A 55,209-nucleotide genomic window follows, 5' to 3' on the forward strand; every position below is an offset into this window, starting at 1 on the left:
GACGTCCGCCTCGTCTCGAGCGCCGAGGAGACCGCGCTCGACGTCTACCGGACCCTCGTGGCGCACGGCCTGCAGCGCACCTCCGCCGCTCCTCCGACCTACCGGTGGGAGGAGACGGGCTCGAGCGACTTCGTCCGCCTCGCCCGCCGCTTCCTCGGCCCGGAGGTCTCGAGCGTCGACCTCGTCGAGACCGGCACCATCAACCTGCGCGAGCTCGACCGGGCCGCGCTCCCGCACGATCGAGGGAGACCCGAGTGACCGACAGCACCGCATCGAAGGCCGCGCGCAGGGACGGGCGGGCGCCCGACGAGCTGCGCACCGTGACGATCGAGCGCGGCTGGAGCTCCCAGGCCGAGGGCTCCGCGCTCGTCTCGTTCGGGAACACCAGGGTGCTCTGCACCGCCTCCTTCACGAACGGCGTGCCGCGCTGGCTGCAGGGCAAGGGCAAGGGCTGGGTCACCGCCGAGTACGCGATGCTGCCCCGCTCCACCAACTCCCGCATGGACCGCGAGTCGGTCAAGGGGAAGGTCGGCGGGCGCACGCACGAGATCTCGCGGCTGATCGGCCGGAGCCTGCGCGCGGTGGTCGACACGAAGGCGCTCGGCGAGAACACCCTCGTCATCGACTGCGACGTCCTCCAGGCCGACGGCGGCACCCGCACCGCGGCGATCACCGGCGCCTACGTGGCGATGGCCGACGCGATCGAGTGGGCGCGCGGCAAGAAGTACGTGGGGCAGAAGGCGCAGCCGCTGATTGACAGCCTCTCGGCGGTGTCCGTCGGCATCATCGACGGCGTGCCGATGCTCGACCTGGCCTACGTCGAGGACGTGCGCGCCGAGACCGACATGAACGTCGTCGTCACCGGACGCGGCCTGTTCGTCGAGGTGCAGGGCACCGCCGAGGGAGCCCCGTTCGACCGCCGCGAGCTCGACGCCCTGCTCGACCTCGCGGTCGCCGGCGCCTCCGACCTCGCCCGCATCCAGGCCGAAGCGCTCGCCGCGGAGCCCGGAGCGTGAGCCTGGACCTCGTCCTCGCCACGCACAACGCGGGCAAGGTGGAGGAGTTCCGCGCCATGCTGGCCGGCGCGCTCCCCGGAGTCGGCGTCCGCGCCTACGACGGACCCGAGCCCGTCGAGGACGGCGTGAGCTTCGCCGAGAACGCGCTGATCAAAGCGCGCGCGGCGGCGGCGCACACCGGCCTCGTGGCGCTCGCGGACGACTCCGGGATCTGCGTCGACGTCCTCGGCGGCGCGCCGGGCATCTTCTCGGCCCGCTGGTCGGGACGCGCGCACGACGCGACGGCCAACCTCGAGCTCCTCCTGGCGCAGCTGCACGACGTGAAGGCAGAGCACCGCGGTGCGCACTTCAGCTGCACCATCGCCCTCGTGGTGCCGGACTCCGTGCTCCCCGGCGGACAGGAGACGGTGGTCGAGGGCCGCTGGGACGGCGCGATCGCGACGGCCCCGCGCGGTGCGAACGGCCACGGCTACGACCCGGTGTTCGTCCCCGAGGCCGGGGCGCTCACGGCGGCCGAGCTCGCTCCCGAGCAGAAGAACGCCCGGAGCCACCGCGCCCGCGCCTTCACCGCGCTGCGCGCCGAGCTCGCCGCCCTGTCCGCCCGGCTCTGACCCGGCGGGTTCCCACCGCGGGATGCCACTCCGGTGCACGCCTGTCGGCGTGCCGCGTGCCGGAGTGGCGTCCCCCGGAGGCGGAGGTCAGGACTTCGGGTGCTTGTCGTCCAGGGTGTCGGCGTCGAGCACGTAGGCGGCCGACTCGGTCGAGTCGGTCTCGGGGTCGGCGGCGAGCTTCGCCTTGCGCTGCTGCTGGAAGAAGTGGAACAGCGTCGGCACCAGCGCGAGCACGACCGCGCCGATCAGGATCACGTCGATGTAGTGCGAGACGAAGTCGGCGACCGGCGGGATGAAGGCGAGCAGCCATCCGATCAGGGTGACCCCGCTGCCCCAGATCAGGGCGCCGATGAGGTTGTAGAGGCTGTACTTGCGGTAGTTCATGTGAGCCACGCCGGCCGCGATCGGCGCGAAGGTGCGGACGATCGGCACGAAGCGCGCGAGGATCACGGCGAGGCCGCCGAAGCGCTCGAAGAACGCGTTGGTCCGCTTCACGTTCTCGATGCTGAAGAAGCCGGACTCCTTGCGCTCGAAGATGCGCGGGCCGGCCTTGTGCCCGATCAGGTAGCCGACCTCGCCGCCGACGAAGGCCGAGAACCCGACGGCCAGGCAGATGAGCCAGATCGGGACGCCGAGGCCGCCGTTCGAGGCGTTCTCGTGCGCCAGCAGGCCCGTGATGATCAGCAGCGTGTCGCCCGGGAAGAGGAAGCCGATCAGCAGTCCGGTCTCGGCGAACACGATGAGGCAGACCACGAGCACGCCCCAGGGGCCGAACGAGGTCAGGATCGTCTCCGGATCGAGCCAGGGGACGAGGGCGGCGTGATTCAACGGATCTCCAGTCGACGGGGGCCGGTGGCCGGTCGGCGGTCACGCGAGCGCGCTCAGCGTACCGGCCGATCCCGTGCGGAAGGAGGGACTCGAACCCTCACGCCTCTCGGCACAGGAACCTAAATCCTGCGTGTCTGCCATTCCACCACTCCCGCGTGCGGGCTCCAGTGTAGAGAGGAGGGCCCCGCGCCTCAGCCGCGGGAGGCCGCCCGGGGGAGGTACCGCGGGATCCAGCGAGCGAGCGCCCCCGCTCCGCCCAGACCGAGCACCCCCATCACGACGGCGGCGAAGGGGAGGGAGATCAGGGCGGTGAGCGCCGACACGACGATCGGGGCGGCGGCGTTGCCCGCGTCGCCGGTGAAGCGGAACGCGCCGAGGAACGGGGCCGGATCGGCGGGGGGCGCGAGATCGGCGCCGATGGTCATCAGGATCCCGGAGCCGATGCCGTTCGCGGCCGCGAGCACGCAGGCCACGGCGACGAACCAGGGCACCGGATCGAGGGCGAGCACCGAGGCGGCGAGGGCGAGGTGGCCGAGCCCGAGGCCGATCATCGAGGGGATCGCGGTGGCGCCCCGGCCGAAGCGGTCCATCAGCTGGCCGCCGGCGTAGAAGAGGGCGAAGTCGAGCGCGCCGGCGATGCCGATGATGATCGCGGTGTCGGTCTCGGCGAGCCCGATGCTCACCGCCCAGAGGGGGAGGATCAGCGTCCGGCTCGCCCGCAGCGCCCCGATCACGGCGGCGCCGGTCCCCATCCGAGCGAGGACCCCGCGGTGCTCGCGCAGCGTCCCGAGCAGCGACTGCGGCGACTCCGGGACGGTCGCCGACGCCTCCGCGGCGACCACGTCCTCCGGAGCGGCGCGGTCGGCCGCGGCCTGCGCCCGCCGCAGCACCGTCGCGGGGTCGGGCACGAGCAGCAGGACCACGACCGCCGCCACGCAGCAGACGATGTGCACCCAGAAGACGGACTCGACGGAGCCGGTGAGGTGCACCACCCCGGCCGCCAGGAACGGGCCGATCAGCCAGCCGGCGCGGAACGCCCCGGCGAGGGCGCTGAGCGCGCGGGCGCGGTGCGTGATCGGGACGAACGACGTCATGAACGCGTGCCGCGCCAGCGCGAAGACCGCGGTCGCGAGGCCGATCACGAAGACGCCGATCGTCAGCCCGACCCATGACGTCGAGAGCAGGCACACCACGAGCCCGAGGATCGACGCGGCCGAGGCTCCGAGCATGGCGCCGCGCTCGCCGATCCGCGAGACGATCCAGCCGCTGGGGATGTCGCCCGCCAGCTCGCCGATCATGATCATCCCCGCCACGAGGCCCGCCAGGGCCAGCGTCGCGCCGAGGTCGCCGGCCGCGGCCGGCAGGAGGGGGATGATCGCCCCCTCGCCGATGGAGAAGAGGAGGGTGGGGAGGAAGGTCGACAGCAGCAGCGGCCCGACGGGGAAGGGGTGCGGAGCGGTGCTGGTCACCGTCCCCAGGGTACGCCCGGGCCGGAGGGCGGCCCCCGGCCCCCGGTAGTCTGGACGCACCATGCTGGACAACGACTTCACCGAGCAGATCACTGCTCTCCGCTCCACCTTCGCCGACATCCGCGCCGTCATCGACGTGGACGGTCTCCGCTCGAAGATCGCCGAGCTCAGCGAGCAGGCCGGCGCCCCCGACCTGTGGGACGACACGGCCAACGCGCAGAAGGTGACCAGCGCCCTCAGCCACCGCCAGTCCGAGCTCGCCCGGATCACCGCGATCGACCGGCGCCTGGACGACCTCGAGGTGCTCGTCGAGATGGCGAACGAGGCCGAGGACGCCGAGTCCGAGCAGGAGGCGATCGCCGAGCTCTCCTCCCTCCAGAAGGTCATGGGCGAGCTCGAGGTGCAGACCCTGCTCGACGGCGAGTACGACGACCGCCCCGCCGTGGTCACCATCCGCGCGGGAGCGGGCGGCGTCGACGCCTCCGACTTCGCCGAGATGCTCATGCGCATGTACCTCCGCTGGGCCGAGAAGCACAAGTACGCCGCGACCGTCATGGACGCCAGCTACGCGGAGGAGGCGGGCATCAAGTCGGCCACCTTCCAGATCGACGCCCCCTACGCCTTCGGCACGCTCTCGGTCGAGGCCGGCACCCACCGCCTCGTGCGGATGAGCCCCTTCGGCGCCGCGGGCAAGCGCCAGACCTCCTTCGCCGCGGTCGAGGTCATCCCGCTGATGGAGGAGGCCGGGGCGATCGAGATCCCGGACAACGACATCCGCGTGGACGTCTTCCGCTCCTCCGGCCCCGGCGGCCAGTCGGTGAACACCACCGACTCCGCGGTGCGCCTCACCCACCTGCCCACCGGCACCGTCGTGTCGATGCAGAACGAGAAGAGCCAGATCCAGAACCGCGCCGCGGCGATGCGCGTGCTCCAGTCGCGGCTCCTGCTGCTGCAGAAGGAGCAGGAGGCGGCCACCAAGAAGGAGCTCGCCGGCACCATCACCGCGAGCTGGGGCGACCAGATGCGCAGCTACGTCCTCGCTCCGTACCAGATGGTGAAGGACCTGCGCACCGACCACGAGGTCGGCAACCCCTCGCACGTGTTCGACGGCGATCTGGACGGCTTCATCGCCGCCGGGATCCGCTGGCGGAAGTCCTCCTAGCGCGGCTCGGGCGCGTCCCCACCGACGCGCCGCGCGCCCCCTCGGCGGACTCTTCGGGATCGTCGCTTACCCTCGTACCGACATGATTCGCTTCGACAACGTCTCCAAGCAGTATCGGGGCGGCACGAGACCCGCCCTCAACGCCATCGATCTCGAGATCCTCCGGGGCGAGTTCGTCTTCCTCGTCGGCGCCTCCGGCTCCGGCAAGTCGAGCTGCCTCCGCCTGATCCTCAAGGAGGAGCGCCCCTCCTCCGGGTCGATCCACGTGCTCGGGCAGAACCTCGGCAAGATCTCGAGCCGCAAGGTCCCGTACTTCCGCCGCAACATGGGCGTCGTGTTCCAGGACTTCCGGCTGCTGCCGAACAAGTCGGTCTTCGACAACGTCGCGTTCAGCCTCCAGGTGATCGGCAAGTCGAAGGGCTACATCCAGGAGGCCGTCCCGGACACGCTCAAGATGGTGGGCCTCGCGGGCAAGGCGTCGCGCCTGCCCCACGAGCTCTCCGGCGGCGAGCAGCAGCGCGTGGCGATCGCCCGCGCCGTCGTCAACAAGCCGGCCGTCCTGCTGGCCGACGAGCCCACGGGCAACCTCGACCCGACCACGAGCGCCGGCATCATGGCGCTGCTCGAGCGGATCAACGCGGGCGGCACGACCGTGATCATGGCGACCCACGAGGCCGGCATCGTCGACCAGATGAAGCGCCGCGTCATCGAGCTCTCGGCAGGCAGCATCGTCCGCGACGAGAGCCAGGGCGGCTACGGCCAGACCGAGAGCATCACCGTCGTCCACGACGGCGTCGTGGTCGTGGCGGCCGACGACCACGCGGTCGCCGAGCAGCCCGCGCCCCCGGCGATCATCGACAGCGAGCTCGCGCCCGCCGAGGTCCCCGAGATCGACCTGCGCCAGGAGGCCCCGGCCCCGCCGCCGCCCCGCGCGTCGTCGAGCTGCAGAGCCAGACCGGTCCGATCTTCCTCCCCGCCGACACCGGCGCCCTGCCCGAGGAGTCGCTCGCCGCGCGCCTCGGCCTCCGCGCCCACGCGGGCGAGGGCGACGAGACCGGCGACGACCAGCAGAACGTAGGACCCGTCAAGTGAGATTCGCACTGATCTGGTCGGAGGTCGCCAGCGGCCTCCGGCGCAACGTCTCCATGGTCGTCTCGGTGATCCTGGTGACCTTCATCTCCCTCACCTTCGTCGGCACGGCGATCCTGCTCCAGATGCAGATCGGCCAGATGAAGAACTTCTGGTACGACAAGGCGCAGGTCGCGGTGTACATGTGCACCGCCACCTCCGGCGGCTCGAACTGCAGCGGCTCCGACGCCACCGCCGAGCAGATCGACGCGGTGCAGGGCCAGCTCGAGGGCGCCACGCTCGCGCCGTACATCGACCGCTCCTACTTCGAGGACCACGACCAGGCCTACGCGAACTTCCAGGAGCAGTTCGCGGGCAACCCGGTCGCCGAGTACGTCACTCCCGACCTGCTCAACCAGACCTTCTGGATCAACCTGAAGGACCCGACCCAGTCGGACGTCATCGTGGAGAGCCTGTCGAGCGTCTCGGGAGTCGAGAGCGTCACCGACCAGCGGCAGTACCTCGACCAGATCTTCTCGATCCTCAACGCGGCGAGCTACACAGCGATCGGCATCGCCGTCCTGATGCTCGTCGCGGCCGTGCTGCTCATCGCCACCACGATCCGCCTCTCGGCGTTCTCGCGGAGACGGGAGCTGGGCATCATGCGGCTCGTGGGGGCCTCGAACCGGTTCATCCAGACCCCGTTCATCCTCGAGGGGGTCTTCGCCGCGCTGGTCGGCTCGATCCTCGCGGGAGTCGCGGTGGTCGCCATCGTGCAGGTCTTCGTGCAGGGGTTCCTGGCGTACCGGATCCCGCTGACGTCCTTCGTGGGACTCGACGACGCTCTGATCGTCGTGCCGATCCTGATCGTGGTCGGCATCGTCCTGGCCGCCGTCTCGGCGAACGTCGCGATCGCGCGGTACCTGCGGGTCTGATCCCGGACCGGACGTATACTGGTGGGCTGTCCCGTTCGGGGCGGCCCACCGGTGCATCGCCCCGACGATGCCCGCCCCCTTCATCCGCTCGCGACCCGAGGAGCAGCCGTGCCCAGAGAACAGGGACAGAAGGTCGTCGCGACCAACCGCAAGGCGCGCCACGACTACCTCATCGAGGACACCTACGAGGCGGGCCTCGTGCTCACCGGCACCGAGGTGAAGTCCCTCCGGGCCGGCCGGGCCTCGCTGGTCGACGGCTACGCGTTCGTCGACGGGGGAGAGGCGTGGCTCGACGCCGTCCACATCAACGAGTGGGCGCAGGGCACCTGGACGAACCACCCGCCGCGCCGCAAGCGCAAGCTGCTGCTGCACAAGGCGCAGATCCTCAAGATCCACAACAAGGTGAAGGAGGGCGGGTACACGCTGATCCCGCTCTCGCTGTACTTCAGCGACGGCAAGGCCAAGGTCGAGCTGGCTGTGGCCAAGGGCAAGAAGGACTACGACAAGCGCCAGGTCCTCCGCGAGCGCCAGGACCGCCGCGAGGCGGACCGTGCGATGTCGACCCGCCGCCGCCTCGGCGAGTAGGCCTCGGCGGGCACTGTCCGACGGGTGCCGCGCAAGCCTCTTCTTCGCGCCCCGTGCTTTGGGAGACTGGGGCGCGTGACCTCCCCTGAGAACAGCGCCCCCGCCGCCCTGAGCGCCGCCGACGAGAAGACGCGGTGGCGCGCTTTCGCGGTGAGCGTCGGAGTCGCGGCCATCACGATCCTCGACCTCTCGAAGGTCAACGTCGGCCTGCCGTCGATCGAGCGCTCGCTCGGAGCGGACGCGAGCCAGCTGCAGCTGATCGTCGCGGGCTACGCGCTCGCCTTCGGACTGGCGCTCGTGCCGGCCGGCCGGCTGGGCGACATCCGCTCGCGCCGCCTGCTGTTCCTCATCGGGCTGACCGCGTTCACGGTGACGAGCCTGCTCTGCGCGCTCGCGCCGTCGATCGAGCTGCTCGTCGTCGCGCGCTTCCTGCAGGGCGTCGCCGCGGGAATCCAGATGCCCCAGGTCCTCGGGCTGGTGCAGCAGATGTTCACCGGCGCCGAGCGGGCCCGGGCCTTCGGGGTCTTCGGCGCGACCATCGGCCTGTCGACCGCCTTCGGCCCGACCCTCGGCGGCCTCCTGATCGCGATCGGCGGCGAGCAGGACGGCTGGCGCCTGCTGTTCTGGATGAACATCCCGCTGGGCGTCGCCGCGCTGGTCTTCGCCTGGAAGCTCATCCCGAAGAAGCGCTCGCGGCCCGAGGGAGACCGGTCCCTCGACCCGGTCGGCCTGCTCCTGCTGGCGGTCGCGATCTTCGCGTTCATGCTGCCGTTCCTGCTGACCACGGGCTCCTCCTCGGACTCGCCCTACCGCTGGTTCTGGCTGGTCCTCGCCGCGGCCGCCGCCGCCGTCTTCGTGCGCTGGGAGGCGCACTACGCCGCGTCGGGGCGGACGCCCGTCATCGACTTCCGCATCTTCCGGACCAGCTCCTACCGCAACGGCATCCTGGTCGCGACCTCCTACTTCGCCGCGATCCCGGCGACCTTCCTCCTCACCACGCTCTTCCTCCAGCAGGGGCTCGGCCTCGAGCCGGTGTTCGCCGGCATGGTGAGCATCCCGTTCGCGCTGACCTCGGCGGTGACAGCCTGGTACGGCGGCAAGCTCGTGCAGCGCTACGGCCGCGCACTGGTGGTGCTCGGCATCGTGCTCGTGGTCATCGGCTTCACGCTCGTGCTGCTCGCCGCCGAGCTCCTCCCGGCCGAGACCGCGGCCTACGGCATGGGTGCCGCGATGCTCGTCGCCGGGGCCGGCGGCGGCTTCGTCGTGTCGCCGAACCAGACGCTCACCCTCGCCGAGATCCCGCCGGCGCAGGGCGGCGTGGCGGGCTCCGTGGGCCAGCTCGGCCAGCGCGTGGGCACCGCGGTCGGCACCGCCTGCGCCTCCGCCGTCTTCTTCGCGACGCTGGCGAGCGAGCAGGGGATGGCGGAGGGGCTGGACCGCTACCACGACGCCTTCCGCAACGGCTACTTCGTCACCCTCGGGCTGATCGCGCTCGCGCTCGTGCTGGGTCTGCTCGATCTGCGCCGCCGCCGGGTGACCGCCCGCGGAGCTGAGGTAGACTAGGACTCGTAACTCCACAGTGTGCGACGAACGACCCACTCCAGCGGCCTCCGGGCCGTCGAGTGCTCGCGGGGATGATCGGTTTCGACATTGCCTGCGAAACTGCGAGAAGCGGGTCGAGGATCCAGGGTCATCTCGTCAACGATCCCTGGAAAACACAGGTGCCGAACAGAAGCGCACCGACTTCGCTCTCGCTGCCTAAGCCAGAGTAGATAGTCCGTCAGCCCGTGGGTGCGTCCTCGCCCCGGATCCTGGCGTCATCTAGAGGACTTGCTGCGTCGTTACGCCTGAGGGCGACGCGGGACTTGCACTCGGGCTGGGCCCGTCGACCGATGCGCCGATGGTAACGGTCGGGGCCGAGCAGAACGCTCTCATCGGCTACACCCGTAGAAGGCGCAGAATCACAGCGATGGACGGGGGTTCGATTCCCCCCATCTCCACCACCGGTCGTCGTCGCACACTGGGAGCTCCGCTCCGCCGCCCTCACGACGGTCGCACGTCGAGCTGTCTGATCCGCCCGTAGAGGGTGAGCATCGCCAGCCGGTCGTCGTCGTCGTGCGCCGGGCCGGCGAGAGCCTGCGGCGGGGCCCAGTCCCGGTACAGCATGCCGGGCGCCAGCACGGCGACGGCGGTGCCGGCCGGGTAGTGGGCGCTGCGGTCCACCGGCAGCTCGGCGAACGCGTCGGGCAGGAGCCGGTGCAGCACCTCCAGCAGAGGACGGAGGCGTACTGCTCGCGCCTCGTGCACGGAGAGGGTCACGGCGTTCATCGCGGCGAGCGCGGCCACCAGGTGCTCGGCGGCGGCGTCGTCGTCGCACCGCTCGGTGACCAGCAGCGAGACCACACCACGCGGCTTCAGCCAGCCGAGCGTGGCGGCCTCGGCGTCGCCGTCCACCGAGACGACGCGGTCGGAGGCGTGGGCGTAGTCGTGCAGGAGCCGCGACCAGACGTCGCCCGGGCCGGGCCCGTCGACCTGCGCGACCGCCTCCGCCGCGGCGAGCAGGGAGCTCTGCCGGTGGAGCCTCGGGAACAGGCTGTCCGCCGGTCCCCAGTGCTGCTCGGCCGTGCGCGAGCGCTCGGGGGGTTCCTGATCGTGCCGGTCCTGCATGTCGACTCCTGAGCCGCCGGTCTCCGCGCCCCCTCGCGCCTGCCGGTCGTCCCTTCACCCTGCGCTCCGCCGGAGCGCGTGTCAATGAGCCGAACGGGGGTCGGTCGGAGCCGTGGTCAGCGAGCGGAGCCGAAGAGGCTGCCGGTGGTGGAGTCGTCGGCCGGATCGAGGACCGCGCAGACGATCGTGCGGTCTCCGTGGCGCCAGCCGACCTCTGAGGGGACGAGCGAGCGGTATTCGAGGGCGGAGTCGCCGTAGGCGATCCCCATCACGGCGCCGAACTCCGGCTCGCAGCCCGCCTCGGCCTGGGCGAGCAGCGTGTTGCGGCTGGTGTAGCGGTCTCCGGGCTGCGCGAACGTGTGGAAGACCTCCAGTGCGTGCTCCTCGGCGCACGGGACGACGTCCACGTCGGCGATGCGGTCGTCGCCCGGGTCGGCCAGGCAGTCGCCGCGCCGCAGCGAGAACACGTCGGTGACGCCGGCGGTCGCCACCGTGCCGCCCTCGTCACGCACGGCCTCCGGGCCGTCCGGCCCGACGACGGAGGAGCAGCCCGAGAGGAGCAGGAGGAGCGCCGCCGAGGCGAGCGCGGCCGTCCGGCTCCTCATCGCGGCGCCACGATCGCGAGCACCTCGTCGTGCAGCAGGCCGTTGGTGGCGACGGCGCTGCCGTGCCACGGCCCGTCCTCCCCGTCGGCGGAGGTGAAGCGGCCGCCCGCCTCCTGCACGATCGGCACCAGGGCCGCCAGGTCGTAGGGCTTCACGTCGAACTCGCCCGCACCGTCGAGAAGACCCTCGGCGACGAGCATGTAGGGCCACGCGTCCCCGTACGCCCGGTCGCGCCAGACGGCGCCGGCGAGCTCGAGCAGCTGCGGGAGACGGCCCGCGCCCTCCCACTGCTGAATGCTGTTGTAGCTGAAGGTCGCCGAGGCGAGCGTGTCGATCCCCGAGACGCGCAGCGGTCGCGGCTCGGCCCCGGCCTCCAGCTCGACGGCCCAGGCGCCGGAGCCCTCGGCCGCCCACCAGCGCGTGCCGAGAGCGGGAGCGGAGACGACTCCGACGACGGGGACGCCGTCGACCGCGAGCGCGATCAGGGTCGCCCAGATCGGGACGCCGCGGAGGAAGTGGGCGGTGCCGTCGATCGGGTCGAGGATCCACTGCCGCGAGGCCTCGCCCGAGGTGCCGAACTCCTCGCCGAGGATCGCGTCGTCCGGACGCTCGGCGGCGAGCAGCGCGCGGATCGCCTCCTCGACGGCGCGGTCGGCGTCGGTGACCGGGGTGCGGTCGAGCTTCGTGTCCACGACGAGGTCGAGCGCGCCGAACCGCTCCCGCGAGATCGCATCGGCCGCGTCCGCCAGGCGGAGGGCGAGTCGGAGGTCGTCGTCGAAGCTCTGGTCACTGCTCTGCGGGGTCACGCGACCACGATACCGGTGGGTCCCGCGGAGCCTCCGATCGCTGCCGCGGGCGGTCCGTCGCGCTCGATTTGACGAGACGGGGGGAGACGCTGGTAATGTGATCCCTCGGTTCGGCACGCACGATCAGCCGGCCGGAACGCACCTCTAGCTCAATCGGCAGAGCAACTGACTCTTAATCAGTGGGTTCTCGGTTCAAGTCCGAGGGGGTGCACCACCAGCCCCGCACCTCCTCGTGAGGTGCGGGGCTTCGTCGTTCCCGGTCCGAGTCCGTTCCCGACCTCCTCGGAGCGCCCGCGGGGGGGAGCGCCGGCCCGTGCTCACTCGCTGGAGGGTGCGGCGGTCGACGAGTCGAGCAGCGGCAGGACTCCGCGGAAGCCGGCGCTCGTGGAGCCGATCCCGACGTCGAGCGCGTCCAAGGCCCGGGCCTGGTCGTCTGCGGCGGCGGTCAGGCTCAGGGTGATGCGCGTCCGCGTGAAGGCCCGGGCGACGGTGCTCCAGGCGAGGTCGACGTCTCCGTCCGCCGACGCCAACAGGCGCCTGAGCATCCGCACGGTGTCCGGCGCAGAATGCGGACCGACCCCCGTTCGCGTGGCAGGATCTCCGTTCGCTTCCGTTTCCCCTCCAGAAAGGACCGATGTGCCCGAAGACGTCCTCCCCGTGATCGGCTCGATCGCGCTCGCCGTGGTGATCGCGGTCGTGATCGCCGTGGTCGCGACCGCCGTCGTCGCCCTCGTGCTGCGCTCGGTCGGCAAGCGCAAGACCTGGGCGCGCCTGCTGATCCGGCGTCTGCGCATCCCGTTCCGCGTGCTGCTGATGACCATCGCGGTCTGGGCCGCGCTCGCCGCCACCGTGTCGGGCGACCCCTGGCCGGGTCTCGTGCAGCGGGTGTTCCAGATCGCCACGATCGGCGCGGCGGCGTGGGTGATCGGATCCCTGTTCGTGTTCCTCGAGGACCTGGGCGCCGAGCGCTACCGGACCGACACGGCCGACAACCGCCGGGCACGCCGCCTCCGCACGCAGATGACGATCATCCGGAGGGTCGCCGTGGCGGCCGTCGTGGTCATCGCGATCGGCGCCTCGCTGCTGACCTTCCCCGAGGCCCGCACGGCCGGTGCGAGCCTCCTGGCCTCGGCCGGCGTGCTCTCGATCGTGGCGGGCCTGGCCGCGCAGTCGAGCCTCACGAACATCTTCGCCGGGATGCAGCTCGCCTTCAGCGACGCCATCCGCCTGGACGACGTGGTGATCGTCGAGACCGAGTGGGGGCGGATCGAGGAGATCACGCTGACCTACGTCGTCGTCCACCTCTGGGACGACCGCCGCCTGGTGCTGCCCACGAACTACTTCACGACCCAGCCGTTCCAGAACTGGACCCGCACCGGGTCCGAGCTGCTCGGCGCCGTCGAGCTCGACCTGGACTGGCGGGTCAGCCCCGAGCAGATGCGCGAGGAGCTGCACCGCATGCTCGAGGAGACCGACCTCTGGGACCGGCGCACCAGCGTGCTGCAGGTGACCGACGCGACGGGCGGCTTCGTCCGGATCCGGGTGCTCGTCACCGCGAAGGACGCGCCGACGCTCTTCGACCTGCGCTGCTACGTGCGCGAGCGGCTCGTCTCGTGGCTGCACGAGAACGACCCCGTCGCCCTCCCGCGTCAGCGCGTCGAGTTGGAGCGGGAGCCCGCTCCCGCCGCGACCCCGCGCAGGCACGGGTCCTCCGCCCCGGACAACCTGTTCTCGGGCGACGAGCGCTCGAACGAGCGGGGGGCGATGTTCACGGGTCTCATCGACCTGCGGGACGCCCCGAAGCGGGATACCCCGAAGCGGGAGCTGCCGCCGAGGGACTGACTCCTGCGAGGACGCCGCTCCCACGGCCGCACCCGGGGTGCGCGCGGCGAGCGGCGTCCCGCAGGGCGGTCAGCGGTTCACGGAGCTCATGTCGGCGTAGCGGTCGCCGACGGGGGCCTCGAGCGCGCCGAGGACGTCGAGCTGCTCCGCGGTCAGCACGAGGGCGTCCGCGGCCGCGTTCTCCTCGATGCGCGAGACGCGCTTGGTGCCCGGGATCGGAGCGATGTCCTCGCCCTGGGCGAGCAGCCAGGCGAGCGCCACCTGCGCGGCGGTCGCGTCCGCCTCTGCCGCCACACGGTCGACGGCCTCCACGATGCGGAGGTTCGCCTCCAGCGCTCCGTCGGCGAAGCGGGGGTTGTCGCGGCGGAAGTCGTCGCTGCCCAGCTCGGCGACCGAGCGGATGCTGCCCGTGAGGAAGCCGCGGCCCAGCGGCGAGTACGGGACGAAGCCGATGCCGAGCTCGCGGAGGACCGGCAGCACCTCCGCCTCGGGGTCGCGGGTCCAGAGCGAGTACTCGGACTGCACAGCGGTGACCGGGTGCACGGCGTGAGCGCGCCGGATCGTCGCGGGCGCCGCCTCCGAGAGGCCGTAGCCGCGGAGCTTGCCCTCCTGGATCAGCTCCGCGAAGGCCCCGGCGGTCTCCTCGACCGGGACGCCCGGGTCCATGCGGTGCTGGTAGTAGAGGTCGATGCGGTCGGTCCCGAGGCGCGCGAGCGAGCCCTCGACGGCGAGCCGCAGGTTCTCCGGGGAGCCGTCGAGTCCGCGGCCCCCGTCGCCGCGGTGGCGGATCATGCCGAACTTGCTCGCCAGCACCACCTCGTCGCGGCGGCCTGCCAGCGCGCGGCCGAGCAGCTCCTCGTTGGTGTACGGGCCGTAGATCTCGGCGGTGTCGAGGAACGTGACGCCGAGCTCGAGGGCGCGGTGCACGGTGCGGATCGACTCCGCGTCGTCGGTGCCGGCGCCGGTGTAGAACGCCGACATGCCCATCGCGCCGAGCCCGAGGCGCGAGACCTCGAGGGCGGCGACGTCGGATCCGAGGGTGATCGTCTTCATCAGTGGGTGGTCCTCTCCTGGTACGCCGCGATCTTGATGTCGATCGCGGCGAGGCTGGCGTGTGTCCGGGCGAGCTGCGCCTCGACCTCATCGCGGTGCGTCCGGAGCAGCGCGAGGCGCTCCGGCTCCGTGGCGGGCCCGATCCGGAGGAGCCGGGCGTACTCGCGGATCCGCGCGATCGGCATCCCGGTCGCGCGGAGCTTGGTGAGGAAGTCGACCCAGCCGACGTCGGCCGGCCGGTAGCGGCGGTGCTGCGACGAGGCGCGCTCGACCGGGTCGAGCATGAGCCCGGCGCGCTCGTAGTAGCGCAGGGTGTGCACGGTGAGACCGGTGACGGCGGCGACCTGCGAGATCGACAGCACCTCCGGCTCGGCCGGGGCGGCGGTGGCGGTGGACATGGCGTCAACCTACGACTTCGAGTGCGCTCGAGGTCAAGCGGGAGCGGGCGACTCAGCCGACCTCGCGGCTGAAGCCCAGGAGGGCCTCGGCGATGCGGGCGTCCGCCTCCTCGTGGCTGATGGTCGCCTCGCCGTCGCCCGCCTGCGGCCCGTACCAGCCGAAGTCGGCGTGGTTGGCGCCGTCGATCTCGACGAGGTCGGCGGAGGAGGGCAGCCGGACGCTCGCGTCGGCGACCTTCTCCGGCGTGCTGAGCCCGTCCTCCGATCCGCTGACACTGAGGACGGGGAGCCCGGAGCCCGAGAGGTCGTTCGCGCAGTAGCTGCCGAGCAGCACCAGGCCCGCCACCGCCGGGTCCTCGGCCCACTGGCAGGCCTTCACGCCGCCGAGGGAGTGGCCGCCGACGAGCCAGCGGTCGACGCCCTCGGCCTGGCTGGTGAAGGTCTCGAGGGAGCGGAGGTCGAAGAAGGCCAGGTGCAGGATCGGCCGCGTGATCACGACGGTCGCCCCGGCGTCGACCAGCGGAGCCAGGGTCGCCTCGTAGGAGGAGGCGTCGACCTTCGCTCCGGGGATGAAGACCAGGCCCGTGCCGGCCAGCTCGCCGGTCGAGGTCGGCGTCATCACGAGCGCGTCGTCCGTGCGCTCGACCGCGATCGCCGGATCGGCGCGCACACGGGCGAGGGCGTCCTCGTCGGGGCCGCTGACGATCGAGCTCCAGGTGAGGAAGCCGAGGACCGCGACTCCGAGGACTCCGCCGATGCTCGCGAGAACGACGCGGCGGCGCCTCATCGGGCTGCCGCGATCGCGTCGGCCGCCTGCACCAGGGCGAGGTGGGAGAGGGCCTGGGGAGTGTTCCCCGCGTGCCGGCGGCCCTCGACGTCGTACTCCTCCGAGAGGAGGCCCACGTCGTTGCAGAGCCCGACGAGCCGGTCCATCAGGGTCCGCGCGTCGTCGATCCGGCCGGAGTCGGCGTACTGCCGGACGAGCCAGAAGGAGCAGGCGAGGAACGGGTGCTCGCCGCCCGCGAGGCCGTCGACCGAGGACTCGGTCCGGTAGCGGTGCAGCAGGCCGTCCTGCAGGAGCACGCGCTCCAGCTCGGCGACGGTGCCCAGCATCCGCGGGTCGTCGGCGGGGACGAACCCGACCATCGGCAGCACGAGGAGCGACGCGTCGACCTCGGGCGAGCCGTAGGACTGCACGAAGTGGCCGCGCTCGGCGTCGAAGCCCTGGGCCTCGATCTCGGCGCGCACCTCGTCGCGGAGGCGCTCCCAGGTCTCGACCGGACCGGGCAGGCCGTTCTCGCGCACGGCGCGGACGCCCCGATCGAGCGCGGCCCAGATCATGACCCGCGAGTGCGTGAAGTGCCGCGGCTCGCCCCGGATCTCCCAGATGCCGTTGTCCGGCCGCTGCCAGTTGGTCTCGACGAAGCCCAGGAGCGCGCGCTGGAGCGGCCAGGAGAACTCCGTCTCGTCCACTCCGGCCACGCGGGCCTCGTGCAGAGCGACCATCACCTCGCCGATCACGTCCGCCTGGTACTGGTCGACGGCGGCGTTCCCGATCCGCACGGGGGAGGCGCCGTCGTAGCCGGGCAGACTCGGCATCTCCCGCTCGGGCAGGTCGCGCTCGCCCGCGAGGCCGTACATGATCTGCACGTCCTCCGGCGCGCCCGCGACCGCGCGGAGCAGCCATGCCCGCCACTTCTGCGCCTCCTGCTCGAACCCGTGCGCGAGCAGGGCCTGCAGGGTGAGCGAGGCGTCGCGGAGCCAGACGTAGCGGTAGTCCCAGTTGCGGGCGCCGCCGAACTGCTCCGGGAGCGAGGTGGTCGCCGCCGCGACGATGCCGCCGGTCTCGTCGTCGGTCAGGGCGCGGAGGGTGAGCAGCGAGCGGACGACGGCGTCGCGGTGCGGCCCGTCGTAGTCGATCGCCGACGCCCACTCGGACCACCAGGAGAGCGTGCGCTCCAGCGCGCGGTCGACGTCGAGGCGCTTCGGCGCCCGCTGGTGCGAGGGGAACCACGCCATCGAGAGGTCGACGACCGCGTCCGCGTCGACGTCGAACTCCGCCGCGTGGGCGTGGTCGACGGCCTTCAACCGCACTCCGCGCACCACGACCGCGTCGGGCCCGGCGACGGCGACGAGCAGCGGATCCTCGTCCGTCCCCTCCTGCCGCACCCACGGCACGGTGCGGGCGTAGTCGAAGCGGATGCGCAGCTCCTGCCGCATCCGGACGGTCCCCGACACTCCGCGCACCCGGCGCACCAGCTCGGCGCGCTCGTCGCGCAGCGGCATCACGTCGACCACCTCGACGACGCCGGTGGGCGTCGTCCACCGGGTGACCAGCGCGAGCGTGTCGCCGAGGTAGTGGCGCTCGCTCGTCGCCTCCCCGTCCACCGGCCGGAGCGACCAGCGCCCCTGGTCGTCGCCGCCGAGGAGGGCGCCGAAGACGGAGGCGGAGTCGAAGCGCGGCAGGCACAGCCAGTCGATCCCCCCGTCGCGGGAGACGAGAGCGGCCGTGCGGCAGTCGGAGAGGACGGCGTAGTCCTCGATCGGGGAGACCATGCGGCGATCCTCTCAGGTGCGGCTGTGGCCTCCCAGTCAAGGCGGAGCGGGGCTCTTCAGCGCCGCCGTAGGGTGAGCCGCATGGCACAGACCGTCTCGACCCTGCTCATCCTCGGAGCGACGGGGGACCTGTCCTCGCGGCTCCTCCTCCCCGCCGTCGGCCAGCTGCTGACCCGCGAGACCGACCGGCGGGTCCACCTCGTCGGCGCGGGACGCGAGGACTGGACCCAGGAGCACTGGCACGAGGTGCTGACCGCCTCCTTCGCCACCGTCGAGGCGCAGGGCGAGGGCGTGGACGCGCTCACCTCCGGCACGCGCTACCAGCAGGTCGACGTCACCGATCCGGAGGCGCTCGCCGCACTGCTCGCGAGCTGCGCCGGTCCGGTGGCGGTCTACTTCGCCCTCCCGCCGACGATCGCGGCGAAGGCCTGCGAGGCGCTCGCCGCCCACGACCTGCCGGAGGGCACCGTGCTGGCGCTGGAGAAGCCGTTCGGGACCGACGAGGCGAGCGCGCACGCCCTCAACCAGCGCCTCGCCGCGCTGGTCCCCGAGGACCGCATCCACCGCGTCGACCACTTCCTCGGCCGCGCGACCGTGATGAACGTGCTCGGCCTGCGCTTCGCCAACCGGATCCTCGAGCCGCTGTGGTCGGCCGAGCACATCGAGAGCGTCGAGATCGTCTACGACGAGCAGCTGGCCCTCGAGGGGCGGGCGAGCTACTACGACGGCGCGGGCGCGCTGACCGACATGATCCAGAGCCACCTGCTGCAGGTCCTCGCGGTGATCGCGATGGAGCCGCCGTCCTCGCTCGACGCGGCCGACCTCCGGGACGCGAAGTCGATCGTCCTGCGCGCCACCCGCCTGCACGGCGACGACCCCGCCGCGAGCTCGCGCCGCGCCCGCTACACAGCGGGGACGATCGACGGACGCGAGCTGCCCGCCTACGCGGACGAGAAGGGCGTGGACCCCGCTCGCCGGACCGAGACGCTGGCCGAGCTGGTCGTCGAGATCGACACCTGGCGCTGGGCCGGCGTGCCGTTCACCCTCCGCTCCGGCAAGGCGCTCGGGGAGCGGCGACGCGAAGTGGTCATCCGCTTCAAGCCGGTGCCGCACCTGCCCCGCGGCTTCGTGGGCACCGAGGCGCCGTCCGTGCTGCGGCTGTTCCTCGCGCCCGACCAGATGTCGCTCGAGCTGAACATCAACGGCCCCGGCGACCCGTACACGCTCGAGCGCGCCTCGCTGGAGGCGACCTTCGGCGCGGGCGAGCTGCTGGCGTACGGCGAGGTCATCTCGGGGATCCTCGACGACGACCCGTCGCTCTCGGTCCGCGGGGACGCCGCCGAGGAGTGCTGGCGCATCGTGCAGCCCGCGATCGACGCGTGGCACGCGGACCGGGTGCCGCTCGACGAGTACCCGGCGGGCAGCGAGGGACCCGGGAGCTGGCCGACGCTCTGACGGGCGGCCGGGGGAGGGGCGGCCGCGGGGGATCTCGAGACGGCGGCCGCGCCGCCTCCTCGATCAGCGGGAAGGGCGACGTCGCTCGTCGGGTCGGCCGGAGGGCGAGCCCGCCGGCCGACCGCTCGGGTCAGGAGCGGGTCGCGACGGGGGTGTCGACGTCGACGTCGGCGGGGGCCGGCTCCGCCCAGACGGCGATCGGCTTCGGCTCCCAGGTGAGGGCGGCCGGCTCCACCGGGGGAGTGGAGGCGCGCATCACGGGGATCGCCTCGGTGACCGGGGACGACGTCCGCTCGGCGCCGGCGCGGAGCTGCTCCTCCTGGATGGCGGCGGAGAGCTCGTGGGCGAGGGAGCGCGCGAGCATCCCGTGGAAGATCGGGTCGCGGTCGTCGTGGCTGCGGCGCGTGACGACCCAGGCGCCCTCGGATCCGACGAAGGCCGCGAGCCGCTCGTGGACGACGGCGAAGAGCTCGTCCTGCGTGAGGACGGGGGCCGCCTCGACGACCTCGGTGGCCGCCTTGCGACGCCTCAGACGAAACCTCATGACGAACCCCGTTTCCCGTGCCGGCAGCGACTGGGAACAGTGTCGCCGCCACCGGGTCGGGAGACCGGCTGACACGCCGCCCCGCGGGGAGGCGGCGCGTCAGGAGGGCCTAGCGGTCGCGCTTCTTGCCGCGCTCCTCCTTGACGATCTCCTTCGAGTCGTAGGACACGGAGCCCAGGGCGACGGTGACCGAGATGGCCCAGCTGACCCACTGGAGGGCCAGGCGCCAGTCGCGCGGGCCCTTGCGCGTGGTCTGCAGGATCGACCAGCCGCCGACGATCGCGCTGATGACGCTGGAGTTGAGGATGAACTTGCGCATGCGTGTGCCTCCCGTGTTCACCCCGACGCTAGCGGGTGCGAAAGCTCTCAGAGGAACGCTTGACAGCACCGAGGGGTTGTCCCGCTACGGTGGACCGCCGCCGGGACCCGAATCCTCGAGCCGGGGCACGCCGAGGAGAACGGGAACGACATGCGCACGGCTGTGATCGGGGCGGTGCTGCTTGTCGTCGGGGCGGTGGCCGTCGTCACGGGGGTCCTCCCGATGGACGCGCTGGGCGAGCTGGTCGAGCGGACGGCGCCGATCCTCGGCTTCGTGGTCGCGGTGACCGTGGTCGCCGAGCTGGCCTCCGAGGCCGGCGTCTTCACCGTGGTCGCCGAGCGCTCCGCCGAGTGGGGCCGCGGGCGGACCGCGGTGCTCTGGCTGCTGGTGGTGGCGATGGCCGTCGTCAGCACGGTGTTCCTCTCGCTCGACACGACCGCCGTGCTCCTGACCCCGGTCGTGGTCCTGCTCGCGGCGCACGTGCGCGTCCCGCCCCTGCCGTTCGCGATGGCCACGGTCTGGCTGGCGAACTGCGCCTCCCTCCTCCTCCCCGTCTCGAACCTCACCAACCTGCTCGCGCAGCGGCGCCTGGGGGTCGAGGGCCCCTTCGCCTTCGCCGCGCTGACCGCGGTGCCCGCGCTCGTCGCGGCCGTCGTGCCCGTGCTGATCCTCGCGATCCGCTACCGGCGCGAGCTGGCCGGGCGCTACACCGCGGGGGAGCGGACGCCGGTGGAGGACCGGGTGCTGCTCGTCGGCGCGGGGATCGTCGTGGCGCTGCTCCTGCCGGCGCTCGTCTCGGGCCTCGAGGTGTGGATCCCGGCGACGGTCGCCGCGGTCGCGCTGATCGTCCTCTTCGCGGTGCGCCGTCCCGCGGCGCTCACGCCCGCCCTCCTGCCGTGGCAGCTCGTCGTCTTCGCGTCGGGCCTCTTCGTGGCGATGGAGGCGGCGCACCAGCTCGGGCTGGGCGCGGCGCTCGCCGTGGTCGCGGGGGAGGGGAGCGGGACGCTCGACCTGCTGCGCCTCGCCGGCTCCGGCGCGGTCGCCTCCAACCTGGTCGACAACCTGCCCGCCTACCTCGCCCTCGAGCCCGTCGCGGCGGATCCGCTCCGCCTGGTCGCCCTGCTGATCGGCGTGAACGCCGGACCGCTGATCACCCCGTGGGCCTCGCTCGCCACCCTGCTCTGGCACCAGAGGCTGACCGCGCTGGGCGTGCACGTCTCGTGGCGCCAGTACGCGCTCCTCGGACTCGTCGCGGTCGTCCCGACGGTGGGCGGAGCGACGCTCGCCCTCGCCCTCGTGCAGGGCTGACCCCCCGTCCCCCGTGCGGGGCCGGCTGATAGCCTCGACGGGCACGACGACGGCTCGACCGACGAAAAGGGACCACCATTCCTCCGCACTCCGCCTCCGCCTCCTCCGCCGCTGACAGGACCGACGCCGGGACCTCGGGAGGGACCGAGCGCAACGCGTTCGTGGTCGTCTCGAACCGCCTCCCCGTGGACCGCGTCGTGGCCGAGGACGGCACCGCCTCCTGGAAGACCTCACCCGGCGGGCTGGTCACCGCGCTCGAGCCGGTGATGCGCGCGAACGAGGGCGCCTGGGTCGGCTGGCCCGGCGTGGCCGACGAGGAGGTCGCCCCGTTCGTCGACAACGGCGTGCAGATCGTCCCCGTCGCCCTCAGCGCGCAGGAGCTCGAGGACTACTACGAGGGCTTCTCGAACGACACGCTCTGGCCGCTGTACCACGACGTGATCGCGCCCCCGACCTACCACCGCGACTGGTGGGACGCCTACGTGCGGGTCAACCAGCGCTTCGCCGAGGCGGCCGCGGCCGTGACGGAGGAGGACGGCGTGGTCTGGGTCCAGGACTACCAGCTCCAGCTCGTGCCCAAGATGCTGCGGGAGCTCCGGCCCGACGTCACGATCGGCTTCTTCAACCACATCCCGTTCCCGCCCTACGGGATCTTCGCGCAGCTCCCGTGGCGCCGGCAGATCGTCGAGGGCCTGCTCGGCGCCGACGTGATCGGCTTCCAGCGCCAGGGAGACGCGGGCAGCTTCCTCCGCGCGGTCCGGCGCCTGCTGGGCTACGACACCCGCAGCACGGTCGTCGAGGTCCCGGTCGAGGAGGAGGCCGTCGGCGGCACCCGCCGCGTCAACCGCTCGCGGCGCGGGGCGAGCGTGCGCCCGGTCGTCGCCCGGCACTTCCCGATCTCGATCGACTCCGCGTCGTTCGAGGCGATGGCGCGCACCCCCGAGATCCAGGCCCGCGCCGCCGAGATCCGCGCCGAGCTGGGCAACCCCGCGACGATCATGCTCGGCGTCGACCGGCTCGACTACACCAAGGGGATCGGCCACCGCCTGAAGGCCTTCGGCGAGCTCCTGGCGGACGGCCGCCTCACCTCCGAGGACGCGGTGCTGGTCCAGGTCGCGAGCCCGAGCCGCGAGCGCGTGGACACCTACCGGCAGCTGCGCGACGACATCGAGCTGCAGGTCGGCCGGATCAACGGCGACTACAGCACGCTCGGGCACCCGGCGATCAGCTACCTCCACCACGGCTACCCGCGCGAGGAGATGGTGGCGCTCTACCTCGCCGCCGACGTCATGCTCGTGACGGCGCTGCGCGACGGGATGAACCTCGTCGCGAAGGAGTACGTCGCGTCCCGCTTCGATAACGACGGCGTGCTCGTGCTGAGCGAGTTCGCCGGAGCGGCCGACGAGCTCAAGCAGGCCGTGCAGGTGAACCCGCACGACATCTCGGGGCTGAAGGACGCGATGGAGGCCTCGGCGCGGATGCCGCGCGTCGAGCGCACCCGGCGCATGCGCGCGCTCCGTCGCCGCGTGCTCGAGAACGACGTGGCGCGCTGGTCCGAGTCGTTCCTCTCCGCTCTCGCGGAGCACGCGGCCGGCCAGCAGCTCGACGTGCGGCCCGCCGCCCGCGGGCAGGAGGCGCCGCACGGCCAGGAGGCCGAGCACCGCGACGACTCGGCGCACGGACAGGCGGCCGAGCTCGAGCGGGAGGCCGCCGACGACCGCGAGCTCGACGGCGGCGCGCGATGAGCGAGGGAGTGCCCGAGCGGCTCGCGGCGGCGCTGCGGGAGCTCGCCGCGGCCGACCGGCTCCTGGTGGCCCTCGACTTCGACGGCACACTCGCGCCCGAGGTCGACGACCCCGCCCGCGCGCGGGCGCTCCCCGAGGCGCGCGAGGCCGTGCTGCGGCTCCTCGCCCTCCCCGGCACCCGGGTCGCGCTGGTCTCCGGCCGGGCGCTCGGGAGCCTGGAGGAGGTCTCGCAGCTGCCGGACGAGGCGCTGCTGGTCGGCTCCCACGGCATCGAGATCCGCCTCGACCCCGAGGAGGACGCGGTCCGGCTCGACGACGACGAGCTCGAGAAGGTGGGAGTGCTCGAGGACGTCCTGAAGGGCATCGCCCGCGGGATCGACAACGTCTGGATCGAGGACAAGCCCGCCGGCTTCGCCCTGCACACCCGCCTCGCGACCGAGCGCCACAGCCGCGTCGCCCACGTCGTCGCCCTCTCCGAGGCGCGCGCCGAGGTGCAGGGGGTCACCGTCCGCGAGGGCAAGAACGTCCTGGAGTTCTCGGTCCGCTCGACCACCAAGGGCGAGGCCGTGCAGCACCTCCGCCGCTACACCGGCGCGACCGCCGTGCTCTACGCGGGCGACGACGTGACGGACGAGGACGCCTTCGCGGTCCTCGGCTCCGGCGACGTCGGCATCAAGAGCGGCGAGGGCACCACCGCGGCCTCCTACCGGGTCCGCGGTCCCGAGCAGGTCGCGCACGCACTCCGGCTGCTCGCCGACCTGCGCGCGGAGTAGCAGCTCCCTCCCGGCGGTCAGCGCCGGCGGGTCCCGGATCGCCGACTCGCCGAGGACGGCCGTCCGCCGACGCGGGGAGCAGCCGTTCGCGACGGGTCGGAGATCCGCGGGGACGTCCGCATCCGGTGCCGCTGCCGGAGGCCGGGGCCGGGACGGGTGCGCGGGCCGGTCCGGGTCCGCCCGGCGAGCAGGGGCACCGCGCGCGAGGCGGTAGCCTCATCGCATGCCGGAAATCGATTGGAAGCCCCGCTCGCGCACCGTCACGGACGGCATCGAGGCCACGACGTCGCGCGGGATGCTGCGGGCGGTCGGGATGGGCGATGACGACTGGGAGAAGCCCCAGATCGGCATCGCGTCCTCGTGGAACGAGATCACCCCCTGCAACCTCTCGCTCGAGCGCCTCGCGCGCTCCGCGAAGGAGGGCGTGCACTCCGGCGGCGGCTACCCGCTCCAGTTCGGCACCATCTCCGTCTCGGACGGCATCTCGATGGGCCACGAGGGCATGCACTTCTCGCTCGTCTCCCGCGAGGTCATCGCCGACTCCGTCGAGACCGTGATGATGGCCGAGCGCCTGGACGGCACCGTCATGCTGGCCGGCTGCGACAAGTCGCTGCCCGGCATGCTGATGGCCGCGGCCCGCCTCGACCTCGCCGCCGTGTTCGTCTACGCCGGCTCGATCGCCCCGGGCTGGGTCAAGCTCTCGGACGGCACCGAGAAGGACATCACGATCATCGACTCCTTCGAGGCCGTCGGCGGCGTCAAGGCCGGGATCATGTCCGAGGAGGACGCCAAGCGCATCGAGTGCGCCTTCGCCCCGGGCGAGGGCTCCTGCGGCGGCATGTACACCGCCAACACCATGGCCAGCGTCGCCGAGGCGCTCGGCATGAGCCTGCCCGGCTCCGCCTCGCCCGCCGCCGCCGACCGCCGCCGCGACTACTTCGCCCGCAAGTCCGGCGAGGCCGTCGTCGAGCTGCTGCGCAACGGGACCACGGCCCGCGACATCCTCACCAAGAAGGCGTTCGAGAACGCGATCGCGGTGGCGATGGCCTTCGGCGGGTCGACCAACGTCATCCTGCACCTGCTCGCGATCGCCAACGAGGCCGAGGTCGACCTCACGATCGACGACTTCAACCGCATCGGCGACACGATCCCGCACATCGGCGACCTCAAGCCCTTCGGCAAGTACGTCATGAACGACGTCGACCGCCACGGCGGCGTCCCGGCCGTGATGAAGGCGCTCCTGGACGCCGGGCTGCTCCACGGCGACTGCCTGACGGTCACCGGGAGGACGGTCGCCGAGAACCTCGCCGCGATGGACATCGCGCCGCTGGACGGCGAGGTCATCCGCACCCTCGACAACCCGATCCACGCGACCGGCGGGCTCACCATCCTCAAGGGCTCGCTCGCCCCCGAGGGCGCGGTCGTCAAGACCGCCGGCTTCGACGCCTCCGTCTTCGAGGGTCCGGCCCGCGTGTTCGAGCGCGAGCGCGCCGCGATGGACGCCCTGACCGAGGGCCGGATCGAGAAGGGCGACGTGGTGGTCATCCGCTACGAGGGCCCCAAGGGCGGCCCCGGCATGCGCGAGATGCTCGCCATCACCGCCGCCATCAAGGGGGCCGGGCTCGGAAAAGATGTACTACTGTTGACGGACGGACGATTCTCAGGCGGCACAACCGGCCTGTGCATCGGCCACATAGCTCCCGAATCGGTGGACGCAGGTCCCATCGCATTCGTTCGCGACGGAGACCCGATTCGGGTCGACATCGCCGCTCGCTCGATCGACCTACTCGTCGACGAGTCCGAGCTCGCCGCCCGCCGAGAAGGCTGGGCCCCTCTCCCTCCGCGCTACACCCGCGGTGTCCTCGCCAAGTACGCCAAGCTCGTCCGCTCGGCAGCCGAGGGCGCCGTCACCGGGTGACCCGGCCCGCTCCGGCCGGCCGCGCACTCGCGTTCCCGGGCACTCGCCTCCGGCTCTGCCCGCCGCCGCACCACCTCCTGAAGGAATCGACACCCGCATGACTCCGGATCCGTCCGCCGTGCAGCCCGCACCGACGCCCCAGCCACCCCGACCCGCCCACGCTCCCGGGGCCGCCCCCGCGGCCGCCCCCGCGGCCGAGGTCCTCACCGGAGCGCAGGCGGTCGTCCGCTCGCTCGAGATGCTCGGGATCGAGGACGTCTTCGGCCTTCCCGGAGGCGCGATCCTCCCGGTCTACGACCCGCTGATGGACTCCTCGAAGATCCGGCACATCCTGGTCCGCCACGAGCAGGGCGCCGGCCACGCCGCCGAGGGCTACGCCTCGGCGACCGGCAAGCTCGGCGTCTGCATCGCGACCTCGGGCCCCGGAGCGACCAACCTGGTCACCGCGATCGCGGACGCCTACATGGACTCCGTCCCGATGCTCGCGATCACCGGCCAGGTGTTCTCGACGCTCATGGGGACCGACGCGTTCCAGGAGGCGGACATCGTCGGCATCACGATGCCGATCACGAAGCACTCCATCCTCGTGACGCGTCCCGAGGACATCCCCTCGGCCCTCGCCTCCGCCGCGCTGATCGCCACCACCGGCCGCCCCGGCCCCGTGCTGGTCGACATCACGAAGGACGCGCAGCAGGACCAGGCGCCGTTCCTCTGGCCGCCGAAGATCGACCTGCCCGGCTACCGTCCGGTCACGAAGGCCCACGGCAAGCAGATCCAGGCCGCGGCCCAGCTGCTGGTCGAGTCGCGGAAGCCGGTGCTCTACGTGGGCGGCGGCATCATCCGCGCCCGCGCGGCCGCCGAGCTGAAGGCGTTCGCCGAGGCCTGCGGCGCCCCCGTGGTGACCACGCTGATGGCGCGCGGAGCGTTCCCGGACTCGCACGAGCAGCACCTGGGCATGCCCGGCATGCACGGCACCGTCCCCGCGGTGCTCGCGCTGCAGGAGGCGGACCTGATCCTCGCGCTGGGCTCGCGCTTCGACGACCGCGTGACCGGCAAGGCGGCGCTCTTCGCGCCCCACGCCAAGGTCGTGCACGTCGACATCGACCCGGCCGAGATCTCCAAGATCCGCACCGCCGACGTGCCGATCGTGGGCGACCTGAAGGACGTCCTCCCGGACCTCACCGACGCGTTCGCCAAGGCCTCCGCCGACGGCCGCGCCGACACCTCCGAGTGGTGGAGCTACCTCAAGGGCCTGCAGACGGAGTTCCCGCTCGGCTACACCGAGCCGAACGACGGCCTGCTCTCGCCGCAGTACGTCATCAAGCGCATCGGCGAGATCACCGGCCCCGAGGGCGTCTTCGCCTCCGGCGTCGGCCAGCACCAGATGTGGGCGGCGCAGTTCATCAAGTACGAGCGCCCCAACTCGTGGCTGAACTCCGGCGGCGCCGGCACCATGGGCTACTCCGTGCCCGCGGCGATGGGCGCCAAGGTCGGCGAGCCCGAGCGCACCGTGTGGGCGATCGACGGCGACGGCTGCTTCCAGATGACCAATCAGGAGCTCGCCACCTGCACGATCAACGACATCCCGATCAAGGTCGCGGTGATCAACAACTCCTCGCTCGGCATGGTGCGCCAGTGGCAGACCCTGTTCTACGAGGGCCGCTACTCCAACACCGACCTCAACACGGGTCACGACACCGTCCGGGTGCCCGACTTCGTGAAGCTCGCCGACGCCTACGGCGCGCTCGGCATCCGCGTCACGAAGCCGGAGGAGATCGACGACGCCATCCGTCTCGCCATCGCCACCAACGACCGGCCCGTGGTCATCGACTTCGTCGTCAGCCGCGACTCCATGGTCTGGCCGATGGTCCCGCAGGGCGTCTCCAACAGCTACGTCCAGTACGCCCGAGACCACAGCCCGACCTGGGACGACGAGGAGTAGACCCGCATGACGCACCACGTTCTCTCCCTGCTCGTCGAGGACAAGCCGGGACTGCTCACCCGTGTCGCCGGGCTGTTCGCCCGCCGCGGCTTCAACATCGAGTCGCTGGCGGTCGGTCCGACCGAGCTGGCCGGGCTCTCGCGCATCACGGTCGCCGTGGACGTCGAGGACCTGCCGCTCGAGCAGGTCACGAAGCAGCTCAACAAGCTCGTCAACGTGATCAAGATCGTCGAGCTCGACACCGACCAGTCGGTCCAGCGCGAGCACCTGCTCGTCAAGGTCCGCGTCGACAACGTCACGCGCTCGCAGGTGCTCGAGGCCGTCACGCTCTTCCGCGCCCGCGTGGTCGACGTCGCGACCGACGCCCTGGTGATCGAGGTCACCGGCGACACCGGCAAGACCAATGCGTTCCTGCGGGTGATCGAGCCCTACGGCATCAAGGAGATCGCGCAGTCGGGCCTGCTCGCCATCGGGCGCGGCTCCAAGTCGATCACCGAGCGCGTCTTCAAGAACTGACCGCGAACTCTCCACTACAGAAAAGGACTCACCACGTGACCGAGCTCATCTACGACGCCGACGCCGACCTCTCCATCATCCAGTCCAAGAAGGTCGCGATCGTCGGCTACGGCTCGCAGGGCCACGCGCACGCGCAGAACCTCCGCGACTCCGGCGTCCAGGTCGTCATCGCGCTGAAGGAGGGGTCGAAGTCGACCGCCAAGGCCGAGGACGACGGCTTCGAGGTCAAGAGCGTCGCCGACGCCGCGGCCTGGGCCGACCTGATCATGATCCTCGCGCCGGACCAGCACCAGCGCGCGATCTACAGCGAGCAGATCGCCTCCGCGCTGACCGAGGGCAAGACCCTCGCCTTCGCGCACGGCTTCAACATCCGCTTCGGCTACATCGAGGCGCCCGCGGGCGTCGACGTCATCCTCATCGCGCCGAAGGCCCCCGGCCACACCGTGCGCCGCGAGTTCGTCGCCGGCCGCGGCATCCCGGACATCATCGCCGTCGAGAACGACGCGACCGGCACGGCCTGGGAGACCGCGAAGTCCTACGCGAAGGCCATCGGCGGCACCCGCGCCGGCGTCATCAAGACCACCTTCACCGAGGAGACCGAGACCGACCTGTTCGGCGAGCAGGCCGTGCTCTGCGGCGGCACCTCGCAGCTCGTCCAGTACGGCTTCGAGACCCTCGTCGAGGCCGGCTACCAGCCCGAGATCGCCTACTTCGAGGTGCTGCACGAGCTCAAGCTCATCGTCGACCTCATGTGGGAGGGCGGCATCGCCAAGCAGCGCTGGAGCGTCTCCGACACCGCCGAGTACGGCGACTACGTCTCCGGCCCGCGCGTCATCGACCCGCGCGTGAAGGAGAACATGAAGGCCGTCCTCGGCGACATCCAGAGCGGCGCCTTCGCGAAGCGCTTCATCGGCGACCAGGACGCGGGCGGACCCGAGTTCCAGGAGCTGCGCGCGAAGGGCGAGAAGCACCCGATCGAGGAGACCGGCCGCGAGCTGCGCAAGCTCTTCGCCTGGAAGCAGACCGACGAGGACTACACCGACGGCAGCGTCGCGCGCTAGTCGCACCGCGTCGACCGGGGGAGCCCCGGCCCGACGAGGGACCCGTCCACCGGGATCCCCTCGCCGGGCCGGGGCTCCTCCGCGTCCGGGGCGCGACTACTGCTCGAGCTCGCGGACGAGACGGCGGAGACCGCCCTTCGGCGGGACGAGGACGGGGTCCGGCCACCGGGGCGAGAGGTGGTCGCCGAGCGTGACCCGGCGCAGCTTGCGGCCGACGAGGGGGAGTACCCAGTCGGCGGCCCAGCGGCGCTGCTCGCGCAGCCGCGCGCGGAGGCGGAGCGGCTCGGGGGTGTCCCAGGGCCCGGTCGAGATCGTGTGCGGCACGCCGAGCGTGTCGAGCACGCGACCGGCCAGGACGCGGTGGCCGCGCTTGGAGAGGTGCATCCGGTCGGGCGACCAGAGCACGGGGGAGTGGAACTCCCGCATCGCCCAGTAGTCGACGAGGATCGCGCCCCGCTCGCGGGCGATCCGGCGGACGGCGCTGTTGTAGAGGTGGTTGCGGCGCAGGAACATCCGCGGGGCGGGCAGTCCCGGGATGTCGACGCCGGTGAAGAGCACGAGGGAGGCGCCGGTGGTCGCGAGCGCGTCGACGAGCGCCTCGTAGCGGATGATCAGATCGACGGTGTCGGCGCCGAGGTCGAGGATGTCGTTGCCGCCGGCGTACAGCGTGATCAGGGTGGGGCGGAGCGCGAGGGCGGGCGCGAGCTGGTCCTCGGTGATCTGGGCGAGGCGCTTCGAGCGGACGGCGAGGTTCGCGTACTCCCAGCCCGGCTCGGCCTTCGCCAGGCGCTCGGCGACGCGGTCGGCCCAGCCGCGCACCCCGTTCGGCAGGCGCGGGTGCGGGTCGCCGACCCCCTCCGTGAAGGAGTCGCCGAGGGCGACGAAGCGGCGGCGGCGGTCGTCCATCCGCTCAGCCTCGCCCCCGGGGGAGGACGCGGGGTGTCCGCCGGGTGTCGGGGAGGCGGCGGCGGGCTCCGAGCCTCCTGCGAGGTGCGCGCGGCTAGGGTGTTGCGGTGATCGATGGTGGACCGGGACGCTCCCCGGAGGACGACGACGCGGCGAACCCGCCGGCGGACCGCGGGCCGGACGCCGGCCCGGAGGACGACGCCGACGACGAGGCCCTGGAGTGGGCGGGCGAGGGCGCGGACCCGACGCTCGCCGCGGGGACGGCGCGTGTGCGCCGGAAGCCCCGCACGGTCGCGGGGGCGGGCCCGGCGGACGACGGCTCGGACGACGACGACTCCGAGGTCGAGGACCCCGACGACGAGGCCGCGTCCTCGTCCGCTCTACTGATCGCGGCGGGCATCGCGGCCGGCCTCTACCTCCTGTACGCCATCGCCTGGGCGATCACGGCGACGCGGCAGTCGCCGGTCGCCGCGGCCGGCTTCGCGGGCGATGCGCTCGGCGGCGCCCTCTACTCGCTCGGGCTCTGGCTGGCGGTCCTGGCGCCGCCGGTGTGGTTCGCCGTGGTGCTCCTCGCCACCCGCGACTCCCGGGTGCGCACCCGCGTGCTCTGGCTGGTCGCCGGACTCGTCCTCCTCGCTCCGCTGCCGTTCCTGAAGGGGGCCTGATGACCGACTCGACCCGGGCCACCCTCGGCGGGACCGGCCGGCGCGACCGGCCCGGCCGTCGCCTGGCCGCCTCCGTCCTCGTCGCCGTGGTGTTCGCGCTCTTCTTCGCCTGGGACGTCTGGGAGGCGGTCGGCAACCTGATCGGCCTGCGCAGCTACGCGGCCTCCCTCGGCACCGACCTGAATCCGACGGGCTGGGCGGTGCTCCTGCTCGGCCTGGTGCTGCCGGTCGCCTGCTTCGTCGCCGCCGTCCTGCTCGGCCGCCGCCGGGGGCTCCCGGCGCGCGTCGGACTGCTCGCGGCGGCCCTCTGCCTCTCGGCGGCGCTCTCGCTCGACGTGCAGCTCGTCCTCGGCGTCGAGAGCCTGGTCTCGCTGAGCTGACCGGCGGCGTCACACGGCGCGGGGCGCGCGCACCCCTCCGCTACAGTGTCGGGGGGCTGCCGACGCCCCCGCCTCGGTGCCCGCTCCGTCCCCTCTCCGAAGGAAGCGCCTCTCGTGACAAAGCCGGTCGTCCTGATCGCCGAAGAACTCTCGCCCGCCACCGTGGACGCGCTCGGTCCCGACTTCGAGATCCGCTCCGTGGACGGCACCGACCGCCCGGCGCTGCTCGAGGCCCTCGCCACGGCGCACGCGATCCTCGTGCGCTCCGCGACGCAGGTCGACGCGGAGGCGATCGCCGCGGCCCCCTCGCTCCAGGTGATCGCCCGCGCCGGTGTGGGTCTGGACAACGTCGACATCACCGCCGCGACCGCCGCGGGGGTCATGGTCGTGAACGCGCCGACCTCGAACATCATCTCGGCCGCCGAGCTCACCGTCGGTCACATCCTGAGCCTCGCCCGCCACATCCCCGCCGCACACAGCGCGCTCGCGCAGGGCCTCTGGAAGCGCTCGAAGTACACGGGCGTCGAGCTCTACGAGAAGACCGTCGGCATCATCGGCCTCGGCCGCATCGGCGCGCTGATCACCGCGCGCCTGCAGGCCTTCGGCGTGAACGTCGTCGCCTACGACCCCTACGTGACCAGCGCCCGCGCGCAGCAGCTCGGCGTCACGCTCCTCTCCCTGGAGGAGCTGCTGGCCGAGAGCGACTTCATCACGATCCACATGCCGAGGACCCCCGAGACGACCGGCATGATCTCGGACGATCAGCTGGCGCTGATGAAGCCGTCGGCGTTCATCGTGAACGTGGCCCGCGGCGGCCTCATCGACGAGGACGCGCTGCACCGCGCGCTCGTCGCGAAGACCATCGCCGGCGCCGGACTCGACGTGTTCGTGAAGGAGCCGCCGACCGGATCGCCGCTGCTCGCCCTCGAGAACGTTGTCGTCACTCCGCACCTCGGGGCCTCGACCGACGAGGCGCAGGAGAAGGCCGGCGTCTCGGTCGCCCGCTCGGTGCGCCTGGCGCTCTCGGGCGAGCTCGTGCCGGACGCCGTGAACGTCGCCGGCGGCGTGATCGACGAGTACGTGCGCCCCGGCATCCCGCTGGTCGAGAAGCTCGGCCAGGTCTTCTCGGGCCTCGCGGATTCGCCGGTCACCTCCATCGACGTCGAGGTGCGCGGCGAGCTCGCCGGCTACGACGTGAAGGTCCTCAAGCTGGCGGCTCTCAAGGGCGTGTTCACCAACGTGGTCTCGGAGACGGTGTCCTACGTCAACGCGCCGGTGCTCGCGGAGCAGCGCGGCATCGAGGTGCGCCTGATCACGGAGCCGGTCTCGGACGAGTACCGCAACGTGATCACGCTGCGCGGCGCGCTCTCGGACGGCTCGCAGATCTCGGTCTCGGGCACGCTGACCGGCACCAAGCAGGTCGAGAAGATCGTGGCGATCAACGGCTACGACGTCGAGGTCCCCCTCGCGAAGCACCTCGTCGTCATGAGCTACGTCGACCGCCCCGGGATCGTCGCGGTCTACGGCCGCGAGTTCGGCGACGCCGCGGTCAACATCGCGGGCATGCAGATCGCGCGCACCGAGGCGGGCGGCAAGGCGCTCTCGGTGATCACCATCGACTCCCCCGCCCCGGACGGCCTGCTCGAGAAGGTCCGCGTCGCGATCGACGCCGACCTCATGCAGGAGATCGACATCACCGAGCAGTGAGCACCCGGCGGTTCGCTCAGGTCGACGTCTTCGGCGCCGCGCCGTTCCGGGGCAACCCGGTGGCGGTCGTCGTCGACGGCGACGGCGTGGGCGACGCCGCGATGGCGGAGTTCGCGCGCTGGACGAACCTCTCCGAGACGACCTTCCTCCTCCGCCCGAGCGACCCCGCGGCCGACTACCGGCTGCGGATCTTCACGCCGGGCGGGGAGCTGCCCTTCGCCGGGCACCCGACCCTCGGGAGCGCGCGCGCCTGGCTCGCGGCCGGAGGGACGGCCCGCGCGGCGGGGGAGCTCGTGCAGGAGTGCGCCGCGGGTCTCGTCCGACTGCGGGTGACGGAGGAGGGCATCGCCTTCGCCGCCCCGCCCCGCCGGCGGACCGGACCGGTCGACGAGGCGACGCTCGAGCGGGTGGCCGCGGCTCTGCGGATCCCGCGCGCGGAGATCCTCGACCACGAGTGGGTCGACAACGGTCCCGGCTGGCTGGCCGTGCGGCTCGCGTCGGCGGAGCAGGTCCTCGCGCTGCGGCCGGACCAGGCTCTCCTCGCCGGGCTCCCCGTCGGCGTCGTGGGCGAGCATCCGGCGGGAGGCGAGTGCGCGGTCGAGGTGCGGGCGTTCATCCCCGACGCCGGTGTGTCCGAGGATCCGGTGACGGGGAGCCTCAATGCGGGGATCGCCCAGTGGCTGATCGGCAGCGGCGTGCTGCCCGAGCGCTACACCGCGGCCCAGGGTGCGGCGCTGGGCCGAGCCGGGCGCGTGCGCGTCGAGAGCACGGACGGCGCGATCTGGATCGGCGGCGCGACGGTGACCCTGATCGACGGGGTCGTCGAGCTGTAGCGGGTCCGCCGGGGCGGCGCGGCTCAGCTCCCGAGGAGGCGCTGGACGACCGCGAGGACGTCCTCGGCCTCGCCGCGCGACGGCGAGCCCGTGGGGAGCAGGGCGGAGTTGTAGTAGAGCCCGTCGCTCATCAGGACGATCGCCCGGGCGACGAGCGGGTCGCCCACGGCGTCGGCGACCACCTCGTTCCAGCTGTCGTGGATCCGCGCGAGGCCGCCGCTGGCTCGCTCGTCGTGCCCCTGCGCGATGCGCGACACGGCGAGGATCGTGCGGTCGAAGGCCGAGTCGGCGGCGAAGGAGGTGCGCAGCAGGTAGGCGACCACGCCCTCGGGAGCGGCGAGGCTCTGCGCGACGTCCGCCTCCCGCCGCGCGTCGAGGCGCTGCAGGAGCCCGTCGACGAGGGCGTCCTTCGAGGGGAAGTGGTAGAGCAGCCCGCCCTTGGAGACTCCGGCCTCGCGGGCGACGGCGTCGAGGGTCGCGGCGCGCTCGCCCTGCTCGATGAGGAGCTGCTCGAACGCGTCGAGGACGCGGTCGCGGGCGGGGGCAGGAGGCACGGCGACCATCCTACGGCGGATCAGTGGCGACTGTACCGGCTGGACGGTATACTCTCTCCGTTCTCCTCTGAAAGGTCGTCCCCGTGTCCGCGCGCACCGCTCCCGTCTCCACCCACGACACCGCCGGCGCCGCCGACCGGGTCGGGCGACGCGCCTGGGTGGCGCTCGCGGTGCTGATGCTCCCGGTGCTGCTGGTCTCGGTCGACAACACGGTGCTGAACTTCGCGCTCCCCTCGATCGCCGAGGATCTGGGCCCCTCCGGCATCGAGCTCCTGTGGATCGTCGACGCCTACCCGCTGGTGCTCGCGGGCCTGCTGGTGGCGATGGGCAGTCTCGGCGACAGGGTCGGGCGGCGGCGCCTCCTGCTGGTCGGCGCGGTCGGCTTCGCCGCCGTCTCGGTCGTGGCCGCGTTCGCTCCCACCGCCGCGGCGCTCATCGGCGCCCGCGCGGCACTGGGCTTCTTCGGCGCGATGCTGATGCCCTCGACGCTCTCGCTCCTGCGCAGCGTCTTCCCCGACCGCGACCAGCGCCGCCTCGCGATCGCCATCTGGGCGACCGGCTTCGCCGTGGGCTCGGGCGTCGGCCCGCTGGTCGGCGGCGTGCTGCTCGAGCACTTCCCCTGGGGGTCGGTGTTCCTGCTCGCGGTGCCCGTGCTGCTCCCGCTGGTCGTCCTGGTGCCGATCCTGGTGCCGGAGTCGCGCGACCCGCAGCCCGGCCCGGTCGACGTGGTCAGCATCCTGCTGTCGCTGGCGACCATGGCGCCGGTCGTCTACGCGGTGAAGTCCTTCGCCGAGCACGGGATCGACGCGGTCGGCGTCGCGGCGCTCGTCGTGGGCGTCGTCTCGGGAGCTCTGTTCGTCCGCCGCCAGCAGCGCCGGGCCTCGCCGATGCTCGATCTCTCGCTCTTCCGCCGCGGCTCGTTCAGTGCGGCGATCGTGGTCAACCTCCTCAGCGTCACCGCGCTGGTCGGCGGGCTCTTCTTCCTCTCGCAGCACCTGCAGCTCGTGGTCGGGCTCTCGCCCCTGGAGGCGGGCCTCGTGCTCGTGCCGGGCCTCGCCGTGATGATCCTGGCCGGGCTCGGCGTGGTGCCGATCGCGCGCCGCGTCGCTCCGCGCCTCGTCGTTCCGGCCGGACTGCTGGTCTCGGCCGTCGGGTACATCCTGCTGGCCCTCGGCAGCGGGGCGCCCGGAGGAGCGTCCGCGCTCACCGTCGCCGCCGCCTTCGCGTTCCTGGGCCTGGGCATCGGTGCGGCCGAGACGGTGTCGAACGAGCTGATCCTGGCCAACGCGCCCGCCGACAAGGCCGGTGCGGCCTCCGCCGTCTCCGAGACCGCCTACGAGCTCGGTGCCGTCCTCGGCACCGCGACGCTCGGCACGGTCCTCACCGCCGTGTACCGCGGGGGAGTCGTGCTGCCCGAGGGCCTCGACGTCGCGCAGGCGCAGCGGGCCGGGGAGACCCTCGGCGGCGCCGTCTCGGTCGCCGGCGAGCTGCCCGCCGACTCCGCCGCGAGCCTCGTCGCGTCGGCGAGCGCGGCGTTCGACTCGGGCGTCGGCTGGTCGGCCTGGCTCGGTGTCGTCCTCGTGCTGGCCGCCGCCGCGGTCGGCGCCTGGCGCCTCCGCCGGAGCTGACGCTCCTCCTCTCCTCCCGAGGGAGGCCGCCCGGGACGCGCAGCGCCTCCCGGGCGGCCCTCGCCAGCCCGACGGGGGGCGCGTGCCCCGGACCGCGGCGCGGGCGGGCCGCGAGTACGCTGGGGGGACTCCGACCCCGTACGCCTGAGGACCGCCATGCCCCGCACCGTGAAGCTCGCCGTCATCCCCGGAGACGGGATCGGGCCCGAGGTGACCGCCGAGGCCGTCAAGGTCCTCGACGCCGTCACCGCCGACTCCGACCTGGTGCTCGAGACGACCACCTTCTCGCTCGGCGCCGCCCGCTACCTCGAGACCGGCGACGTCCTCACCGACGAGGACCTCGCGGCGATCGCGGGGCACGACGCGATCCTCCTGGGCGCCGTCGGCGGAGCACCGGGCGACCCGCGCCTCCGGGACGCGAACATCGAGCGCGGGCTGCTCCTGCGGCTGCGCTTCGAGCTCGACCACTACGTCAACCTGCGGCCCACCCGTCTCTACGCGGGCGTCGCCTCGCCGCTCGCGGCTCCCGGCGAGGTCGACTTCGTGGTCGTCCGCGAGGGCACGGAGGGCCCCTACGTCGGCACCGGCGGCTCGATTAGGCAGGGCACCCCGCACGAGGTCGCCAACGAGGTGTCGGTCAACACCGCCTACGGCGTCGAGCGCGTCGTCCGCCACGCGTTCGAGCTCGCCCGCACGCGTCGCTCCCGGCTGACGCTCGTGCACAAGACGAACGTCCTCGTCTTCTCCGGCTCCCTGTGGAAGCGGATCGTCGACGAGGTGGGGGCCGCCTTCGAGGACGTGGCCGTCGACTACCTCCACGTGGACGCCGCCACGATCTTCCTCGTGACCGACCCTGCTAGGTTCGACGTCATCGTCACCGACAACCTCTTCGGAGACATCCTGACCGATCTGGCCGGCGCGATCAGCGGCGGCATCGGACTCGCGGCCTCGGGCAACATCAACCCCGACGGCGCGTTCCCCAGCATGTTCGAGCCGGTCCACGGATCCGCGCCCGACATCGCCGGACGGCAGCTCGCCGACCCGACCGCCGCGATCCTCTCGGCGGCGATGCTGCTGGACCACCTCGGCCGGAGCGACGAGGCCGCCCGCGTCACCGCGGCCGTGACCGCCGACATCGAGTCGCGCGACGGCACCCCGCGCTCCACGGCCGCGATCGGCGACTCCGTCGTCGCCCGCCTCCGCTGATCCCCCGCAGAAGGACACCACCACGATGAGCACCGACTCCGCCCCCGCCGACCTCGCCTTCGAGGTGACCGCCGCCCCCGCGCCCCGCTCCGCCGAGGAGCGCGCCCGGATCCTCGCGAACCCCGGCTTCGGCATGCACTTCACCGACCACATGGTCGGCCTCCGCTGGACCCGCACGGACGGCTGGCACAGCGCCCGCGTCGAGCCCTACGGCCCGCTCGCGCTCGACCCCGCCGCCGCCGTCCTGCACTACGCGCAGGAGATCTTCGAGGGGATGAAGGCCTACCGCCACGAGGACGGCTCCGTCTGGACCTTCCGCCCGGAGGCGAACGCGCGCCGCCTGCAGCGCTCGGCCCGCCGCCTCGCGCTGCCGGAGCTCCCGACGGACCTCTTCGTCGAGTCGCTGCGGCAGCTGATCGCGGTCGACGGCGACTGGGTCCCCTCGGAGCCGGAGACCAGCCTCTACCTGCGCCCGTTCATGTTCGCGCAGGAGGCGTTCCTCGGCGTGCGCGCGGCCGAGGACGTCGGCTACTACGTGATCGCCAGCCCCGCCGGCGCCTACTTCTCGGGCGGGGTCGCCCCCGTGTCGATCTGGCTCTCCACCTCCTACGCCCGGGCGGGCAAGGGCGGCACGGGAGCGGCGAAGACGGGTGGCAACTACGCCTCCTCCCTCCTCCCGCAGCAGGAGGCCTACAGCCACGGCTGCGCGCAGGTCCTCTTCCTCGACTCGCAGGAGTCGCAGTGGATCGAGGAGCTCGGCGGCATGAACGTGGTGCTGGTGAAGAAGGACGGCACGCTGGTCACCCCGGAATCGGACTCCATCCTCGAGGGCATCACGCGCGACAGCGTCCTGCAGCTCGCCGAGGACCGCGGCCACCGCGTCGAGCGGCGCCGCGTGAGCATCGACGAGTGGCGCGACGGGGTGGCCTCCGGCGACGTGGTCGAGGTGTTCGCCTGCGGGACCGCCGCCGTGATCACCCCGATCGCCGAGCTCAAGGGCGAGGGCTTCTCCGTCGGCCGCGAGGGCGCGCCCGCCGGGGAGCTCACGATGTCGCTCCGCGAGGAGCTGACCGGCATCCAGTACGGACGCCGCGAGGACACGCACGGATGGATGACGAGGCTGGACGCATGAAGATCGCACGATTCGCCACGCAGCGCGACGGGGACAACGGGGGAGCGATCCACTTCGGGATCGTGGACGAGGACGACCTGGTCGTGCTCGCCGGCGACCCGATGTTCGCCGGGTTCGACACCACGGGGGAGCGCATCCCGATCGCGGAGGCGAAGCTCCTCGCGCCGGTGATCCCGCGCTCCAAGGTCGTCGGCATCGGGAAGAACTACGCCGACCACGCGGCCGAGATGGGCGGCGACGCCCCGGCGGAGCCGCTGGTGTTCCTCAAGCCGAACACGTCGGTCATCGGCCCGGACGAGGCGATCGTCCTCCCCGAGGACAGCCAGCAGGTGGAGTTCGAGGGCGAGCTGGCGATCGTGATCGGCGCCGTGGCCCGCAACGTCCGCGCGGAGGACTACGAGGACGTGGTCTTCGGGTACACGATCGCCAACGACGTCACCGCGCGCGACCTCCAGCGCTCCGACGGCCAGTGGGCGCGGGCGAAGGGCTACGACACCTTCTGCCCGCTCGGTCCGGTCATCGAGACCGAGTTCGTCTGGAACGAGAGCGCGATCGAGACGCGCGTCAACGGGCGCGTGCAGCAGTCGGGCAGCACCGGCGACATGATCCACGGGGTGCCCGAGCTCGTGGCCTACGTCTCGCGCATCTTCACGCTGCTCCCCGGGGACGTGATCCTCACCGGGACGCCCGCCGGCGTCGGGCCGATCGCGAACGGCGACACCGTCGCGGTGGACGTCGAGGGCATCGGCACGCTGTTCAATCCGGTGGTCGTCCGGCGCTGAGCCCGGGCCCTCCTCCGCGGAGGGACGAGCGCCTCCGGCCCGCGCGGATCCTCGGATCCGGCGGGCCGGACACGTCCGAGCGGGACGTCAGTCGGTGCTCGCCGGGTCGCTGCCGACCGCGCCCTCGGTCTCGTCCGGCAGGTCGGCGTCGCCGGAGACGGTGTCCCCTCCGCTGTCGCCGTCGGTCACGGCGTCCGTGACACCGCGGTCGATCGCGGTGCCCCCGGGAGCGGCCCCCGCTGCGGAGGCGTCGGCCGCGTCCTCGCCGGGCAGCACCGTCTGCGCGCCGCCGGTGTTCGGGGCGGCGTCGCCGCCGGATCCGGGAAGGTCCTCGTTCACGTTCTGGTCGGCCATGTCGGCTCCTCTCGTCGGGGCTCCAGCCCAGCACGCGACGGGCCCCTCCGCAGGACGTTGACAGCGCGGGGGCTAGGGGGCAGAGGCGGGCCGTGAGGCCGGGCGACGCGCCTTCACCGTGCTCCCCGGCGCTGTCAAGCGGACTGCCTCCGGGGCCGTCTGGTCGTAGCGTCGAGCTATGAACTCCTTCCGCACCGACTCTGTCAGCCGCATCGCCCGGGAGGACTTCGGCTGGTCGTCGCTGCTCCCTGGTCAGCGCGAGGCGATCGAGTCGGCGGCCTCCGGGCGCGACACGCTGCTGGTGCTGGCGACGGGCGGCGGCAAGTCCGCGGTCTACCAGATCGCCGGAGCCGAGCGCGGCGGCGTCGTCCTGGTCGTCTCCCCGCTCGTCGCCCTGCAGGCCGACCAGCTCGCCGCGATCGAGGCGGCTCCGGCGGCCCCGCCCGCCGTCGCGATCAACTCCTCCCAGGGCGCCGCGGCCGTCGCCCGCGCCTGGGACCGGATCGACGAGGGCGGCCCGCTCTACGTGCTCCTGGCGCCCGAGCAGCTCGCCAAGCCCGAGAACGTGGCGCGCCTGGCGGCCGCAGGAGTCTCGCTCCTGGTCGTCGACGAGGCGCACTGCGTCTCCTCCTGGGGCCACGACTTCCGCCCCGACTACCTCCGCCTGGCCGATGTGCGCGGCGAGCTCGGAGACCCGCCGGTGCTCGCGATGACCGCCACCGCCTCCGGGCCGGTGCGCGACGAGATCATCGAGCGCCTCCGGATGACCGACCCCGAGATCCAGGTGCACGGCGTCGACCGTCCGGAGATCCGGCTGGTGGTGCACCGCCACGAGAGCGAGAACGAGAAGCGCGCCGCCGTGGTCGAGGAGGCGCGCAGCTGGACGGCTCCGGGCCTGGTCTACGTGGCCACCCGCAAGGAGACGGAGGCCTACGCGGCCGACATCGCGGCGGAGGGGCGCCGGGTCGCGGCGTACCACGCCGGGCTCAAGGTGTCCGAGCGCAAGGTCGTGCACGAGCAGTGGCGCGCCGGCGAGCTCGACGTCGTCGTCGCGACCTCGGCCTTCGGGATGGGCATCGACCGGGCCGACGTCCGCTTCGTGCTGCACGCGACGACCACCGAGTCGCTCGACGCCTACTACCAGGAGATCGGCCGCGCGGGCCGCGACGGCGAGCCGGCGACGGGCGCGCTGCACTACCGCGCCGAGGATCTGGGTCTCCGCCGCTTCTTCGCCAAGCGCTCGGTCGACAAGGCCGCGCTGCGCGTGATCTGGGCGGCCGTCTCGGAGCAGCCGGGGCTCGACTCCGCGGCTCTCGCGAGGGAGCTGGGGAAGCCGGCCCGCACGATCGCCCGGATCGTCAACGATCTCGCGGACGCGGGGCTGGTGGAGACCGGGTCCGGTCTGCGCGCGACGCGCGAGGCCTCGGGCGACGAGGCCGTGCACGCGGTGAAGGAGGCTCTGGCCTCCCGCGAGCGGATCGCGGAGTCGCGCCTGTCGATGATGCGCGCGTACGCGGAGACCAGCCAGTGCCGCCGCCGGGTCCTGCTGGACTACTTCGGCGTGGAGTCGGCCGAATGGTGCGGCAACTGCGACGGCTGCGAGCGGCACGAGGCGAGCGGCGAGACCGTGGAGGCGCCCGTGGACGCCCCTCTGAGCGTCGACGAGTCGGTGGAGCACCGCGAGTGGGGCGCCGGCACCGTGATGAGCGTGGAGGCCGACCGGGCGACGATCTTCTTCGAGTCCGAGGGCTACAAGGTGCTGTCGTTCCAGGCGCTCGAGTCCGGCGTCCTGCGCGAGCGCGAGCACGCCTCCGCCTGACCCCGGCTCTCCGCGCCGGCCGATCGCCGGTCGCGGGACGCCGCTCCGGTACGGCAGGCACGGCGTGCCGTGCACCGGAGCGGCGTCCCCCGGAGGGTGGTCAGACCTTCGAGACGGCCGAGCTCACGTCGGTGGGCTTCTCGTAGTCGCCGTCCGGGATCGCACGGAGGGCCTCGAGGACGTCGCCGTCCGCGCCCTCCTTCTCGGCGGTCTCGACGATCGTGTCCTTCGAGGCGGGGTAGTCGATGCCCGAGAGGTACTTCTGGATCTGGATCGGGTTGGGTGCGTCCATCGTGCTGTCCTTTCGTCGCCTTGCTGAGTGTTACGAGTGCTCTTCGGCGAAGAGCCGGTCGAAGGCGTCGACGCGCCGGTCGGTGACCGTCGTGGGCGTCTCGAGGTGCACGGCGCCGCTGGGCACGAGGCCCGCGCCGCCGAAGCGCTCCATGACGCGCCACTGCGCGGCGACGTCCTCACCGCTGTGCTCCGGGGGCAGCTGCTCCCAGAAGTCGAAGCCGCCGACGGCCAGGAGGGCGTCGCGGCGGTAGAGGACGCACGCGCCCAGCCAGGCGACCCGGTACGCGCGCCAGGCGCCCTCCGGGACGCCGAGGCGGGCGGCGACGTGCGTGAGATTGGCCGCGTTGTGCAGCGGCCAGCGCTCGAACTCAGGGGTTCCGCGCCGCACCCGCTCGGGCTCCACGCGCTCCTCCCAGGTCTCGAACGACTCGGTCTCGTGAGGGCGCACGTCCTCGAGGTAGGACAGGCCCTGCACCGCGGAGCCGACGAAGCCGCAGTCGAGGCGCTCGAGGGCCTCGTGCAGCCGCGAGAGCGTGCCCGGCTCGAGCCACACGTCGTCGTCGAGGAAGAGGACGGCCGGGGCGGTGGCGAGGGAGAGGAGGTAGTGCCTCTGCTCCGCGAGCCCGCGCCGGGGCAGGTGCCGGCGCACCACCGGAGCCCGGCCCTGCGCCTCCAGCACGCGCAGCATCGCGAGGATCGTCGGGTCGCTCTCGGCGACCGCGCCGTCGGACTGGTCGCTGACGATCACGCGGAAGGGCGGGTCGTCCTGGGCGGCGAGTCCGGCGAGCGTGGCGGCGAGCTCGGCACGGCGGCCGACCGTCGGCACCAGCACGTCGATCAGCGGCTGCCGGGGAGCCTCGGGGACCCCCCAGCGCCCGGACCACCTGCGGCTGGTCACGGCGCGGCCGATCGGATGCGCTGGACCATCTCGGTCGTGGAGTGCTCCGAGACGTAGCCGACCGTGGTGACGACGCCCCCGTAGGAGCGGACGACGGCCGCCTCCGCGAGCATGTCGGGGTTGTAGTCCCCGCCCTTCACGTAGACGTCGGGCTGCACGCGCTCGAGCAGCGGGATGGGGGTGTCTCCGCCGAAGAGCGTCACGTAGTCGACGCAGCCCAGCTCGGCGATCACGCCCGCGCGGTCGCCCTCCGGGTTGATCGGCCGTCCCTCGCCCTTCAGCCGCCGGACGGAGTCGTCGTCGTTCACCGCGACCACGAGCACGTCGCCGAGCTCGCGGGCCTGGCGGAGGTAGGCGGTGTGGCCGCGGTGCAGGACGTCGAAGCAGCCGTTGGTGAACACCACGCGGCGACCGCGGCGCGACTGCTCCGCGAGGACCTCGACGAGGGCGTCCTCGCCGAGCACGACGGCGCCGGGAGCGGCGAGGGAGGCGAGCAGGTCGTCGCCCGAGCAGACGGAGGTGCCGGGGCGCTGCACGACCACGTCGGCGGCGGCCTGCGCCAGATCGACGGCGGTGGCCAGGGAGCGGCCGGCGGCGAGGGCGAGGGTGGCGGTCGCGGCGAAGGTGTCTCCGGCGCCGGACGCCTGCTTCTCCTCCGCGGGCTGAGCGAAGGTGCGGCTGACCGTGCCGTCGGCGTCGAGGGCGGTGGAGCCGTCCCGGTCGAGGGTGACCACGACGTGCCGGGCGCCCGAGCGGGCGCGCAGGTCGTCCGCCGCGTCGCGCACGGCGGCGGCCCGCTCCGTCCCGCGGCCGAGGGAGCCGCCGAGCAGCCGTTCCGCCTCCTTGGCGTTCGGAGTGACGAGGTCCGGCCGGGCGAAGGCCCAGTCGGCGAGCTCGTGCGCGTCGACCACGAGGAGGCCGGGGCGCCCGACGGCGAGCAGGCGCTCGACGGCCTCGCGGAGGATCCCCGAGCCGTAGTCGCAGACCAGGACGGCGTCGGCGCCCGCGGCGGCCTCGGCGGCGGCACCGGCGAGCAGGGCCAGCTCGTCGTCGGCCGGGTGGTGCGGGCCGGAGTCGACGCGCAGCATCACGCTGTCGCCGCCGACCACGCGGGTCTTGATCGTCGTCGCGGCGCCGGTGCGGACGACCCGGGAGGTGTCCAGGCCGGCCCGCTCGAGGGCGCGCACGAGCCGGTCGCCCTCGGAGTCGCGTCCGGCCACGCCGACCGTGCGGACGACGGCGCCCAGCGCGCGCAGGTTGGCGGCGGTGTTGGCGGCCCCGCCCGCGACGTCGACGACGTCCTCGAGCCGCAGGACCGGCGCGGGCGCCTCCCGCGTGACGCGCTCCGCCTCGCCGAGCCACCAGGAGTCGAGGATGAGGTCCCCGATCACGGCGACGACCGGCGGGCGCTCGTGGACGTGCGCCAGGAGGGCGCTCGCCCGCTGGAGCGCCGAGCCCTCGAGGCTCATCGCGCGCCTCCCGGCAGAACGGGCAGGCCGAAGTGCACGACCGTGGTGGTGGTCATCTCGTCGAGCAGCTCCGGGCCGTAGCCGAAGCCGGAGCCGGACGCTCCGCGGGGCTGGGCGCTGCCGCCCGGCGCTCCTCCGAAGACGCCGTTGACCTTGACGGTGCCGACCGGCAGCGTCGCCGCAGCGCGGTGGGCGTGCTCCATGTCGGCGGTGAGGATCGAGGCGGCCAGGCCGTAGGGGCTCGCGGCGGCCAGGTCCAGGCCCTCGTCGAAGGAGTCGACGACGCGGATCGGCGCGACGGGCCCGAAGGTCTCCTCCGTCATCACCAGCATCGACTCGGTGCAGTCGGCCAGGACGGTCGCGGGGTAGAAGGTGCCGTCCCCGGGAGTGCCGCCGGTGAGGGCGCGCGCGCCGCTGCCGAGCGCCTCCGTGACGTGCTCGTGGACGGCGTCGCGCATGCGGGCGTCGACGAGGCGGGGGAGCGGGCCCGCGCTCCAGCGGTCGGCCTCGGCGACCAGCGCCGCCGTGAACGCCTCGGCGATGTCGCGGTGCACGTAGATCCGCTCGACGGAGGTGCAGATCTGGCCGGCGTTGGCGAAGGCGCCCAGCGCGGCCTGCTCGGCGGCCCAGACCGGATCGACGTCGCGGTCGACGACGAGCGCGTCGTTGCCGCCGTTCTCGAGGATCACGTGCGCGCCGGTGACGGCGGCGACCCGGGCGAGCGCGCGGCCGGTGGCGGTCGAGCCGACGTGGGCGAGGACGTCGACGCCCTCGGTGCGCGCCAGCTCGTCGCCGACCGCCCCGTCGCCCTCGACCAGGGTCAGCACGCCCTCGGGCAGCGCCTCGGCGAGGATGCTCGTGAAGAGGGCGCCCGTGCCCGGGCTGCGCTCGCTCGGCTTGTGCACGACGACGTCCCCGGAGACGATCGCGGCGCCCAGGAGGCCCGCGGCGACGGCGACCGGGTCGTTCCACGGAGTGAGGGCGAGCACGACACCGCGCGGGTGCGGCAGGGCCAGATCGACGTTGAGAGCCCCTCCGCGCAGGCTCCTCCCGCGGTGCAGCGGGCCGAGCTCGGCGTACTGGAGCAGCGTGTCGACACCGGCGCGCACGCCGCCCAGCGCGTCGCCGGCGGGCTTGCCCGTCTCCTGCGTGTTGAGGTCGGCGAGCTCCTGCTCGCGCTCGGCCACGCGGTGGGCGGCGGCACGGAGCAGGGCGCCGCGCTCGGCGGGCGCGGTGGCGGCCCACGCGGGGAACGCGGTCCGCGAGCGGCGGACGGCGTCGGCGGCGGTCGTGGCGGGGGTCGTGATGTCGATGGTCACGGTCACCTCTCGGTCGGGGGCGCCAGCGGAGTGGCCGACGCATCCGTCCGGTACCCGGGTGGTGCGCGCCTAGACACGCCGCCTCCGGAATCCGCCCCCGGATCGGCGACGAGGGCTCGCCGCCGATCCGGTTTCGGATCGGTCCCGGCGGGGAAGTGGAGGAGTGCACCGTCCCCGGAGCGGCGCCCGCGCGCCCTCCGCACCTGAGAGGAACCCGTCGTGGTCGCCATCGCCCCCCTCCGAGAGCCCTTCGCCGGAGTCGAGAGGATCGCCGTCCTGCGCGGCGGCGGACTCGGCGACCTGCTGTTCGCGCTGCCCGCCGTCGACGCCCTCGCGGCCGCCTACCCGGGAGCCGAGATCACCCTGCTCGGGACGCCCGCGCACCGGGTCCTGCTGACGGGCGTCGAGTCGCCGATCGCCGACGTCGAGATCCTGCCGGTGGCGCAGGGCGTCCGCGACGGAGAGGGGGAGGACCCCCGGGTCGTCGAGGACTTCACCGAGCGGATGCGCGCGCGCCGCTTCGACCTGGCCGTGCAGCTGCACGGCGGCGGGCGCTACTCCAACCCGTTCCTCCAGCGCCTCGGCGCGCGCCACACGATCGGGTCGCGCACCGACGACGCCGCGGAGCTCGAGCGCACGATCCCCTACGTCTACTACCAGCACGAGATGCTGCGGGCGCTCGAGATCGTCGGGCTGGCCGGAGCGCCCGCGACCCGCCTCGAGCCGGCGCTCGCCGTGGATCCGGAGCGGCGGGACCGCCTCGCCGCCGCGCTGCCCGCGGGCGGCCCGCTGGTGCTGATCCACCCCGGCGCGACCGATCCCCGCCGCCGCTGGCCCGCCGCCTCCTTCGCCGCCGTGGCGACGGAGCTGCTGGCGGACGGCGCGCGCGTGCTGGTGGTGGGCGACGCCTCGGACGTGCCCGCCGCCGACGAGATCGTCGCCGGGGCGCCGGGAGCGGTCTCCTGGGCGGGCGTCGTGGACCTACCGGACCTCGCTCCGCTGCTCTCGCTCGCCGACCTCGTGCTCGGCAACGACTCCGGACCCCGCCATCTCGCCGCCGCGGTCGGCGCTCCGACGGTCGGGGTCTTCTGGGTGGGCAACGCGATCAACGCCGCGGCCCTCGGGCGGCAGCGCCACCGGGTGCAGCTGAGCTGGACCACGCACTGCCCGGTCTGCGGGCGCGACGCCACGCAGGTCGGCTGGACCGCTCCGCGCTGCGAGCACGACGTCACGTTCGTCGGCGACGTGCGCGTCGAGGCGGTGCTCGAGGACGTCCGCGGGGTGCTCGCCTCCACCTGCTGAACCGCGAGACGCCGCCTCGGTACGCGACGCGCCGGGGCGTGCGGACAGATGTGGCGTCTCGCGGCGGGGGATCCGGGGCGCGCCCGGATCAGCGGATCACGGCCAGGACGGCTCCTCCTCGTGCGTGATGACGAGCTCGCGGACCTCGCAGCCGCGCGGCTGGCCGAGGACGAACATGACGGCGTTCGCCACGTTCTCCGGATCGTTCAGCAGCGCGTCCGGACCCGGCTTGTACTGCTCGTCGCGGTCGTCGAAGAAGCGCGTCTTCATGCCCGACGGGATCAGCGTGGTCACGCCGATCTCGCCCTTGGTCTCGGCCGCGAGCGCGCGGGTGAAGCCGAGCACGCCGAACTTCGAGGCGCAGTACGCGGTCGCGTCCGAGACGGCCTTGATCGCGAGCGAGGAGGCGACGGTGACGACGCGGCCGTGGGTCTCGGTGAGGAAGGGCAGGGCCGCCCGGACGACGGCCGCGGTGCCGAGGAGGTTGACGGAGATGACGCGCTCCCACTCCTCCGGCTCCACGTCCACGAGGCGGCCGCAGCGGTCGATGCCGGCCGCGGTCACGACGGCGTCGAGCCCGCCGTGCTCGCGGGCGATCTCGACGACCGCCTTCTCGGCCTCGCGGGTCTTCGCGACGTCGACCTGGTAGGCGGCGACGCCCTCCTTCACCGACGAGACGTCGCGGTCGAGCACGATCGGGGTGCCGCCGGCGGCGGTGACCGCGGCGGCGACGGCCGCACCGAGCCCGGAGGCTCCTCCGGTGATCAGGACGCGGCCGATGGGGGTGGGAGTGGTGCTCATGGTTTCCTTCCGGGGGTGGTCTGCGGGCCTCGTGGGCCGCGGGTCAGCCGACGCGCGCGAGCGCGGCGGCGAGATGGGTGGTCGAGCGGCCCGGGTGGTACGGCACGGTCAGGACCCGGCCGCCCCACTCCGCCACCGTCGCCGTCTCGGGGAGGGACTCGGCGGAGTAGTCGCCGCCCTTCACCCAGACGTCGGGGCGGATGCGGCGCAGCGCCTCGTCCGGCGTGTCCTCGCCGAAGACCAGCACGGCGTCGACGCACTCGAGCGCGAGCAGCAGGTCGACGCGGTCGTCCTCGGGGATGATCGGCCGCGCCGCGCCCTTCAGGCGCCGGACGGAGTCGTCCGAGTTGAGGCAGACGATCAGGCAGTCGCCGAGAGCCCGTGCTGCGGAGAGGGTGCGGGCGTGGCCGGCGTGGAGCAGGTCGAAGCAGCCGCCCGTCGCGACCACCGTTCCTCCTGCCGCGCGGACGGACTCGGCGACGCGCAGGGCGTCCACCCCGCCGCCGTGGAGGGGTGCGGGGTCGGCGGGAGCGGAGAGGGAGGCGACCCCTCCCGCGAGGAGGTAGGCGCCGGCCGCGGCGACCGCCGCCTGCACCGCCTCCGACGTGCTCGCACCCTCGGCGAGGGCGACGGCGGCGGAGGCGGCGAACCGGTCGCCCGCGCCGCACGGGTCGGTGGGCGGCACGGCGACGGCCGGTGCGACGACCGGGACGCCGGCGCCGCGGGAGCGCAGCAGGGCGCCGGAGGATCCCATCGTCACGGTGACCGCACCGCAGCCCCAGCGCTCGAGGAGGGTGGTCGCGGCGGACTCGGCGCGCGTCACTCCGCGGCCGACGGCTCCCGAGAAGGCGGTGGCCTCGGCCAGGTTCGGGGTGGCGAGGGAGGTGGCGGCGACCGGCTGGGAGCCCCGCGGGTGCGGATCCCACACCAGCGGCACGGTGAGCGCGTCGAGCGCCGTGCGGAGCGACGGCTCCTCGGTCAGGCGGCGGCCGTAGTCGGCGACGATCACGGCGTCGGCGTCGGCGAGCGCGGCGAGCATCGCGTCGGTGACGCCGGGGACGGGCGGCGTCTCGCAGCCGCGGTCGATCCGCACGACGGCCTGGCCGGAGGCGGCGACGCGGGTCTTCACCGGCGTCGGCGCTCCCGAGGGCCCGGCGACCAGGCGGACGCCGGACAGCTCGGCGCGCAGCTCCGCCACGTCCGGATCCGAGTCCTCGGCGAGCGCGGTCACCAGCGTCACCTCGTGCCCGTCGCGGGCGAGCATCCGGGCGACGAGTCCGGCACCGCCGGCGCGGGCACTGCGGGCCGACACGTCGACCACGGGGACGGGGGCGTCCGGGCTCAGCCGCTCGGCGGGTCCGGAGAGGTCGACGTCGAGCATCACGTCGCCGACGACGACGAGGCGCAGGCGGCTCACGAGGCGGCCGCCGTCCGTGCGCGGATCCGGTGCTCGAAGGCCCGGCAGAGCGCGTGCACGAGCACCAGCTGCGCCTCCTGCACGTTGGAGCCGTGGCCCTCGAGGGCGATCGCCTCGTCGCAGAGCTCGGTGAGCGGGTTCGGCCCCTCGCCGGTCAGCGCCCACGACCGGGCGCCCGCCGCACGGGCGGCCTCCGCGGCGTGGAGGAGGTTCGCGCTGCGTCCGCTGGTGGAGAGCAGGACCACGACGTCGCCCGCCCGGGCGTGCGCGGTGACCTGGCGCGAGAACACGTGGTCGAAGCCGTAGTCGTTGCCGATCGCGGTCAGGCTCGACGTCTCGGCGTGCAGCGAGATGGCGGAGAAGGGGACGCGGTCGCCGTCGAAGCGGCCGACGAGCTCGGCGGTGAGGTGCTGCGCCTCCGCCGCGGAGCCGCCGTTGCCCGCGGCGAGCAGGCGCGCGCCGGAGTGCAGGCGGTCGGCGATCTCGACGCCCCAGGCGGCGATCCTGTCGGAGTGGCGCTCCAGCTGCGCGACCGCGTCGAGCGCGCGCGCCACGTGGTCGTCGACGAGGCGCCGGGCGGCGTCGGCCGGGGTGTCCAGAACGGTGTCGATGGTCGCGGTGTCGATGGTCATCGTCGCGGAGCCGCCTTCCGGGTGGTGGGGGATGAGGGTGCGCTCGTGGCGCCGGTGAGGAGCGACTCGTCGCCGAGGCCGGCGAGGGTCGTGACGTAGGCGCGCTCGGTGTCGGCGGCGACGCGGTCCCAGGAGTAGCGGGACTCGACGCGCTCGCGGCCGGCGGCCCCGTAGGCGCGGGCGCGGTCGGGGTCCTCCAGCAGCGAGCCGAGGGCGGCGGCCAGGGCGACCGGGTCGCGCGGAGGCACGTGGACCCCGGTGACGTCCTCGACCACGGTGTCGATCAGGCCGCCCACGGAGGAGGCGACGACCGGCACGCCGCAGGCCATCGCCTCGAGCGGAGTGATGCCGAACGGCTCGTACCAGGGCGCGCAGACCACGACGTCGGCCGAGCGGAGCATCGCGGGCATCTCGGTCTGCGAGAGCTGGCCGACGAAGTCGACACGGTCCGCGACGCCGAGGCTCTCGGCCACGCCGTGCAGCCGCTGGTACTCGGGGTCCGCCGTCAGCGCGTCGCCGGAGCCGGAGCCCCCGACCACGACGAGCTCGGCGTCGTGGCCGGCCGCGACCAGGTGCGCGAGCGCGTCGATCGCGATGCCCATGCCCTTGCGCGGCACCAGGCGTCCGATGGTCATCAGCCGCGAGCGCTCGCTGCGGGGCGCGACCGGGCCCTCGACCGAGAACCGGTCGATGTCGACTCCGCAGGGCACCACCGAGATGCGCGAGGTCGGCACGCCGAGCCCCTTGAGCTCGAAGGCCTCGTCCGAGCAGGTGGCGACGACGCCGTCGGCCTTCTGGCCCACTCCGGGCTCGAGCCAGGCGCGCTCCTCGGGGCTGGTGTCGAGCGCGCCCTGCTGGCGGCGCTTGACCACGCCCAGCGCGTGGAAGGTGTGGAGGACGGGCACGCGCCGCCCGGTGGCGCGCTCCACCCGCTCGGAGGCGTCGAGCGCGGCGACCCCGGACATCCAGAAGTGGCTGTGCACGAGGTCCGGCCGCTCCTGCAGCCACTCCTCGGCGAGGTCGACGGCGAAGTCGCCCATGAAGGGCAGCAGCTCGTCCTTGGACACCCGGCGCGGCGGTCCGGCGTCGATGTGCACGACCTCGACTCCCGAGGTGAAGGGCACGCGCCGGGGGAGGGAGGGGTCGTCGCGGCGGGTGTAGACGACGACGCGGTGGCCGCGGCGGGCGAGCGCGTCGGCGAGCGCCGCCACGTGGACGTTCTGGCCGCCGGCGTCGACGCCGCCGAGGGTCGCCAGCGGGCTCGCGTGCTCCGAGACCATGGCGATCGTCAGCGCGGGCGCGGCGGAGAGGTGCTGCTTCATCGGGTGCTCCCTTCCAGAGCGGGCTCCGGCGACCGGCGTCCGGGGAGGTCGGCGAGGACCTCGTCCCAGTCGCGGTGGAACCGGGCGAGGCCGTAGCGCGCGAGCGCGGCCTCGCGGGCGACGGCGCCGGCGCGGGCGGCGCGGTCCGGGTCCTCGACGAGCGCCCGGGCCGAGGCGACGAGGGCGTCGAGGTCGTTCGAGACCGCTCCGGCCTCGGGCGGGACGGCGCGCCCCGCCTCCGTCACGTCGAGCGCGACGACGGGCATCCCGAGGTGCATCGCCTCCAGCAGCGCGAGGCCGAGGGAGGTCCAGCGGAACGGGTGCAGGTAGACCCGGCGGCGGGCCAGGGCCGCGTGCATCGCCTGCGTGCGGACGTCGCCGAGGACCGTCACGTCCTCCAGGCCCGGCAGCTCGGCGAGCCGGTCGGTCTTCATCCCGAAGACGTCCAGCGGAGCGACGGCGCCGAAGCGGGGGAGCAGGTCGGTCCCGGCGACCCGGCCCCGGCGGACGGGCTCGTTGACGACCACGCCGAAGTGCGGCAGCTCGCCGGTGTAGAGGGGACCCGGGTCGTGGATCCCGTGCTCGATCACCGTCGTCCGCGTCGATCCGGTGTCCCACATCAGGGCGTTGAAGTGGGTGACGTGGACGATCAGCAGGTCGTCGCGGTCGGCGAGCGGGTGGCGGTTGTCCGGCACGTCCCCGCGGGGGGTGTTGTGCTCCACGTAGACGGCGGGCACGTCGCGGCCGAGGCGTCGCCCGAGCAGGCGCTCGGCCTCGGCGAGCTCCTCGGGCCTCTGGAGGAGGACCGCGTCGACGTCGGCGTCGTGCAGCTCCTCGGGGGCGATCTCGACGGCGCTCGGCCAGTCGCGGCCGCCGGTGCCCAGGCCCCAGCCGTCGCGGGCCGGAGTCGTGGGGAGCAGGTAGGTGTGGGCGCCGCGGACGAAGGCGTCCGCCCAGCCGCCGTGCACGTGCCAGAGCAGGATCCTCATGCGATGGCCTCTCTCGGGGAAGTCGTGGGTCGGAGTCGGAGGGCGGCGGCGACCGCCTCCTCGGCGCTCACCCCCGCGAGGCACGGATGGCCGGGGACGGGGCACACGCGGGCGCGCGAGCCGGCGCAGGGCGCCTCCTGGTCGCCGAGCAGCGCGACCGGGACGCCGTAGGGCGCCCAGCGCACGGCCGGGACGACCGGCGCGAAGAGGCTCACCACGGGGGTGCCGACCGCGGCGGCGAGGTGCGCGGGGCCGGTGTTGCCGCAGATCACGACGTCGGCGCCGGCCAGCACCTCGGCGGCGTCGGCGAAGTCGGTGGCCCCGCCGAGGTCGATGCCGCGGGTGCCCGCGACCTCGGCCGTGAGGGAGCGCTCGCCCGGTCCGCCGGTGACGACGACGGCGAGGCCCGCGTCCGCCAGCAGCTCGACGGCGCGGGCCGCGTTCGCCGCCGGCCAGGCGCGGGCGGGGACGGCTGCCCCGGGGTGCACGACGGCGTAGGGGCCGATCCCCTCGAGAGCGGCGGGCAGCACGCCCTCGCGGCGCACGCGGAGCCGTCCGTCGTCGCCGGCGGGCAGCGCGAAGCCGGCCGCCGCCGCGATCGCGAGCGCGCGCTCCGGCTCCGGCTGGTCCTCCTCGAGGGTCTCGCCCGGGACGAGCCGCACATCGAGCAGGGCGCCCGCGAAGTCGACCGAGGCGCCCGTGATGCGGGCGACACCGGCGAGGCGGAGCAGCAGGGCCAGCGGCAGCGGCGACTGGTGGAAGGAGGTGAGGATCACGGCCTCGTCCGGCGCGAACTCCTCGACGATCGCGCGCAGCTCGTCGACGAGCTCGGCGTCGACGGGGCGGGAGGCGTCGCCGATCCACGGGCACCACCAGGTGCGGACGGAGGAGGGACCCGGCAGCAGCGCGGCCGCGGGCGCTCCCTGCGGACCGCTCAGCAGCAGCACCTCGGCGTCGGCCGCGATCGCGCGGACGGCGGGTCCGCACAGCAGGACGTCTCCCGCGCTGTCCAGGCGGGCGACGAGCACGCGGCGCTTCACTCGGCGTCCTCGTCGGGCTGCATCGCGAGCAGCAGCTCGACCGCCTCGAGGAGCGTCGCCGCCTGCAGCGGAGCGGCGTCCACCTCCTCGGCGCGGGTGATCGGAGTCGGCACCAGCACTCCACGGGCGCCGGCCGCGGCGGCGGCGCCGACGTCGGCCCCGATGTCGCCGATCACGGCGAGGGATCGGGCCGACAGTCCCAGCTGCTCGGCGGCGCCGAGCACCATGCCGGGCCGGGGCTTCCGGCAGGAGCAGCCGTCCTCCGGGCCGTGGGGGCAGAGCATCCACACGTCGAATCCGCCGAAGAGCTCGTCTACGCGCCGGTTCACCGCGTCGGCCTGGCCGCGGTCGATGATCCCGCGGGCGATCCCGGACTGGTTGGTGACCACGCCCACGGCCAGCCCCGCCTCGCGCGCCCGCTCGACCGCGGCGAGGGCGGTGGGCATCGGGGAGACCTGCGCCGGGTCGCCGTTGTAGGGCACGTCGACCACGAGCGTCGCATCGCGGTCGAAGAGGATCCCCCGCAGGCGCGGGGCCCTCGCGCGCTCGTCGGCGCTCCGGGAGGAGGAGTCGTTCACCTTCTCCTCGTACCCCTCGACTGGGGATGTAAACCCCCTTCCGGAGAAGTCGGTCCCTCCGGGCGCGTCGCTCGCATCTGCGGGCGGCGCGTCTGAGGTGCGCGCAGCGGGGTACGGGGACTCCGACAGGAAGGAGGCGCCGTGCGCGCTCTCACCGCCCCGGACGGGACTCCGGAGATCCTCGCGCTGCGCGCCCTCAAGCTCGGCGACCTGCTCGTCGCCGTCCCGGCGCTCAAGGCCCTGCGCCGCGGCTTCCCGGACCACCGGCTGATCATGGCGACCACGCCCTGGCTCGAGCCGATCGTCGACCTGGTCGAGGGACTGGACGCGCTCGTGCCCACCCTCCGCGGACTCGACGACCCGCTGCCGATGGCCGCCGGCCGGGTCGAGCTCGGCGTGAACCTCCACGGCAACGGCCCGGAGTCGCGGCTGCGGCTGCGCGAGATCGCGCCCGAGCGCACGCTCGAGTTCCGCGTCCCGGCGCTGGACCCGGGCGCGGGCCCGGAGGACCCGCGGCCGCTCTGGATCGACGGCGAGCTCGAGCGCGCCCGCTGGGCCCGCCTGGTGAACTCGATCGGTCTCGACGCCGACCCCGAGGACGTCGCGATCGCCGTCCCGGAGGAGCCCGCCTCGGCCCCCGGAGCCGCCGTCGTGCACATCGGGGCCTTCTACGGCTCTCGCGAGTGGCCGGAGGAGCGCTTCGCCGCGGTGGCGCGCGCCCTCACCGCCGAGGGGCACCGCGTCGTCTACACCGGGGGCGCGAACGAGGCCGACCGCGCCCGCCGCGTCGCCGAGCTCGCCGGCACGGGCGAGGTGCTGGCGGGGGAGCTCGCGCTCAGCGGGTTCGCCGCGGTCGTCGCGGCCGCCGAGGTCGTGGTGACCGTCGATACCGGAGCCGCGCACCTCGCCTCCGCGTACGGCGTCCCCTCGGTCGTGATCTTCGGTCCGGCGCCGCCCGAGGCCTGGGGCCCTCCGGCCTCGGGGCCGCACGTCGTGCTGACCGACGCCTCCCTCCGCCGCGGAGACGTCTTCTCCGCCGAGCCGGACCCGGCGCTGCTCGCGGTCCAGGTCGACGACGTCCTCGCCGCCCTCGCGTCGCTCCCGTCGCGTGCCGAGGCCCACCTCAGGCGGACTTCAGCCGCGACGCCGGTCGGACCGGAGTGACCGTGGCCACGCGGGCCCGGGGAGCGCGCGGCTGATGGCTGCGCGAGGGGGCGCCGAGCCTGTCGGCGAGCTGCGCGAGGATCCGCCGCTGCAGGCGCGAGACCTGCATCTGCGTCGTTCCCAGCGCGTCGGCGATCTGCTGCTGGGTCCGCTCCTCGACGAAGCGCATCCGCAGGAGCTCGCGCTGGCCCTCCTCGAGCTCGGCGAGGGCCTCGGCGAGCCCGTGCCGCCGGTCGATCTCGAGCAGCCGCTCGTCCTCGCCGCCGAGGGTGTCGCCCAGGCCGACGCCCCCCTCGCCCACGGTCTCGTCGAGGGAGAGCGGATGCCCCGCGAGGCGCGCGTCGGCCACCTCCGCCGCGTCCACTCCGAGGCGGCGGGCGATCTCCTGGTCGGTGGGGTGACGGCCGAGCTCCTGCGCGAGCTCGTCGGCGACGACGGCGGAGCGGCGGTGCAGCTCCTGCACGCCGCGCGGCGGCCGGATCATCCAGCCGAGGTCGCGGAGGTGGCGCTTGAGCTCGCCGGTGATCGTGGGGACGGCGAACGCGGCGAAGCTGTCGCCGCGCTCGGGAGTGAAGCGGCGGGCGGCCTTCACGAGGCCCACGTAGGCGACCTGGCGCAGATCCGCCCAGTCGCCTCCGCTCCGGGAGACCCGGCGGGCCATGGCCTCGGCCAGGCCCAGGTGGTCGAGCACGATGCGCTCGCGGATGCGCGCGCCCTCGGCGGCCTCCGCGCTCACAGCCGCCTGGAAGAGCGAGAGCGTGCGGGCGTCCTTCTCCTCCCGCGCCGCCTCGGTGAGGGCGCTCGGGCGGTCGGTGCGGGGGTCGAGATCGATCGTG

General features: G+C 73.4%; 55 protein-coding genes, 2 tRNA genes and 1 other RNA gene (2 of these 58 cut by a window edge). 30 read left to right on the plus strand and 28 right to left on the minus strand.

Annotated features, from left to right (window positions below):
- The 3 genes in view from murI to rdgB are tightly spaced (each overlapping or abutting the next) and all read left to right on the plus strand, a layout consistent with a single transcriptional unit that may run on beyond the window.
- On the plus strand, nucleotides 1-258 hold the final stretch of the coding sequence (murI, locus tag C5C10_RS03660; RefSeq protein ID WP_104328544.1) for a glutamate racemase. It extends 609 nt beyond the left edge of the window; only the last 258 of its 867 coding nucleotides appear in the window; its start codon lies off the left edge, out of view; its stop codon occupies nucleotides 256-258.
- Complete coding sequence (gene rph, locus C5C10_RS03665) at nucleotides 255-1,016, plus strand: ribonuclease PH (RefSeq protein WP_104328545.1); 762 nt, start codon at nucleotides 255-257, stop codon at nucleotides 1,014-1,016. The genes murI and rph overlap by 4 nt, the downstream gene beginning before the upstream one ends.
- On the plus strand, nucleotides 1,013-1,627 hold the full coding sequence (gene rdgB / locus C5C10_RS03670) for an RdgB/HAM1 family non-canonical purine NTP pyrophosphatase (protein WP_104223564.1): 615 nt from the start codon (nucleotides 1,013-1,015) through the stop codon (nucleotides 1,625-1,627). Before rph ends, rdgB begins: the two co-directional genes overlap by 4 nt.
- A gap of 87 nt (nucleotides 1,628-1,714) precedes the next feature.
- Here rdgB and C5C10_RS03675 read toward each other — a convergent pair whose 3' ends face one another.
- The 3 genes from C5C10_RS03675 to C5C10_RS03685 all read right to left on the minus strand — a co-directional run bounded on the left by C5C10_RS03675 (nucleotide 1,715) and on the right by C5C10_RS03685 (nucleotide 3,924).
- Complete coding sequence (locus tag C5C10_RS03675) at nucleotides 1,715-2,455, minus strand: DedA family protein (protein ID WP_104238166.1); 741 nt, start codon at nucleotides 2,453-2,455, stop codon at nucleotides 1,715-1,717.
- A gap of 74 nt (nucleotides 2,456-2,529) precedes the next feature.
- Nucleotides 2,530-2,610: transfer RNA gene (locus C5C10_RS03680), tRNA-Leu, on the minus strand.
- 36 nt (nucleotides 2,611-2,646) lie between these two features.
- The gene (locus tag C5C10_RS03685; RefSeq protein WP_258060390.1) at nucleotides 2,647-3,924 is read right to left on the minus strand and encodes an MFS transporter; all 1,278 of its coding nucleotides are present in this window, start codon (nucleotides 3,922-3,924) and stop codon (nucleotides 2,647-2,649) included.
- Nucleotides 3,925-3,985: 61 nt separating this feature from the next.
- Here C5C10_RS03685 and prfB point away from each other — a divergent pair, with 61 nt between their 5' ends.
- From prfB to ssrA, 6 genes are all read left to right on the plus strand, one after another.
- Nucleotides 3,986-5,086 (plus strand): peptide chain release factor 2, encoded by a 1,101-nt coding sequence (gene prfB / locus C5C10_RS03690; protein ID WP_104226967.1) that lies wholly within the window; start codon nucleotides 3,986-3,988, stop codon nucleotides 5,084-5,086.
- A gap of 82 nt (nucleotides 5,087-5,168) precedes the next feature.
- Nucleotides 5,169-6,164, plus strand: coding sequence for a cell division ATP-binding protein FtsE (ftsE, locus tag C5C10_RS03695; RefSeq protein WP_104328547.1), 996 nt, complete (start codon nucleotides 5,169-5,171; stop codon nucleotides 6,162-6,164).
- 10 nt (nucleotides 6,165-6,174) lie between these two features.
- The gene (ftsX, locus tag C5C10_RS03700) at nucleotides 6,175-7,089 is read left to right on the plus strand and encodes a permease-like cell division protein FtsX (RefSeq protein WP_104223559.1); all 915 of its coding nucleotides are present in this window, start codon (nucleotides 6,175-6,177) and stop codon (nucleotides 7,087-7,089) included.
- 108 nt (nucleotides 7,090-7,197) lie between these two features.
- Entirely contained in the window at nucleotides 7,198-7,674 is a 477-nt protein-coding gene (gene smpB / locus C5C10_RS03705) for an SsrA-binding protein SmpB (protein ID WP_104223558.1), read from the plus strand.
- A gap of 75 nt (nucleotides 7,675-7,749) precedes the next feature.
- Nucleotides 7,750-9,237, plus strand: a complete 1,488-nt coding sequence (locus tag C5C10_RS03710) for an MFS transporter (RefSeq protein ID WP_104223557.1) — start codon at nucleotides 7,750-7,752, stop codon at nucleotides 9,235-9,237.
- Between the two features lie 67 nt (nucleotides 9,238-9,304).
- Nucleotides 9,305-9,677, plus strand: a transfer-messenger RNA (tmRNA) gene (ssrA, locus tag C5C10_RS03715).
- Between the two features lie 40 nt (nucleotides 9,678-9,717).
- On the opposite strand, the gene C5C10_RS03720 is transcribed toward ssrA, so the two are convergent.
- The 3 genes from C5C10_RS03720 to C5C10_RS03730 form a co-directional block, all read right to left on the minus strand.
- Complete coding sequence (locus C5C10_RS03720; protein ID WP_104328548.1) at nucleotides 9,718-10,341, minus strand: hypothetical protein; 624 nt, start codon at nucleotides 10,339-10,341, stop codon at nucleotides 9,718-9,720.
- 116 nt (nucleotides 10,342-10,457) lie between these two features.
- Nucleotides 10,458-10,946: a septum formation family protein gene (locus tag C5C10_RS03725; protein ID WP_104238162.1), complete on the minus strand. Its 489-nt coding sequence runs from the start codon at nucleotides 10,944-10,946 to the stop codon at nucleotides 10,458-10,460.
- On the minus strand, nucleotides 10,943-11,752 hold the full coding sequence (locus tag C5C10_RS03730; RefSeq protein WP_104223554.1) for an inositol monophosphatase family protein: 810 nt from the start codon (nucleotides 11,750-11,752) through the stop codon (nucleotides 10,943-10,945). The genes C5C10_RS03725 and C5C10_RS03730 overlap by 4 nt, the downstream gene beginning before the upstream one ends.
- 138 nt (nucleotides 11,753-11,890) lie before the next feature.
- On the opposite strand from C5C10_RS03730, the gene C5C10_RS03735 reads away from it, so the two are divergent.
- Nucleotides 11,891-11,966 (plus strand) — tRNA-Lys (locus C5C10_RS03735).
- 103 nt (nucleotides 11,967-12,069) lie between these two features.
- On the opposite strand, the gene C5C10_RS17745 is transcribed toward C5C10_RS03735, so the two are convergent.
- Nucleotides 12,070-12,297: a hypothetical protein gene (locus C5C10_RS17745; RefSeq protein ID WP_181073382.1), complete on the minus strand. Its 228-nt coding sequence runs from the start codon at nucleotides 12,295-12,297 to the stop codon at nucleotides 12,070-12,072.
- 91 nt (nucleotides 12,298-12,388) lie between these two features.
- Here C5C10_RS17745 and C5C10_RS03745 point away from each other — a divergent pair, with 91 nt between their 5' ends.
- Nucleotides 12,389-13,594 carry a mechanosensitive ion channel family protein gene (locus tag C5C10_RS03745; protein ID WP_181073383.1) on the plus strand — a complete coding sequence of 402 codons (1,206 nt, stop codon included), beginning with the start codon at nucleotides 12,389-12,391 and terminating at the stop codon, nucleotides 13,592-13,594.
- Between the two features lie 69 nt (nucleotides 13,595-13,663).
- Here the strand turns inward: C5C10_RS03745 and C5C10_RS03750 are convergent, their stop codons facing one another.
- The 4 genes from C5C10_RS03750 to C5C10_RS03765 are packed head-to-tail and all read right to left on the minus strand — an operon-like array spanning nucleotide 13,664 to nucleotide 17,601.
- A complete protein-coding gene (locus C5C10_RS03750; protein ID WP_104226238.1) occupies nucleotides 13,664-14,647 on the minus strand; it encodes an aldo/keto reductase in 984 nt (327 codons plus the stop codon).
- Nucleotides 14,647-15,045, minus strand: coding sequence for a MerR family transcriptional regulator (locus C5C10_RS03755; RefSeq protein WP_104328551.1), 399 nt, complete (start codon nucleotides 15,043-15,045; stop codon nucleotides 14,647-14,649). The genes C5C10_RS03750 and C5C10_RS03755 overlap by 1 nt, the downstream gene beginning before the upstream one ends.
- A 52-nt stretch (nucleotides 15,046-15,097) precedes the next feature.
- Nucleotides 15,098-15,832 (minus strand): alpha/beta hydrolase, encoded by a 735-nt coding sequence (locus C5C10_RS03760; RefSeq protein WP_104233210.1) that lies wholly within the window; start codon nucleotides 15,830-15,832, stop codon nucleotides 15,098-15,100.
- A complete protein-coding gene (locus C5C10_RS03765; protein ID WP_104328552.1) occupies nucleotides 15,829-17,601 on the minus strand; it encodes a glycoside hydrolase family 15 protein in 1,773 nt (590 codons plus the stop codon). The genes C5C10_RS03760 and C5C10_RS03765 overlap by 4 nt, the downstream gene beginning before the upstream one ends.
- An 81-nt stretch (nucleotides 17,602-17,682) precedes the next feature.
- Between C5C10_RS03765 and C5C10_RS03770 the strand changes: the two genes are divergently transcribed.
- Nucleotides 17,683-19,056 (plus strand): glucose-6-phosphate dehydrogenase, encoded by a 1,374-nt coding sequence (locus C5C10_RS03770; RefSeq protein ID WP_181073384.1) that lies wholly within the window; start codon nucleotides 17,683-17,685, stop codon nucleotides 19,054-19,056.
- A gap of 130 nt (nucleotides 19,057-19,186) precedes the next feature.
- Here C5C10_RS03770 and C5C10_RS03775 read toward each other — a convergent pair whose 3' ends face one another.
- Together C5C10_RS03775 and C5C10_RS03780 are read right to left on the minus strand one after the other, a co-directional pair.
- The gene (locus C5C10_RS03775; RefSeq protein WP_104328554.1) at nucleotides 19,187-19,600 is read right to left on the minus strand and encodes a hypothetical protein; all 414 of its coding nucleotides are present in this window, start codon (nucleotides 19,598-19,600) and stop codon (nucleotides 19,187-19,189) included.
- Between the two features lie 109 nt (nucleotides 19,601-19,709).
- The gene (locus C5C10_RS03780) at nucleotides 19,710-19,919 is read right to left on the minus strand and encodes a hypothetical protein (RefSeq protein ID WP_104223546.1); all 210 of its coding nucleotides are present in this window, start codon (nucleotides 19,917-19,919) and stop codon (nucleotides 19,710-19,712) included.
- A gap of 150 nt (nucleotides 19,920-20,069) precedes the next feature.
- On the opposite strand from C5C10_RS03780, the gene C5C10_RS03785 reads away from it, so the two are divergent.
- The 7 genes from C5C10_RS03785 (at nucleotide 20,070) to ilvC (ending at nucleotide 29,182) form a co-directional block, all read left to right on the plus strand.
- Nucleotides 20,070-21,227 carry an SLC13 family permease gene (locus C5C10_RS03785; RefSeq protein WP_104328555.1) on the plus strand — a complete coding sequence of 386 codons (1,158 nt, stop codon included), beginning with the start codon at nucleotides 20,070-20,072 and terminating at the stop codon, nucleotides 21,225-21,227.
- Between the two features lie 161 nt (nucleotides 21,228-21,388).
- A complete protein-coding gene (locus tag C5C10_RS03790; RefSeq protein ID WP_104226244.1) occupies nucleotides 21,389-22,972 on the plus strand; it encodes a trehalose-6-phosphate synthase in 1,584 nt (527 codons plus the stop codon).
- Complete coding sequence (gene otsB / locus C5C10_RS03795; protein WP_104226245.1) at nucleotides 22,969-23,745, plus strand: trehalose-phosphatase; 777 nt, start codon at nucleotides 22,969-22,971, stop codon at nucleotides 23,743-23,745. The genes C5C10_RS03790 and otsB overlap by 4 nt, the downstream gene beginning before the upstream one ends.
- A 223-nt stretch (nucleotides 23,746-23,968) precedes the next feature.
- Nucleotides 23,969-25,663: a dihydroxy-acid dehydratase gene (ilvD, locus tag C5C10_RS03800; RefSeq protein WP_104250142.1), complete on the plus strand. Its 1,695-nt coding sequence runs from the start codon at nucleotides 23,969-23,971 to the stop codon at nucleotides 25,661-25,663.
- A gap of 97 nt (nucleotides 25,664-25,760) precedes the next feature.
- Entirely contained in the window at nucleotides 25,761-27,605 is a 1,845-nt protein-coding gene (locus tag C5C10_RS03805; RefSeq protein WP_104328556.1) for an acetolactate synthase large subunit, read from the plus strand.
- A 6-nt stretch (nucleotides 27,606-27,611) separates the two neighbouring features.
- Entirely contained in the window at nucleotides 27,612-28,121 is a 510-nt protein-coding gene (gene ilvN, locus C5C10_RS03810) for an acetolactate synthase small subunit (RefSeq protein WP_104223540.1), read from the plus strand.
- A 35-nt stretch (nucleotides 28,122-28,156) separates the two neighbouring features.
- Nucleotides 28,157-29,182, plus strand: coding sequence for a ketol-acid reductoisomerase (ilvC, locus tag C5C10_RS03815; RefSeq protein WP_104223539.1), 1,026 nt, complete (start codon nucleotides 28,157-28,159; stop codon nucleotides 29,180-29,182).
- Nucleotides 29,183-29,278: 96 nt separating this feature from the next.
- Here the strand turns inward: ilvC and C5C10_RS03820 are convergent, their stop codons facing one another.
- Nucleotides 29,279-30,088 carry an SGNH/GDSL hydrolase family protein gene (locus C5C10_RS03820; RefSeq protein ID WP_104328557.1) on the minus strand — a complete coding sequence of 270 codons (810 nt, stop codon included), beginning with the start codon at nucleotides 30,086-30,088 and terminating at the stop codon, nucleotides 29,279-29,281.
- A gap of 107 nt (nucleotides 30,089-30,195) precedes the next feature.
- On the opposite strand from C5C10_RS03820, the gene C5C10_RS03825 reads away from it, so the two are divergent.
- The 4 genes from C5C10_RS03825 to C5C10_RS03840 all read left to right on the plus strand — a co-directional run bounded on the left by C5C10_RS03825 (nucleotide 30,196) and on the right by C5C10_RS03840 (nucleotide 33,673).
- Nucleotides 30,196-30,753 carry a DNA polymerase III subunit gamma/tau gene (locus tag C5C10_RS03825; RefSeq protein ID WP_104328558.1) on the plus strand — a complete coding sequence of 186 codons (558 nt, stop codon included), beginning with the start codon at nucleotides 30,196-30,198 and terminating at the stop codon, nucleotides 30,751-30,753.
- Nucleotides 30,753-31,133: a hypothetical protein gene (locus C5C10_RS03830; RefSeq protein WP_104233218.1), complete on the plus strand. Its 381-nt coding sequence runs from the start codon at nucleotides 30,753-30,755 to the stop codon at nucleotides 31,131-31,133. Before C5C10_RS03825 ends, C5C10_RS03830 begins: the two co-directional genes overlap by 1 nt.
- A gap of 114 nt (nucleotides 31,134-31,247) precedes the next feature.
- Complete coding sequence (gene serA / locus C5C10_RS03835) at nucleotides 31,248-32,840, plus strand: phosphoglycerate dehydrogenase (RefSeq protein ID WP_104223535.1); 1,593 nt, start codon at nucleotides 31,248-31,250, stop codon at nucleotides 32,838-32,840.
- Nucleotides 32,837-33,673 carry a PhzF family phenazine biosynthesis protein gene (locus tag C5C10_RS03840; protein ID WP_104328559.1) on the plus strand — a complete coding sequence of 279 codons (837 nt, stop codon included), beginning with the start codon at nucleotides 32,837-32,839 and terminating at the stop codon, nucleotides 33,671-33,673. The genes serA and C5C10_RS03840 overlap by 4 nt, the downstream gene beginning before the upstream one ends.
- A gap of 23 nt (nucleotides 33,674-33,696) precedes the next feature.
- Here the strand turns inward: C5C10_RS03840 and C5C10_RS03845 are convergent, their stop codons facing one another.
- Entirely contained in the window at nucleotides 33,697-34,236 is a 540-nt protein-coding gene (locus tag C5C10_RS03845; RefSeq protein WP_104239274.1) for a TetR/AcrR family transcriptional regulator, read from the minus strand.
- A 74-nt stretch (nucleotides 34,237-34,310) separates the two neighbouring features.
- Between C5C10_RS03845 and C5C10_RS03850 the strand changes: the two genes are divergently transcribed.
- From C5C10_RS03850 to C5C10_RS03865, 4 genes are all read left to right on the plus strand, one after another.
- The gene (locus tag C5C10_RS03850; RefSeq protein ID WP_258060392.1) at nucleotides 34,311-35,855 is read left to right on the plus strand and encodes an MFS transporter; all 1,545 of its coding nucleotides are present in this window, start codon (nucleotides 34,311-34,313) and stop codon (nucleotides 35,853-35,855) included.
- Nucleotides 35,856-36,011: 156 nt separating this feature from the next.
- Nucleotides 36,012-37,061, plus strand: a complete 1,050-nt coding sequence (locus C5C10_RS03855) for a 3-isopropylmalate dehydrogenase (protein WP_104257252.1) — start codon at nucleotides 36,012-36,014, stop codon at nucleotides 37,059-37,061.
- 25 nt (nucleotides 37,062-37,086) lie between these two features.
- A complete protein-coding gene (locus C5C10_RS03860; protein WP_104226252.1) occupies nucleotides 37,087-38,193 on the plus strand; it encodes a branched-chain amino acid aminotransferase in 1,107 nt (368 codons plus the stop codon).
- A complete protein-coding gene (locus C5C10_RS03865) occupies nucleotides 38,190-38,975 on the plus strand; it encodes a fumarylacetoacetate hydrolase family protein (protein ID WP_104233223.1) in 786 nt (261 codons plus the stop codon). Before C5C10_RS03860 ends, C5C10_RS03865 begins: the two co-directional genes overlap by 4 nt.
- An 87-nt stretch (nucleotides 38,976-39,062) precedes the next feature.
- Here the strand turns inward: C5C10_RS03865 and C5C10_RS03870 are convergent, their stop codons facing one another.
- Nucleotides 39,063-39,329, minus strand: a complete 267-nt coding sequence (locus C5C10_RS03870; protein WP_104233224.1) for a hypothetical protein — start codon at nucleotides 39,327-39,329, stop codon at nucleotides 39,063-39,065.
- Nucleotides 39,330-39,507: 178 nt separating this feature from the next.
- Between C5C10_RS03870 and C5C10_RS03875 the strand changes: the two genes are divergently transcribed.
- Complete coding sequence (locus tag C5C10_RS03875; protein WP_104328560.1) at nucleotides 39,508-41,148, plus strand: RecQ family ATP-dependent DNA helicase; 1,641 nt, start codon at nucleotides 39,508-39,510, stop codon at nucleotides 41,146-41,148.
- Between the two features lie 100 nt (nucleotides 41,149-41,248).
- On the opposite strand, the gene C5C10_RS03880 is transcribed toward C5C10_RS03875, so the two are convergent.
- From C5C10_RS03880 to C5C10_RS03895, 4 genes are read right to left on the minus strand one after another with little or no spacing between them, the layout of a single operon-like run.
- On the minus strand, nucleotides 41,249-41,440 hold the full coding sequence (locus C5C10_RS03880; RefSeq protein ID WP_104223528.1) for a DUF2795 domain-containing protein: 192 nt from the start codon (nucleotides 41,438-41,440) through the stop codon (nucleotides 41,249-41,251).
- 30 nt (nucleotides 41,441-41,470) lie between these two features.
- Nucleotides 41,471-42,340: a glycosyltransferase family A protein gene (locus C5C10_RS03885; RefSeq protein ID WP_104328561.1), complete on the minus strand. Its 870-nt coding sequence runs from the start codon at nucleotides 42,338-42,340 to the stop codon at nucleotides 41,471-41,473.
- On the minus strand, nucleotides 42,337-43,809 hold the full coding sequence (gene rfaE2 / locus C5C10_RS03890) for a D-glycero-beta-D-manno-heptose 1-phosphate adenylyltransferase (RefSeq protein ID WP_104328562.1): 1,473 nt from the start codon (nucleotides 43,807-43,809) through the stop codon (nucleotides 42,337-42,339). The genes C5C10_RS03885 and rfaE2 overlap by 4 nt, the downstream gene beginning before the upstream one ends.
- Nucleotides 43,806-45,128: an aldehyde dehydrogenase gene (locus C5C10_RS03895; protein ID WP_258060394.1), complete on the minus strand. Its 1,323-nt coding sequence runs from the start codon at nucleotides 45,126-45,128 to the stop codon at nucleotides 43,806-43,808. The genes rfaE2 and C5C10_RS03895 overlap by 4 nt, the downstream gene beginning before the upstream one ends.
- 219 nt (nucleotides 45,129-45,347) lie before the next feature.
- Between C5C10_RS03895 and C5C10_RS03900 the strand changes: the two genes are divergently transcribed.
- Nucleotides 45,348-46,430: a glycosyltransferase family 9 protein gene (locus C5C10_RS03900; protein ID WP_104328564.1), complete on the plus strand. Its 1,083-nt coding sequence runs from the start codon at nucleotides 45,348-45,350 to the stop codon at nucleotides 46,428-46,430.
- A 96-nt stretch (nucleotides 46,431-46,526) separates the two neighbouring features.
- Here C5C10_RS03900 and C5C10_RS03905 read toward each other — a convergent pair whose 3' ends face one another.
- Genes C5C10_RS03905 through C5C10_RS03935 form a run of 7 tightly spaced genes read right to left on the minus strand, consistent with a single transcriptional unit; the run spans nucleotide 46,527 to nucleotide 53,209 of the window.
- Nucleotides 46,527-47,231, minus strand: coding sequence for an SDR family oxidoreductase (locus C5C10_RS03905; protein WP_104250150.1), 705 nt, complete (start codon nucleotides 47,229-47,231; stop codon nucleotides 46,527-46,529).
- Between the two features lie 43 nt (nucleotides 47,232-47,274).
- Nucleotides 47,275-48,639, minus strand: coding sequence for a PfkB family carbohydrate kinase (locus C5C10_RS03910; protein WP_104239116.1), 1,365 nt, complete (start codon nucleotides 48,637-48,639; stop codon nucleotides 47,275-47,277).
- A gap of 5 nt (nucleotides 48,640-48,644) precedes the next feature.
- Entirely contained in the window at nucleotides 48,645-49,280 is a 636-nt protein-coding gene (locus C5C10_RS03915) for an SIS domain-containing protein (RefSeq protein WP_104328565.1), read from the minus strand.
- Nucleotides 49,277-50,572 carry a glycosyltransferase gene (locus tag C5C10_RS03920; protein ID WP_104328588.1) on the minus strand — a complete coding sequence of 432 codons (1,296 nt, stop codon included), beginning with the start codon at nucleotides 50,570-50,572 and terminating at the stop codon, nucleotides 49,277-49,279. The genes C5C10_RS03915 and C5C10_RS03920 overlap by 4 nt, the downstream gene beginning before the upstream one ends.
- Nucleotides 50,573-50,598: 26 nt before the next feature.
- The gene (locus C5C10_RS03925) at nucleotides 50,599-51,591 is read right to left on the minus strand and encodes a glycosyltransferase (RefSeq protein ID WP_104233231.1); all 993 of its coding nucleotides are present in this window, start codon (nucleotides 51,589-51,591) and stop codon (nucleotides 50,599-50,601) included.
- Nucleotides 51,588-52,631, minus strand: coding sequence for a glycosyltransferase family 9 protein (locus C5C10_RS03930; RefSeq protein ID WP_104328566.1), 1,044 nt, complete (start codon nucleotides 52,629-52,631; stop codon nucleotides 51,588-51,590). The genes C5C10_RS03925 and C5C10_RS03930 overlap by 4 nt, the downstream gene beginning before the upstream one ends.
- The gene (locus tag C5C10_RS03935; protein ID WP_104328567.1) at nucleotides 52,628-53,209 is read right to left on the minus strand and encodes an HAD-IIIA family hydrolase; all 582 of its coding nucleotides are present in this window, start codon (nucleotides 53,207-53,209) and stop codon (nucleotides 52,628-52,630) included. The genes C5C10_RS03930 and C5C10_RS03935 overlap by 4 nt, the downstream gene beginning before the upstream one ends.
- Before the next feature lie 141 nt (nucleotides 53,210-53,350).
- Between C5C10_RS03935 and C5C10_RS03940 the strand changes: the two genes are divergently transcribed.
- Nucleotides 53,351-54,373: a glycosyltransferase family 9 protein gene (locus tag C5C10_RS03940; protein WP_104328568.1), complete on the plus strand. Its 1,023-nt coding sequence runs from the start codon at nucleotides 53,351-53,353 to the stop codon at nucleotides 54,371-54,373.
- Here the strand turns inward: C5C10_RS03940 and C5C10_RS03945 are convergent.
- Nucleotides 54,333-55,209 carry the 3' portion of a sigma-70 family RNA polymerase sigma factor gene (locus C5C10_RS03945; RefSeq protein ID WP_104328569.1) on the minus strand. 5 nt of this gene lie beyond the right edge of the window, so the window shows 877 of its 882 coding nt (coding positions 6-882); the start codon falls outside the window, past its right edge; it ends in the stop codon at nucleotides 54,333-54,335. The two genes, C5C10_RS03940 and C5C10_RS03945, sit on opposite strands and share 41 nt — an antisense overlap.

The sequence above is a fragment of the Rathayibacter sp. AY1A3 genome (genome assembly GCF_002930975.1).
In the GTDB taxonomy this organism is placed as follows: domain Bacteria; phylum Actinomycetota; class Actinomycetes; order Actinomycetales; family Microbacteriaceae; genus Rathayibacter.

Coding starts and splice junctions, on each gene's coding strand:
- prfB (WP_104226967.1), top strand. CDS start 3,986: ATGCTGGACAACGACTTCACCGAGCAGATCACTGCTCTCCGCTCCACC.
- ftsE (WP_104328547.1), top strand. CDS start 5,169: ATGATTCGCTTCGACAACGTCTCCAAGCAGTATCGGGGCGGCACGAGA.
- C5C10_RS03720 (WP_104328548.1), bottom strand. CDS start 10,341: ATGCAGGACCGGCACGATCAGGAACCCCCCGAGCGCTCGCGCACGGCC.
- C5C10_RS03725 (WP_104238162.1), bottom strand. CDS start 10,946: ATGAGGAGCCGGACGGCCGCGCTCGCCTCGGCGGCGCTCCTCCTGCTC.
- C5C10_RS17745 (WP_181073382.1), bottom strand. CDS start 12,297: ATGCTCAGGCGCCTGTTGGCGTCGGCGGACGGAGACGTCGACCTCGCC.
- C5C10_RS03750 (WP_104226238.1), bottom strand. CDS start 14,647: ATGAAGACGATCACCCTCGGATCCGACGTCGCCGCCCTCGAGGTCTCG.
- C5C10_RS03755 (WP_104328551.1), bottom strand. CDS start 15,045: ATGTCCACCGCCACCGCCGCCCCGGCCGAGCCGGAGGTGCTGTCGATC.
- C5C10_RS03760 (WP_104233210.1), bottom strand. CDS start 15,832: ATGAGGCGCCGCCGCGTCGTTCTCGCGAGCATCGGCGGAGTCCTCGGA.
- C5C10_RS03765 (WP_104328552.1), bottom strand. CDS start 17,601: ATGGTCTCCCCGATCGAGGACTACGCCGTCCTCTCCGACTGCCGCACG.
- C5C10_RS03770 (WP_181073384.1), top strand. CDS start 17,683: ATGGCACAGACCGTCTCGACCCTGCTCATCCTCGGAGCGACGGGGGAC.
- C5C10_RS03775 (WP_104328554.1), bottom strand. CDS start 19,600: ATGAGGTTTCGTCTGAGGCGTCGCAAGGCGGCCACCGAGGTCGTCGAG.
- C5C10_RS03780 (WP_104223546.1), bottom strand. CDS start 19,919: ATGCGCAAGTTCATCCTCAACTCCAGCGTCATCAGCGCGATCGTCGGC.
- C5C10_RS03785 (WP_104328555.1), top strand. CDS start 20,070: ATGCGCACGGCTGTGATCGGGGCGGTGCTGCTTGTCGTCGGGGCGGTG.
- otsB (WP_104226245.1), top strand. CDS start 22,969: ATGAGCGAGGGAGTGCCCGAGCGGCTCGCGGCGGCGCTGCGGGAGCTC.
- ilvD (WP_104250142.1), top strand. CDS start 23,969: ATGCCGGAAATCGATTGGAAGCCCCGCTCGCGCACCGTCACGGACGGC.
- C5C10_RS03805 (WP_104328556.1), top strand. CDS start 25,761: ATGACTCCGGATCCGTCCGCCGTGCAGCCCGCACCGACGCCCCAGCCA.
- ilvN (WP_104223540.1), top strand. CDS start 27,612: ATGACGCACCACGTTCTCTCCCTGCTCGTCGAGGACAAGCCGGGACTG.
- C5C10_RS03820 (WP_104328557.1), bottom strand. CDS start 30,088: ATGGACGACCGCCGCCGCCGCTTCGTCGCCCTCGGCGACTCCTTCACG.
- C5C10_RS03830 (WP_104233218.1), top strand. CDS start 30,753: ATGACCGACTCGACCCGGGCCACCCTCGGCGGGACCGGCCGGCGCGAC.
- C5C10_RS03845 (WP_104239274.1), bottom strand. CDS start 34,236: ATGGTCGCCGTGCCTCCTGCCCCCGCCCGCGACCGCGTCCTCGACGCG.
- C5C10_RS03855 (WP_104257252.1), top strand. CDS start 36,012: ATGCCCCGCACCGTGAAGCTCGCCGTCATCCCCGGAGACGGGATCGGG.
- C5C10_RS03860 (WP_104226252.1), top strand. CDS start 37,087: ATGAGCACCGACTCCGCCCCCGCCGACCTCGCCTTCGAGGTGACCGCC.
- C5C10_RS03865 (WP_104233223.1), top strand. CDS start 38,190: ATGAAGATCGCACGATTCGCCACGCAGCGCGACGGGGACAACGGGGGA.
- C5C10_RS03870 (WP_104233224.1), bottom strand. CDS start 39,329: ATGGCCGACCAGAACGTGAACGAGGACCTTCCCGGATCCGGCGGCGAC.
- C5C10_RS03875 (WP_104328560.1), top strand. CDS start 39,508: ATGAACTCCTTCCGCACCGACTCTGTCAGCCGCATCGCCCGGGAGGAC.
- C5C10_RS03880 (WP_104223528.1), bottom strand. CDS start 41,440: ATGGACGCACCCAACCCGATCCAGATCCAGAAGTACCTCTCGGGCATC.
- rfaE2 (WP_104328562.1), bottom strand. CDS start 43,809: ATGAGCCTCGAGGGCTCGGCGCTCCAGCGGGCGAGCGCCCTCCTGGCG.
- C5C10_RS03905 (WP_104250150.1), bottom strand. CDS start 47,231: ATGAGCACCACTCCCACCCCCATCGGCCGCGTCCTGATCACCGGAGGA.
- C5C10_RS03915 (WP_104328565.1), bottom strand. CDS start 49,280: ATGACCATCGACACCGCGACCATCGACACCGTTCTGGACACCCCGGCC.
- C5C10_RS03925 (WP_104233231.1), bottom strand. CDS start 51,591: ATGAGGATCCTGCTCTGGCACGTGCACGGCGGCTGGGCGGACGCCTTC.